47 protein-coding genes, 2 tRNA genes, 1 pseudogene and 1 riboswitch are annotated in these 54,476 nt (G+C 69.3%); of the genes and pseudogenes, 28 read left to right on the forward strand and 22 right to left on the reverse strand.

Annotation, left to right across the window (positions count from 1 at the left end; all coding sequences use genetic code 11):
- Positions 1-38: 38 nt before the first annotated feature.
- The 6 genes and pseudogenes from B116_RS0116160 to B116_RS0116180 all read right to left on the reverse strand — a co-directional run bounded on the left by B116_RS0116160 (position 39) and on the right by B116_RS0116180 (position 3,602).
- Entirely contained in the window at positions 39-1,547 is a 1,509-nt protein-coding gene (locus tag B116_RS0116160; RefSeq protein WP_188116025.1) for an ISL3 family transposase, read from the reverse strand.
- 178 nt (positions 1,548-1,725) lie between these two features.
- Positions 1,726-1,974 carry a creatininase family protein gene (locus B116_RS27870; RefSeq protein ID WP_263404926.1) on the reverse strand — a complete coding sequence of 83 codons (249 nt, stop codon included), beginning with the start codon at positions 1,972-1,974 and terminating at the stop codon, positions 1,726-1,728.
- Positions 1,975-2,090: 116 nt separating this feature from the next.
- Positions 2,091-2,210: pseudogene (locus B116_RS28665) on the reverse strand (hypothetical protein); the annotation flags it as partial.
- A 318-nt stretch (positions 2,211-2,528) separates the two neighbouring features.
- A tRNA-Arg gene (locus B116_RS0116170) sits at positions 2,529-2,601 on the reverse strand.
- Positions 2,602-2,636: 35 nt separating this feature from the next.
- Positions 2,637-2,727, reverse strand: a tRNA-Ser gene (locus B116_RS0116175).
- A 104-nt stretch (positions 2,728-2,831) separates the two neighbouring features.
- Positions 2,832-3,602, reverse strand: coding sequence for a CPBP family intramembrane glutamic endopeptidase (locus B116_RS0116180; RefSeq protein ID WP_018720836.1), 771 nt, complete (start codon positions 3,600-3,602; stop codon positions 2,832-2,834).
- 143 nt (positions 3,603-3,745) lie between these two features.
- On the opposite strand from B116_RS0116180, the gene B116_RS0116185 reads away from it, so the two are divergent.
- Positions 3,746-4,864 carry a globin domain-containing protein gene (locus B116_RS0116185; protein WP_018720835.1) on the forward strand — a complete coding sequence of 373 codons (1,119 nt, stop codon included), beginning with the start codon at positions 3,746-3,748 and terminating at the stop codon, positions 4,862-4,864.
- 97 nt (positions 4,865-4,961) lie between these two features.
- Here the strand turns inward: B116_RS0116185 and B116_RS0116190 are convergent, their stop codons facing one another.
- On the reverse strand, positions 4,962-6,482 hold the full coding sequence (locus B116_RS0116190) for a peptide deformylase (RefSeq protein ID WP_018720834.1): 1,521 nt from the start codon (positions 6,480-6,482) through the stop codon (positions 4,962-4,964).
- Positions 6,483-6,833: 351 nt separating this feature from the next.
- Here B116_RS0116190 and B116_RS0116195 point away from each other — a divergent pair, with 351 nt between their 5' ends.
- Positions 6,834-7,625 carry a hypothetical protein gene (locus B116_RS0116195; RefSeq protein ID WP_027660671.1) on the forward strand — a complete coding sequence of 264 codons (792 nt, stop codon included), beginning with the start codon at positions 6,834-6,836 and terminating at the stop codon, positions 7,623-7,625.
- Positions 7,626-7,706: 81 nt separating this feature from the next.
- Here B116_RS0116195 and B116_RS0116200 read toward each other — a convergent pair whose 3' ends face one another.
- Positions 7,707-9,518 (reverse strand): hypothetical protein, encoded by a 1,812-nt coding sequence (locus B116_RS0116200; RefSeq protein ID WP_027660672.1) that lies wholly within the window; start codon positions 9,516-9,518, stop codon positions 7,707-7,709.
- A 210-nt stretch (positions 9,519-9,728) separates the two neighbouring features.
- On the opposite strand from B116_RS0116200, the gene B116_RS0116205 reads away from it, so the two are divergent.
- On the forward strand, positions 9,729-10,442 hold the full coding sequence (locus tag B116_RS0116205) for a class I SAM-dependent methyltransferase (RefSeq protein ID WP_018720831.1): 714 nt from the start codon (positions 9,729-9,731) through the stop codon (positions 10,440-10,442).
- Between the two features lie 99 nt (positions 10,443-10,541).
- Here B116_RS0116205 and B116_RS0116210 read toward each other — a convergent pair whose 3' ends face one another.
- Positions 10,542-11,075: a YbhB/YbcL family Raf kinase inhibitor-like protein gene (locus tag B116_RS0116210; RefSeq protein WP_018720830.1), complete on the reverse strand. Its 534-nt coding sequence runs from the start codon at positions 11,073-11,075 to the stop codon at positions 10,542-10,544.
- A gap of 601 nt (positions 11,076-11,676) precedes the next feature.
- On the opposite strand from B116_RS0116210, the gene B116_RS0116215 reads away from it, so the two are divergent.
- Positions 11,677-13,155, forward strand: coding sequence for an FAD-binding oxidoreductase (locus tag B116_RS0116215; RefSeq protein WP_026321451.1), 1,479 nt, complete (start codon positions 11,677-11,679; stop codon positions 13,153-13,155).
- A gap of 212 nt (positions 13,156-13,367) precedes the next feature.
- A complete protein-coding gene (locus B116_RS0116220) occupies positions 13,368-14,768 on the forward strand; it encodes an MFS transporter (protein WP_018720828.1) in 1,401 nt (466 codons plus the stop codon).
- Positions 14,769-14,827: 59 nt separating this feature from the next.
- Here B116_RS0116220 and B116_RS0116225 read toward each other — a convergent pair whose 3' ends face one another.
- The 4 genes from B116_RS0116225 to B116_RS0116240 form a co-directional block, all read right to left on the reverse strand.
- Positions 14,828-15,547: a PP2C family protein-serine/threonine phosphatase gene (locus B116_RS0116225; protein ID WP_018720827.1), complete on the reverse strand. Its 720-nt coding sequence runs from the start codon at positions 15,545-15,547 to the stop codon at positions 14,828-14,830.
- A 77-nt stretch (positions 15,548-15,624) separates the two neighbouring features.
- A complete protein-coding gene (locus tag B116_RS0116230; RefSeq protein ID WP_018720826.1) occupies positions 15,625-15,981 on the reverse strand; it encodes a hypothetical protein in 357 nt (118 codons plus the stop codon).
- A 29-nt stretch (positions 15,982-16,010) separates the two neighbouring features.
- Complete coding sequence (locus B116_RS0116235; protein ID WP_026321449.1) at positions 16,011-16,256, reverse strand: hypothetical protein; 246 nt, start codon at positions 16,254-16,256, stop codon at positions 16,011-16,013.
- An 82-nt stretch (positions 16,257-16,338) separates the two neighbouring features.
- Positions 16,339-17,022 carry a FadR/GntR family transcriptional regulator gene (locus B116_RS0116240; RefSeq protein ID WP_018720824.1) on the reverse strand — a complete coding sequence of 228 codons (684 nt, stop codon included), beginning with the start codon at positions 17,020-17,022 and terminating at the stop codon, positions 16,339-16,341.
- 50 nt (positions 17,023-17,072) lie between these two features.
- On the opposite strand from B116_RS0116240, the gene B116_RS0116245 reads away from it, so the two are divergent.
- Entirely contained in the window at positions 17,073-18,446 is a 1,374-nt protein-coding gene (locus B116_RS0116245; RefSeq protein WP_033667669.1) for an MFS transporter, read from the forward strand.
- A 76-nt stretch (positions 18,447-18,522) separates the two neighbouring features.
- On the opposite strand, the gene B116_RS0116250 is transcribed toward B116_RS0116245, so the two are convergent.
- Entirely contained in the window at positions 18,523-18,723 is a 201-nt protein-coding gene (locus B116_RS0116250) for a hypothetical protein (RefSeq protein WP_018720822.1), read from the reverse strand.
- Between the two features lie 44 nt (positions 18,724-18,767).
- Between B116_RS0116250 and B116_RS0116255 the strand changes: the two genes are divergently transcribed.
- Entirely contained in the window at positions 18,768-19,712 is a 945-nt protein-coding gene (locus tag B116_RS0116255) for a threonine ammonia-lyase (RefSeq protein WP_027660674.1), read from the forward strand.
- A gap of 98 nt (positions 19,713-19,810) precedes the next feature.
- On the opposite strand, the gene B116_RS0116260 is transcribed toward B116_RS0116255, so the two are convergent.
- Entirely contained in the window at positions 19,811-21,907 is a 2,097-nt protein-coding gene (locus tag B116_RS0116260) for a S9 family peptidase (protein WP_027660675.1), read from the reverse strand.
- A 56-nt stretch (positions 21,908-21,963) separates the two neighbouring features.
- Positions 21,964-24,045: a SpoIIE family protein phosphatase gene (locus B116_RS0116265; protein ID WP_027660676.1), complete on the reverse strand. Its 2,082-nt coding sequence runs from the start codon at positions 24,043-24,045 to the stop codon at positions 21,964-21,966.
- Between the two features lie 179 nt (positions 24,046-24,224).
- On the opposite strand from B116_RS0116265, the gene B116_RS0116270 reads away from it, so the two are divergent.
- Both B116_RS0116270 and B116_RS0116275 read left to right on the forward strand, forming a co-directional pair.
- A complete protein-coding gene (locus tag B116_RS0116270; protein WP_033667670.1) occupies positions 24,225-27,764 on the forward strand; it encodes a HAMP domain-containing protein in 3,540 nt (1,179 codons plus the stop codon).
- Complete coding sequence (locus B116_RS0116275) at positions 27,761-28,318, forward strand: response regulator (protein ID WP_018720817.1); 558 nt, start codon at positions 27,761-27,763, stop codon at positions 28,316-28,318. Before B116_RS0116270 ends, B116_RS0116275 begins: the two co-directional genes overlap by 4 nt.
- Before the next feature lie 3 nt (positions 28,319-28,321).
- On the opposite strand, the gene B116_RS0116280 is transcribed toward B116_RS0116275, so the two are convergent.
- Positions 28,322-28,645, reverse strand: a complete 324-nt coding sequence (locus tag B116_RS0116280) for an STAS domain-containing protein (protein ID WP_018720816.1) — start codon at positions 28,643-28,645, stop codon at positions 28,322-28,324.
- A gap of 137 nt (positions 28,646-28,782) precedes the next feature.
- On the opposite strand from B116_RS0116280, the gene hemL reads away from it, so the two are divergent.
- From hemL to B116_RS0116325, 9 genes are all read left to right on the forward strand, one after another.
- Positions 28,783-30,132 (forward strand): glutamate-1-semialdehyde 2,1-aminomutase, encoded by a 1,350-nt coding sequence (gene hemL / locus B116_RS0116285; RefSeq protein ID WP_018720815.1) that lies wholly within the window; start codon positions 28,783-28,785, stop codon positions 30,130-30,132.
- Positions 30,119-30,772, forward strand: a complete 654-nt coding sequence (locus tag B116_RS0116290) for a histidine phosphatase family protein (RefSeq protein ID WP_026321447.1) — start codon at positions 30,119-30,121, stop codon at positions 30,770-30,772. Before hemL ends, B116_RS0116290 begins: the two co-directional genes overlap by 14 nt.
- Positions 30,772-31,347: a TlpA family protein disulfide reductase gene (locus tag B116_RS0116295; RefSeq protein ID WP_027660678.1), complete on the forward strand. Its 576-nt coding sequence runs from the start codon at positions 30,772-30,774 to the stop codon at positions 31,345-31,347. Before B116_RS0116290 ends, B116_RS0116295 begins: the two co-directional genes overlap by 1 nt.
- Positions 31,347-32,204 carry a cytochrome c biogenesis CcdA family protein gene (locus tag B116_RS0116300; RefSeq protein ID WP_027660679.1) on the forward strand — a complete coding sequence of 286 codons (858 nt, stop codon included), beginning with the start codon at positions 31,347-31,349 and terminating at the stop codon, positions 32,202-32,204. The genes B116_RS0116295 and B116_RS0116300 overlap by 1 nt, the downstream gene beginning before the upstream one ends.
- Positions 32,204-33,841 (forward strand): cytochrome c biogenesis protein ResB, encoded by a 1,638-nt coding sequence (gene resB / locus B116_RS0116305; RefSeq protein ID WP_027660680.1) that lies wholly within the window; start codon positions 32,204-32,206, stop codon positions 33,839-33,841. Before B116_RS0116300 ends, resB begins: the two co-directional genes overlap by 1 nt.
- Positions 33,841-34,833, forward strand: a complete 993-nt coding sequence (gene ccsB / locus B116_RS0116310; RefSeq protein WP_027660681.1) for a c-type cytochrome biogenesis protein CcsB — start codon at positions 33,841-33,843, stop codon at positions 34,831-34,833. The genes resB and ccsB overlap by 1 nt, the downstream gene beginning before the upstream one ends.
- An 85-nt stretch (positions 34,834-34,918) precedes the next feature.
- A complete protein-coding gene (locus B116_RS0116315) occupies positions 34,919-36,379 on the forward strand; it encodes a menaquinone biosynthesis decarboxylase (protein ID WP_018720809.1) in 1,461 nt (486 codons plus the stop codon).
- Positions 36,379-37,329: a menaquinone biosynthesis prenyltransferase MqnP gene (gene mqnP, locus B116_RS0116320; protein ID WP_027660682.1), complete on the forward strand. Its 951-nt coding sequence runs from the start codon at positions 36,379-36,381 to the stop codon at positions 37,327-37,329. The genes B116_RS0116315 and mqnP overlap by 1 nt, the downstream gene beginning before the upstream one ends.
- Before the next feature lie 57 nt (positions 37,330-37,386).
- Positions 37,387-38,016, forward strand: coding sequence for a UbiX family flavin prenyltransferase (locus tag B116_RS0116325; protein WP_018720807.1), 630 nt, complete (start codon positions 37,387-37,389; stop codon positions 38,014-38,016).
- Positions 38,017-38,066: 50 nt separating this feature from the next.
- Here the strand turns inward: B116_RS0116325 and B116_RS0116330 are convergent, their stop codons facing one another.
- Positions 38,067-38,333: a BldC family transcriptional regulator gene (locus B116_RS0116330; RefSeq protein WP_027660683.1), complete on the reverse strand. Its 267-nt coding sequence runs from the start codon at positions 38,331-38,333 to the stop codon at positions 38,067-38,069.
- A gap of 270 nt (positions 38,334-38,603) precedes the next feature.
- On the opposite strand from B116_RS0116330, the gene B116_RS0116335 reads away from it, so the two are divergent.
- Positions 38,604-39,062 (forward strand): Lrp/AsnC family transcriptional regulator, encoded by a 459-nt coding sequence (locus B116_RS0116335; RefSeq protein WP_018217205.1) that lies wholly within the window; start codon positions 38,604-38,606, stop codon positions 39,060-39,062.
- Between the two features lie 153 nt (positions 39,063-39,215).
- Positions 39,216-40,316, forward strand: a complete 1,101-nt coding sequence (locus B116_RS0116340; RefSeq protein WP_026321446.1) for an L-cysteine desulfhydrase Cds1 — start codon at positions 39,216-39,218, stop codon at positions 40,314-40,316.
- Positions 40,317-40,356: 40 nt separating this feature from the next.
- Here B116_RS0116340 and B116_RS0116345 read toward each other — a convergent pair whose 3' ends face one another.
- From B116_RS0116345 to B116_RS0116365, 3 genes are all read right to left on the reverse strand, one after another.
- Positions 40,357-41,772 (reverse strand): DEAD/DEAH box helicase, encoded by a 1,416-nt coding sequence (locus B116_RS0116345; RefSeq protein ID WP_018720804.1) that lies wholly within the window; start codon positions 41,770-41,772, stop codon positions 40,357-40,359.
- Positions 41,773-41,969: 197 nt separating this feature from the next.
- The gene (locus B116_RS25235; protein WP_082312826.1) at positions 41,970-42,230 is read right to left on the reverse strand and encodes a hypothetical protein; all 261 of its coding nucleotides are present in this window, start codon (positions 42,228-42,230) and stop codon (positions 41,970-41,972) included.
- Between the two features lie 992 nt (positions 42,231-43,222).
- A complete protein-coding gene (locus tag B116_RS0116365; RefSeq protein WP_027660685.1) occupies positions 43,223-44,770 on the reverse strand; it encodes a C40 family peptidase in 1,548 nt (515 codons plus the stop codon).
- Positions 44,771-45,038: 268 nt separating this feature from the next.
- On the opposite strand from B116_RS0116365, the gene mqnE reads away from it, so the two are divergent.
- The 7 genes from mqnE to B116_RS0116400 all read left to right on the forward strand — a co-directional run bounded on the left by mqnE (position 45,039) and on the right by B116_RS0116400 (position 52,241).
- A complete protein-coding gene (gene mqnE / locus B116_RS0116370) occupies positions 45,039-46,208 on the forward strand; it encodes an aminofutalosine synthase MqnE (RefSeq protein WP_018720800.1) in 1,170 nt (389 codons plus the stop codon).
- A gap of 37 nt (positions 46,209-46,245) precedes the next feature.
- Entirely contained in the window at positions 46,246-46,668 is a 423-nt protein-coding gene (locus tag B116_RS0116375) for a hypothetical protein (protein ID WP_018720799.1), read from the forward strand.
- Between the two features lie 35 nt (positions 46,669-46,703).
- A complete protein-coding gene (locus B116_RS0116380) occupies positions 46,704-46,997 on the forward strand; it encodes a DUF4229 domain-containing protein (RefSeq protein WP_018720798.1) in 294 nt (97 codons plus the stop codon).
- A gap of 196 nt (positions 46,998-47,193) precedes the next feature.
- A complete protein-coding gene (locus tag B116_RS0116385; RefSeq protein WP_018720797.1) occupies positions 47,194-49,071 on the forward strand; it encodes a M14 family metallopeptidase in 1,878 nt (625 codons plus the stop codon).
- 65 nt (positions 49,072-49,136) lie between these two features.
- A riboswitch (cobalamin riboswitch) is annotated at positions 49,137-49,282 on the forward strand.
- An 81-nt stretch (positions 49,283-49,363) separates the two neighbouring features.
- Complete coding sequence (locus B116_RS0116390; protein ID WP_027660686.1) at positions 49,364-50,302, forward strand: ABC transporter substrate-binding protein; 939 nt, start codon at positions 49,364-49,366, stop codon at positions 50,300-50,302.
- Positions 50,303-50,334: 32 nt separating this feature from the next.
- The gene (locus B116_RS0116395; RefSeq protein ID WP_027660687.1) at positions 50,335-51,435 is read left to right on the forward strand and encodes a FecCD family ABC transporter permease; all 1,101 of its coding nucleotides are present in this window, start codon (positions 50,335-50,337) and stop codon (positions 51,433-51,435) included.
- A complete protein-coding gene (locus B116_RS0116400) occupies positions 51,432-52,241 on the forward strand; it encodes an ABC transporter ATP-binding protein (protein ID WP_018720794.1) in 810 nt (269 codons plus the stop codon). The genes B116_RS0116395 and B116_RS0116400 overlap by 4 nt, the downstream gene beginning before the upstream one ends.
- Before the next feature lie 37 nt (positions 52,242-52,278).
- Here B116_RS0116400 and B116_RS0116405 read toward each other — a convergent pair whose 3' ends face one another.
- Positions 52,279-53,037: a VOC family protein gene (locus B116_RS0116405; protein WP_018720793.1), complete on the reverse strand. Its 759-nt coding sequence runs from the start codon at positions 53,035-53,037 to the stop codon at positions 52,279-52,281.
- A gap of 474 nt (positions 53,038-53,511) precedes the next feature.
- On the opposite strand from B116_RS0116405, the gene B116_RS25245 reads away from it, so the two are divergent.
- Positions 53,512-54,476, forward strand: a 965-nt coding sequence (locus B116_RS25245; RefSeq protein WP_033667671.1) for a hypothetical protein, incomplete at its 3' end; no start/stop codon positions are given.

Below are 54,476 nucleotides of genomic sequence, written 5' to 3' on the forward strand. Positions count from 1 at the left end.
GGCTCTGTCTCACATTCGGTGGTGATGGAGGGTGCTGGTCAGCCGAGCAGGATTCGATGGCGCAGGAGAGCGAAGCCCGCTCGTCCGTACATTTGTCGTTTGATCAGTTTGGTTTTGGTGTTGACGCCTTCGGTGCCGCCGTTGTTGAAGGGGTGGGTCAGGGCGGCGTTGACGGCGTCGCGGTCCAGGCCGAGGCCGCGGATGAAGGTGTGCAGGTGGGGTAGGTCCGTGGCCTTGACCTCGGCGATCCACGTGTCGAGATGGTCGTCGTTACCGGCTGCGGGTGTGAGGAGCGCGGCGAACGAGCCGATGAAGCCGGCCAGCGCGGTCATCTGCGGGCAGGCGCTGGTGAGGGCGTGGACGAGCGTGCGCTGATGGTCTGTGAGCTTCTCGGGTGGGGTCAGGAAGTAGCGGGTGAGGCGTCGGGGCGACAGGGCTGGGCGGTCGGCTTCGACGCGGCCTTGGGTGATGTAGCGGTAGAGCAGGTTGAGGCTGCCGGTGTAGCCCAGTTCCCTGATCTCGGCGAGAAGTTGCGTAGCGCCGACGGCGGGGTCTTGTTCCCGGCGTCGGCGCAGGTGGTCACGGTAGGGGTCGACGAGGGTGGGCCGGTACTGCGGTGCGCGGACCAGGCGTTCGGGTTCGCTGATTCGGGCATACCGTTTGACCGTGTTCAGGCCGAGGTTGAGTCGGCGGGCGCATTCGAGCAGGCCGACGCCCTTGTCGAGCAGGTCGTGGACCTGCTGCCACCGCTGCCGGGTGGTCACGGCCCGGATGCCTTGCTGTGGCGGTAGGCCGGCGGTGGCCCAGCATGTGCTGTGGGCGGTGACCTCTTTGCGGACGGCCTCGGCGAGGTTGTGCCACAGGTGCCAGCGGTCGGCGACCTGCAACGCCTCGGGTAGGGCGCGGCGGACCGCTTCGGCGTAGGCGCCCGAGGAGTCCCGGCACACCACCTCGACACCGGGATGCTCACGCAGCCATGTCTCTAACGTGTGGGCCTTGCGGTCGGGCAGCACGTCGATGCGTTCACGGGTGACCGCGTCGATCAGGACGGTGGCGTAACGGCGACGGCGGCACAGCGCGAAGTCGTCGACCCCGAGCACGCGGGGAACCCGCCGCTCGGGCAGCGGAACGCGTAGCAGCGCCCGCAGCGCGGTGTGACGGGACATGACGACCATCGCCAGGACCGACAACAGGCGAGCACCGCCCCGGCCAGCCAGATGACGCACCACCGCAGCGACCTGGGCGCTCAGCCGGGACGTGCGACGCTGGTAACGCTCCAGAACACCCGGAAGCTGTTCCCGGAACGTGCGACGACAGCCCTGCGTCGGGCACACCAGACGCCGCACGCGCACCCGCACCACTACCGGCCGGGCATCGACCGGCACATCCGCCAGAGTCCGCTGGTGATACCCATGCACCCGGCCCGTCACCGCCTCACAGCCCGGACAAGCCACCGTTCCTCCAGGAGTCCGAGCCCGCACCAGGATCCGCTCGCCCTCGTCCGTGACCTCATCGATCACCAACGGGGACAGCCCCGAGAACACCATCTTCGTAAGATCATCGATCTTGCACACATGACCTCAACGACATCGACCACCCTCGGTCACCACCGAATGTGAGACAGAGCCGCTAGCGAGACAGCCCCCGCAACGTGCTCATTGATCGGTGGGCCGACATGAGTTCCCCCCCCGCTTCGAAGAAGCGGTTCCATGGAGGCGGGGTGGCTCAGGCTTCGTTGCGTAGCACGGCAAGGCTGGCCGCGAACGAGGTGGTCAGGCTGTCGAGGACGGCTTTCCCTTTGCTGGCTGTGGCGAGGGACGGCTGGCCGATGACGCCGCTGTCTGTGTAGCCGCGCATGCCGAGGACCAGCAGGTCCGGGCGTTCGGTGAGATGGTCGGCGGTCCGATAGCCGACTCGGACGAGTTCGGGGCACAGGTGCAGCAGCAGGGAGGTCTCGATCTCCCCGGCGTGCATGTCGTCATGGGTACTGCTAGCAAGCCCGTCCCCACCAGCTGCCAGGCCAATTCACAGCGATGCCAGAAGATCCGGTCAGGACACTGCCGTCCACTCTCCGTGCCAGCGATCGTGGACCGGGCTACCGGCACCCGACGCGCCAAGGCCAACTGGGTTAGCCCACTCGCGTTGCGCCAGCGGGCAAGCCCCGCACCGAGTGCTCGTTTCGTATCGTCCACCCGCTGCGGATCGATCATGAAGCCAGCCCTTCACAGCCCTCTACGCATCGATGACCGGATTGACGCGAAGCGACGTCACCGTAACCGGCTACCGCCGAAACCGGCCAGCCTTCCGGCGGACTGCCCCGGGCGCGGCGTCCCAGAGTTCGGGAGGGGCGGACAACGACTCGAATCGCTGTCAAACGCACCCGGACTGACCGGGACCCGTCCGGACCCGGCGGGACGGAGGGGATGCGCGTCGCACGAGCACCCACCGAGCACCCAACCGTCCACTAGGGACGACAAAGCGAAGGCGCCTGACCCCTGTTCTTGCAGGTCAAGCGCCTTACGATCTTGCGCGCCCGAAGGGATTCGAACCCCTAACCTTCTGATCCGTAGTCAGATGCTCTATCCGTTGAGCTACGGGCGCTGGTGCTTGGTCAGCCTACACGACCGACTTTCGCGCGGAGACTCCGGGATTCGAACCCGGGAGGGGCTTTAAAACCCCAACCGCATTAGCAGTGCGGCGCCATAGACCAGACTAGGCGAAGTCTCCCTGGCGGCTTCGCAGGCCACCGGGGGTTGAGAATACAGGGCCCTGGCCGCCGGGAGCAAAGCGACTACCCTCGGGCAGGTCGGATGTCCGCATCACCGCGGACCTCAGAGCCAGTCGAACCACTCCTGCGGTAGCGCCGCATAGCCGACAAAGGCCACGATGTCCAGGAGTGTGTGCGCCACCACCAGTGGCATCACTCGCCGGGTTCGGAGGAAGTACAGGCTGAAGATGATGCCCATGACAGCGTTTCCGACGAACGCGCCGAATCCCTGGTAGAGGTGGTAGGAGCCGCGGAGCAGCGCACTGGTGACGATGATCGCACCGAGTCGCCACTGGAGCTGCCGCAGCCGAGTGACGAGGTAGCCGACCACGATCACTTCTTCCAGTACGGCGTTCTTTACGGCCGCGAAGATCAACACCGGTGCTGCCCACCAGATGTCCGGCAGCGCGGCGGGCACCAGCGTCGCATTGAGCCCGAGTTGCGCCGCTGCCCAGAACAGGGCCAGGCCGGGCAGGCCGATCAGCGCGGCCAGGCCGGCGCCGCGCACGAGGTCCTGGCCGGGCCGGCGGGCGTCCAGGCCGAGAGTCCGCGCCGGGTTGCCCGGGTTGCGAGCCAGCAGGTGTACGGCGAGCAGCACCGGCAGCAGGGCGAAGCTGATCCCGAGCAGCTGGTATGTGAGGTCGAGGTAGGGCCGCTCGGACCGGGATGTGTTCAGGGCGGCGGTCTGTGCCGACAGCGGTCCCTCGGCGGTGAGTTTGGCGACGATCGACGTGAGGGCGTAGACGGCCGATTGGCCGAGCGACAAGCCGAGGACCAGCCAGGTTTCGGTGCTCAGCGTCCGGCGAGTCAACGGTCGGTCCAGATCGAGGGTCACCGCACCACTCTGCCTGACCCGACTCCTGATCGTGGCACCGAGGAGACCTCATGAACCGGTCGCACATTCTGTGCGACCACCCGGCACGCTCCGTGGCCATTCTGTAGCTGCCCGATTTCCGTACGGAGAAGGAGCGCGCTCCCGTGGACGATGTCGCGCGGCTACTCAAGGAGAGTTGGACCCTGGTTGAGGAGCACCGGGACCGGCTGAGCGAGCACTTCTACGCCCGGCTGTTCCTGCTCGACCCCGAGCTGCGTTCGCTCTTTCCGGCGCAGATGGTGGGTCAGGGTGATCGGCTGTTGGAGGCGATCATCACCGCCGCCCACACGGTGGACGACCCGGAGAGCTTCGAGGAGTTCCTCCGGTCGCTGGGCCGGGATCACCGCAAATACCACGTTGAGGCAACAAACTACGAGACCATGGGCGTCGCCCTGCTGGACGCCTTGCGCAGCACTGCCGGCGACGGCTGGAATCTGACGTTCGACCAGGCCTGGCGGGACGCGTACGCGGCCATCTCGGGCAAGATGCTCGCGGGGGCGGCGGCAGACGACAACCCACCGTTCTGGCATGCCGAGGTGCTGACTCACGTTCGGTACGGACCGGACATGGCGGTGTTGACGGTCCGTGCCCTGCAACATCCGCTGCGGTGGCAGGCCGGCCAGTACGTCAGCATTGAGGCGCCCCGGTACCACCCGCGGGTGTGGCGGACCTATTCGGTGGCGAACGCGCCGAACGACGACAACGTGCTGGAGTTCCACGTTCGGACGCCACCGGGTGCGGGGTGGTTGTCCGGCGCGCTGGTTCGGCGGGTGAAGCCGGGTGACTTGTTGCGGTTGGCGGCGCCGATGGGGTCGATGACCTTGGACCGGGCATCGGACCGGGACATCCTCTGTGTCGCCGGCGGGGTCGGCTTGGCTCCGGTGAAGGCGTTGGTCGAGGAACTGGCGAGCTACAACCGGACCCGTTGGGTGCATGTCTTCTACGGCGCCCGCACGCATCTTGACCTCTATGGTCTGGCCGGGCTCCAGGAGTTGGTCGCCCGGCATCCGTGGCTGTCGGTGACACCGGCCTGTAGCGCGGACAAGGGCTTCGACGGTGAGCTGGGCGAGATCTCCGAAGTGGTCGGCCGGTACGGCCCGTGGACGGCGCATGACTGCTACGTCTCCGGGTCGGCGCCGATGGTCCGGGCCACGCTGCGGGTTCTCTCCGGCGATGAGGTGCCGCAGGAGCGTACTCGGTACGACACCTTCGGTGAGTTGTAACGGACATTCCCCATCGGGCGGACCGGCACCGCCCACGACGGCCACGTCCGCCCGGCCCTCCTTCCCCCGGGCGGACGTGGCCGTCGCCGATGCTGTCTCAGTAACGCCAGGGCTGTCCGGTGTGCCGGTACTCCTCGACCGGCACCAGGGGTACGCCGGGGGCCATCCGGTCGACGTAGAGGCGCCCCTCGAGGTGGTCGATCTCGTGCGCCACGAGGCGGGCCATGGCGTACTCGTAGGAGGTGATGACCCGACTGCCGTCGAGGTGGGTGTGCTCGACGTCGATCCGCAGCGGGCGGGGCACGAGACCTCGCTGGTCGAAGAAGGAGAGGCACCCTTCGTACTGTTCGTCGGTGTCGGGTGCGGCGTCGACCACCCGCGGGTTGAGCAGGACGACGGGTTCGCCCCCGCGGTCCGGGGGGCGGACGATGAGGGCGGCGCGGCCGATGCCGATTTGGGGAGCGGCGACGCCGACCCCCTTGCTGAATGGATGTAGCTCGTCGAGGCGAAGTAGGGCTGCGGTGAGCCGTTCCACCGCCTCCTGGGCGACCCTTTCTTCACGGGGTAGGTCGAACGGCTGGGCGGGCCGGCGGAGTAGGTCCGCGTCGCGCTGGAGGATGCCGAGGCTCCGCATCCGGTCGCTTGGTCGCAGCCAGCCGGGTTCTGTGGGCTCTCCTTCGGGTCGGGACCGGAATCGCCACTGCATCCGGTAGCGGCCGTTCAGCGGCGGCTCGTCTACCGCCCAGTCGAAGATTGTTCGGTCGCCCTCCTCCCGCCGAGCCACCGGGGTACGCAGCGGGCCTTCCTCCATGGAGAGCGATGTCTGGGCACCCCAGACCTGCGGGTCGAGAGCGGCGGGCAGGTCGAGCCGGACGGCGAGGTGCCGGGTGGGTACCCGGACGGCCCGCTGAAACCAGGGGCCCCATTTGTCCGCCCCGACGTGGTAGGCGTACTCGATGGTGGCGCGGTCGCCCGGGTAGAGCGGGAAGCGCCGGTCGGCGTTCTCGAAGAGCAGCCAGATTTCTTTGAAGGCGTCCCGGTCGTGCTTGGTTCGCCAGTGCATCGCCTCGTGCTCCTGCCCGTCCAGCCGGCACGCGCGAAGCTGTAACTCGGCGAAGGTGAGTGGGTGTGTCCGGTGGTGCCGGTTGGAGCGGCCGGGGTTGCCCGGGTAGCGGTCAACGGCGACGCGGATGAGGTACCGGGTGATCGGCTCGGTCCCGGCGTTGTGCAGATCCCGGCGGACGACGCAGTGGTAGGTCTCGTCTCGGTAGGTGAGGCTGGCGTGTTCCCGTTCGACGATCAGGCCGGTGCCGGGGGGTAGCCATTGCCCGAGGGCGGGTGACTCGCGGTGTGGCGCCCGGTCGCTGCGGGCGTGTCGGAGTTCGTCGTATTCGCAGAAGCGTTGCCAGATCGCCCCGCTGGCCTCCAGTACGGCCTCTGCCCGCCGGGCGAAGTCTTCGGTGGGCCGGTGCCGGCGTCCCTCCACGTGGCTGACGTACGAAGGGTCGAATCCCATCAGCGTCGCCAGCTGTTTTTTGGACAGCCCTCGCTCGGTCCGGTGGTGGGCGAGTTCGACGGCGAAGGTGTCGGCCGCCCGATCGAGCGGTGATGTCGTCATCAGCTTCCTTGTGGCCGGGACTATTAGTTTCACGTTCTGTCACTGATCGGGTATAGAAGTGCCACCTTGTCGACATGAGTCTTGACTCTCCAGCGAGGGGGCTCGATAGTGCGGCGGCCGTTTCCCCGGGCTGGCAGGCGGGTAGTACGCCGAGGCGCGGGATGGGCGGAATCGCCGAGGCGCGGGATGGGCGGAATCGCCGAGGCGCGGGCAAGGCTCGCGCTCGGGGCTCTGGCGGCGCTGATGGGGCGGAGTCGCCGAGGCGCGGGATACACCGGGAGTCGCCGAGCTCCGTGGAAAGTTAGGCTAGCCTTGGCTTATCGTAGGGGCGGGAGATGGGGGAGCGTCAGGGTGACAACAGTAGTCCCCAGCACGGCAGCTACCGCCCCGTTGGCTCCGGTCACCACGGCGCTGCGCCAGCTTTTCGGTACCGACGACGTGCCGGGCCTGGCCCGCGGCCTGTTGGTCGCCGATGAGGGTGGTTGGTCACCCGCCACCGGGTTGGTGGACGGGACGAGGCTGCCCGAGCTCCTGGCCGCGGCCACCGACCAGTGGGGTGGCACCCGGCACGCCAGTGCGGCGCTGGCGTGGAAGTCATACAGCTACTGGGCGGCCCTGCCGGCGGTCCTGGGCTGGGCCTCGGCCCGGCGGGTTCCCCTGCTCGTTCCCGCCGATGTTTTGATTCACTTTGCGGATCCCCGGTCGCTGCTCACTCTGGGCCTGCGCCGGTCGACCGCGGTGGCGGTCCTGCCCGGTGATCCGCTGGCGCTGGCTGGCCGACCTGAGGTGCAGGTGGTGGCCGGCGAAGCGGAGCTGCTCGCGGTTCTCCGGGCGACGCTGCTCGACGCTCACCTCGCCCCGGTGATCGCGGCGATCCAGGCGGAAGTGCGGATCGGCACCCGAACGTTGTTGGGCTCGGTGGCCGCTGGGATCGCCAACGCCATTCTGTGCGCCGCCGATGGCCTGCCGGGCTCCTCCGTCGCCACGATCGATACGTTGCTCACGGCGCTCGGCCTGCGGGACCTGGTCGATTTGGTGCCGGGTCCGGCCGGCGAGCCGACGGTGCAGCGGTACACCTGCTGCCTCGCGTTCACCCTTCCTCGCCCGAAGACGTGCGCGGGCTGTTGCCTCCGCCGGTCTTGACCGGAGTCGGCGCGGTCATTCCGCTCCGTCGGTCTTGGTCGGGACCGGCGTCGGTCAGCGCCAACGATCCTGGTCGGTCGGTCAGGCAGTGAGGTTTCGTACGTCCCAGAGCCAGACGCCTTCGGTGTAGGTCGGCTCGATCCCGATCAGTTCGGTCATGCCCTGGCGTAGCGCGTCGGCGTGCTCGTGCGGACCGAGGATGACTGCGCCGGCCCGCCAGTACCGCAGGTCCTCCTCGGCGGCGGTCCGCTCCTGCTGACTAATCGGTGGCACCGTTCCAGTGCGCCGGATCTCGCCGAAGAATGTGTTGGTCGGGCGGGCCGGCGCGGTGAACAGGGCGACTCGGTGCCGACCGGGACGGGTGTCCGGGCCGAGGAAGTACCCGCGGGCGATCGGCATGTCCAGGCCCGTCTCGGCGGACCACCGCAGCGGGTCGGCGTAGTGGGTGTCCGGTAGCGGCAGAGTGACGATGCTGCGTCCATCGGTCACGTATGGCCGCCATGCGCCGGAGGTGACGAAGGCGGGGGTTGGCTCCAGCCGGACCGCCGGCAGCGGGGTCGGCAGGAGCGGCAGGAGCGCCATCGCCAGTACGGTGACGGTGGCGAAGCGGATCTGCGGCCGGGCGGCGGGATTCCGGTTGGCGAGGGTCTGGGCGCGCTGCGCCCCGTAGGCGAGCAGGAGCCCGAACAGCGGGGTGATGGCCAGCGCCCATCGGGTGGGCACCACCGAGTGCAGGATGGGCAGGTTCTCCAGTGCGGCCCAGGGAGCCGGGATGCCGGTGAGTTCGCCGTTGAACAGGACTTCGCGGCCGAGCGAGAGCACCGCGAAGATCACCGCGAGCAGGGCCAGAGCCCGGACGACGACATTGTGGCGCAGCCACCAGACGAGCGCGGCGATGAGCACCAACAGGGGCCAGCCGAAGAAGGCGTTCTCCTCGGTGGGGTTCTGTGCCAGCCCGCGCGCGCCGGGTTCGTCGCCGGCCAGCGACTCCCGGGAGTACGCCACGTACGAGGCGAGATCGGTGGAGTAGCCGCGGATCAGGGGGGAGAGCCCTCGGTAGGCGCCGGGGCCAAAGAACTGCACGTAGAGCGGGTACGCCAGCAGGAGGAGCGCGACCGCGGCGGCGACACCCAACCCGGCGAGGAATGGACGTGCCCGCTGGCGCAGGTCGGGCCGGTGGAGGGCGAGGGCGCCTATGACCACGCCCAGGCCGATCGCGGTCATCAGCAGGATTTCCAGGTTGAGGAAGGCCTGCCAGACGATAACCAGGGCGAGCAGGGTCCCGTTGCGTAGCCAGCGGCCGGGCTCGCCGAGGCGCAGGGTGCGCCAGATGATCAGGGGTACGACGAACTGGGAGACGATGTTGGGGTGGGCGTTGGCATGCGAGATCATCGCGGGCGCGAACCCGCAGAACGTGGCGCCGAGCCAGGCCGGGCCGGGGGAGCGGACCACCACCCGGGAGAGCAGGAAATACCACGAGGTCGCGGTAGCTGCCATACCCAGGGTTAGGAAGAGCAGGAAGGACATCCGGGGTCCGGCCAGAAGGGTGACTGGCGTCATTGGTATAGATACGGAGAGTACAGACGTATTGGCCATCAAATTGACGGCCTCCGGCACATTCATTCGATCCGAGGTGAACGGGTAGGCGAAATCGGTCACTACTCGTGAACCGTGCGCCATCATCCACTCGAACTGGGACTGATCGGTGCGGTTGTCCCGGAGTCCGTCGCGTGGATCCAGCCAGAGTCGGATGGTCACCCAGAGCGCGAGCAGGACGAAGCTCAGTACTGCCAACAGGTCGGCCCGCCGCCGCGTGCTGGGCTGGTCAGGCCGGGGGACCGGCGCTCCCTCCTCGGAGGCGTCGGCTGCGCTACTCGAATCGGCGGTAGTCATACCAATTCAGAGCGTAGTCAGGCGATGGCCGTACCGTGCCAGGTTTTGGGTGATTGGTAGCATGTGGCGGCTCCTGGCCGCCGATCATGTGCCTACTCCGATCGTATTTCGGTCATCCCGATGCCCCGATTTGTTCCACCTTCTAGGTGGATGGTTCACTCTGTCGGTCCAGGTGGGGTCAAGCCAAGTCACGCCGTGAGGAATCGATGTATGGCAGAAATAACCGGTAATCAGCGTGTCCAGTCCGAGGTGCTGGAAGGCCTCGCGACCGCCGTGAACCACCGCCGTTGGTTCGTTGAGCTGGCCCTGCCGTACCTCGGTGAGAACCCGATCGAGGTCGGCAGTGGCCTCGGCGACTATGCGCTGGAGTGGGCTGAGCGAGTACCCCGTTTCACCGCCACGGAGGCCGACCCGGAGCGACTGGTCGCCCTGAAGGAACGGCTCGCCGCCGAGCAGCCCGGCATCGAGGTGCGTGAGATGCTGCTGCCGCACACCGACGGCGGCGACTACAGTGCCGTCGTCTCGTACAACGTCCTGGAGCACATCGAGGACCACGTTGGGGCCCTGCGCGGCATGCGCGACCTGGTCCGGCCGGGCAGCCCGGTGATCATCATCGTGCCGGCGTTCGAGTTCGCGATGGGCCCCGCCGACATCGCTACCGGCCACGTCCGGCGGTACACGACGAAGACTCTGGCCGCCGCGATGACCGAAGCCGGGCTGACCGTGGAAAAGATCCACTACGCGAACGCGCTCGGGTTGATCGGCTACTTCATGGCGACCAAGGTCTTCCGGCTGATGCCGAAGGAGGGCCCGATGGTTAAGGTGTACGACACCCTGGTGCTCCCGTTGACCAAGGCCGCCGAGCAGCTGGCCCGCCCCCCGTTCGGCCAGTCCGTCTTCGCGGTGGCCCGTACGCCCTCCTGACGCCGACGGTCACCCACCTCCCCGCGATCCGGCGCTGGTCGCCCCGCCGTGCCCCGGGCGTCACCAGGCCGGACGCGGATCGTGGACGTGCGGGTACGGCTACTGCGTGACCTGATATGTCGGCCGGATCACCGCACGGGCCAGGGTGTGGAAGGCGAGGTTGAAGCCCACGTACGCCGGGGAGGCGTCCGGGGTGACGTCGAGGCGCTCCATACCCAGTGCGTGCACCGCGAAGAGGTACCGGTGCGGGCGATCACCGCGCGGCGGGGCGGCGCCCCCGTAGCCCTGCTGACTGTAGTCATTGCGGACCGTGAAACCGCCGCTCAGGCCGTCGCTGCTCGCGCCTCGCGGCAGCTCCGTCACGCTCGTCGGTAGGTTGACCAGCACCCAGTGCCAGAAGCCACTGCCGGTCGGCGCGTCCGGATCGAAGCAGGTCACCACGAAACCCTTGGTCTCGGCGGGGAAGCCCGACCAGGCCAGGTGCGGGGAGAGGTCGTCGCCGCCGACGCTCGGGTGGGCGTGCGTCGCGTCCATCGGCTCGCCGTTGCGTACGTCGTCACTGGTGAGCGTGAACGATGGCACCGTCGGCAGCAGTTCGTACGGGTCCGGGGCGATCGGTCGTTCCAGGGTCATCGAGCCAGGTCCTTCCGGTGTGCGGATTGTCGCCTGTGCACCTTCATACCTCGTCGAGCCGTGGCGGCGAACCGGAAGCGCCCCGCGGGGCAGCGGGACTTGCCCACTCTGGGTAGCCTGCCGTGCTATGGGCGCGATTAGGCCGTGGCACATCACCCTTCTGCTGTGTCTCGTGACGTCGCTGGCGCTGGTCGTCGGCGTCACGTGGGCTGTGGTGCGCAGGAGGAAGCGTCGCTGACGCGGATGCGTCGGTGCTTCTCTCGAGCCCCTATGTTGACCTGCGGTTTCTCATTAGTTGACTGAATTCTCAGCAGCCTCGGGCGTATCACGCAGCGGCTATTAGCGATCCCGCCAAGCGCCTTCGGGTAGCAGACCGGACTGATACGGTCAAAACAGACGAGCCGGTGTTGCAGTACTGAAACGCACCTCGAGTGACGTGGGGTGTGTTTGCTGGCATCGTGCTGCCCAAATCGACTGGTGGCGTGCGTAGTGCGTCCGGTGGTGCCAGGTCGGCCACGGCGGGCCGGAATTGTTGCCACGAATAGTCGTATTCGAGGGCTGGGTGATACCAGATCATTGTTCCGGTGCTGAAGGAGAAGAAATGGAAGCCACTCGACGAAATGTCCTACGTGTTCTGGCGGTAGGTGCGGGCGTCGCCGGCGCTGCCGCCATCTCGCCCTCCGCTCTGGCCACCTATGGCGAAAGGGCTGTCCTAAGTGAGCCGACGGCGGGCCGAAGTCCGTACCCGGATCCGGGAAAACTGACCGGGCGATTGGTGTTCCCCGATGACACCGACTACGACGCCGCGCGACTCGGGTGGAACCGGCAGTTCAATCCGTACCCGCTCGTCATCGTCTTCTGTCAGGACGCCCAAGACGTGATCAACGCGATCACCTGGTGTCGTCGACACGATGTGGCTTTCCGCGCCCGAGGCGGTCGGCACGCCCTGGAGGGGTGGTCGGCGGTGGACGGCGGCGTCATTATCGACGTCAGCGACATGCAGGAGATCGAGCTGGACACGCACGCACGCCAGGCGACAGTGCAGACCGGAGCAACCCAGGACCAGGTCGTCGAGGCGTTGGGGGAGCGGGGTTTCGCCATTCCCACCGGAGCGGAAGTCGGCGTCGGCGTGGCCGGGGTCACGTTGGGTGGCGGGATCGGCCAGCTCAGTCGGAGTCTTGGGGTGACCAGTGACAGCCTGACGTGTCTCGATATTGTCATTCCCGATGGGGAGCGGGGCGCCCGGCTCGTCCACGCGGACGAGACGCAGTACGCCGATCTGCTATGGGCCTCGCGCGGGGGCGGCGGCGGCAACTTTGGCATCGCGACCAAATACACGTACCGGATCCATCCGGTGTCGGATGTCGTGGTGTACCAGATTACCTGGGATGACTGGCGATACGTCGGGGAGTTGTTCCGGACCTGGCAGGAGATCGCACCCTTCGCGGATGACGGGCTCGGATCAGTTTTCAATGCGAAGACCCGAGCGGACGGCCATATCTTCAGCAACGGTATCTACCGTGGTTCGGAGCGCCAGTTGCGAAAGATACTTCGGCCGCTGCTCGAGATCGGTGACCCGCAGGTCACCATGGAGACCACGTCTTACCTGGACGCCTGGAACCAGCTCGCGGGGACCACGGACCCGCCGCGGAAGACGCACATCCCCTCGTCCTGGGTGTATGACCTGCTCCCGAAGCGGGGGATCGACACGGTCATGCGGTTTCTGGCCGAACTTCCCGGCCTCGGCGGCGAGATCTGGTGTTTGAACTGGGGTGGTGCGATGAAGCGGATTCCGACCGACGCTACCGCGTTCTTCCACCGCGGCCCGAAGTACTACATGGAGTGGAGCGGGAACTGGGAGAACGACGAGGAGCAGAAGACGGTCCTGGCGTGGACGGAGCAGTTCCGCCAGGCGCTGCTGCCCTATGTCAATGGCTCCTATGTCAACGTCCCGGACAGCAGCATCGGCGACTGGGCCACCGCGTACTACGGCGACAACTACGCCCGGCTGCGGGAGATCAAGACCAAGTACGACCCGCATGAGTTCTTCCAGTACGAGCAGAGCATCCGGCCACATTGACGAGGTGGAGCCGCGCTCCCGGGAGTTGATCCGGCTATCGCCGGACTAACTCCCGGGAGTCTCCGGATGGGCGGAGAACGCCGTACGGGTGGGCAAGGGGGTCGCGTGACCAGTCGCGAGCGTGCCGGGAGGTCGCGTTGACGGCCCGCGAGCCTCGTTCCGGGCCGACGTCGGCGGACGCGAGGTCGCCCGGACGAGCCCGGCGGTGGCTGGTGGCCGCGGTCTGTCAGGTGGTCGTATTCCTCGCGACGGCCACCACCGCGATGTTGGCCATCGCGGTACCGCAGATCACCTCGACGATCGGCCTCGGCGAGGACGGCCAGCAGTGGATGGTTGCCGGCTACGCGCTGGCGTACGCCCTGATGTTGGTGCCCGGCGGTCGGCTCGGTGACGTGTGGCGACGGCGGGCCGTCTTCGTGTCCACCCTGGTGCTCGGTGGGGTGGCGGCCACCTCCGCCGCCCTCGCCCAGACGCCGGTCTGGCTGGTGCTCTCCGTGCTGGTGCTGGGCGGTGCGTTCGGGGTGGCCAGCCCTCAGATCCTTGGGCTCTTCCAGCAGTTGTTCAGCAAGGAGGAGCGGGGCCGTCCGTACGGTCTACTCGGGGTGGCGTTCGCCGTCGCCCTCGGGTCCGGACCGGTCCTGGGCGGGCTGCTGGTGGATATGAACCCGGAGAACGGCTGGCGGTTGGCTTTCGCCGCGAGCGCCTTGATCGCCTTCCTGGCAGCTGCCCTGGGGCTTCTCCTGATACCCGCGTCGAGGACACCCCCGGAGCGCTTCTGGTGGCGACGGACGGACCCGGTGGGCATCGTCTTGTTCGTCGTCGGGATGGTGGCGCTCTGGATTCCGATGGTGGAGGGGGAGGTGGCATGGATCCCGGGGCTGTGGGTGCTGGCGCCGGTCGGCGTGGTCGTTCTCGCCGGCTTCGTGCTCTGGGAGCAGCGGCAGGCGAAACAGGGGTCACCCCTGGTTGATCTGAGCCTGCTGCGGGTCCGGTCGTACGGCCTGGGCGCGATCATCGCGGTGTTGTTCGGCGCCTATGACGCGCTGTACTACGTATTCGCGCTGTATCTGCAGGACGGGGTGGGTCACAGCCCGCTCACCACCGGTCTCGTGATGGTGCCGATCGCCGGGGGCACGGCGGCGGGGGCGGTTGTCGGGGGCCGGCTGGCCTGGCGAGCGGGTCGCCGAATAGTAGCCGTCGGACTGCTGACGTCCCTGGTCGGACTAGCGGCAGTCATGGTCGGTGACCTCCTCCTGCCGACCTTCGACAGCCCGCACTCGGCGGCCCTGCCGTTGCTGCTCGCCGGCCTCGGCGCGGGCTTCGTCCTCAGCGGCTTGGGGAGCGGACTGACCAACATTCCGAACCAGGCCGTGACCATGTCACAGGTATCCAACACGCGGGCCGGCAGCGCTGCCGGGATGTTGCAGACCGGGCACCGGCTGGGAATCTCGGCCGGAACGGTCGGTGTCAGCACCGCGCTGTTCGCAACGTTGGACCGTACCGGCGATAACTGGTTGGCGGCTTTCCGGGTCACATTGTTGATCATCTCGGCGTTCATCTTCGTCGCCCTCCTGATCGCCCTGATGGACGTCTTCACCAGGAGGAAGGGGTAGCTCGGTGCACAGGGGTCACCCGGTGTCCCGCCGGGTGACCTGTGCCGTGGCTTGACCGCTCAGGCTGTGGTCACGTCGGAAACCACGACGGTGACGTTGTCCGGCGCACCGGCCTGGTGGGCGAGCTTGACCAGATGCTCCCCGCAGAGCTGCCGGTCGCCGTACTGGGTCAAAGTGGCGGCGATCGCCTCGTGCTCGACGTAGTCGGAGAGCCCGTCGCTGCAGAGCAGCAGCCGGTCGCCGGAGGTCACGGTCAGGGTCCCGATCGCGGGTGGGGCGCCGGCCCCCTGCACCGCTCGGGTCACCAGCGATCGCTGGGGGTGGTGCCGGGCCTGTTCGGGGGTGATCGCCCCTTGGTCCACCAGCGCCTGTACGAACGTGTCGTCCCGGGTGATCAGGGTCAGCTCCCCATCGCGCAACAGGTAGCAGCGGGAGTCGCCGACCTGGGCCAGCACCAGCGTGTCGTCGGCGAGCAGGGTGGCGGTCAACGTCGTCCCCATGCCTTCCCGGGCGGGATCCGCGGTGATCGCGGCGTGGATGCGCTGGTTGGCGGCGCTGACCACGGCGCGGAGCGCGTCGGCGGCCGCGGCGGGGGTGGTTGGCGGGGTCAGTTCGTCCAGGATTCGGATGACGATCTCGCTCGCCACCTCCCCGGCGGGCAGGCCGCCCATGCCGTCCGCGACCGCGAGGAGGCGCTCACCGGCCAGGGCGGAGTCCTCGTTGTTATTCCGGACAAGGCCGATGTCGTTGCGGATGGCCGAACGGAGGATCAACGTCATGGGACAAGCTTGCCAAGAACACCCTCCGTTCGTCTCTACACAGATGTGCGGGATTGGGAAAGTCTTGGTCGGATGGGTCACTCCTCGGCGGGCAGCTCCGCCAGGGGGACCTCCAGGCGGACCGCGTCGGTGACGGCTGCGATCTGGTCGGCGGGCACGTATACCGCCCCGGTGCGGACCCGGTCGGTGGAGACCTTCAGATAGCCCGAGTGGCGTAACCGCGCCGCCAGGTCGGCCGGGACGTCCGGCTCCTCCACCGCGGTGGCCTCGATCAGCTCGTTCAGGCTGCTGCCCGGGTCGGTGGCCGGTGCCTGCACGGTCACCGCGTTCGGGTCGTCTCGCTGGACCAGGTCCACGGTGCCGATCTCACTACCGGCGACGTCAACTACCCGCATCCCGGTGGTGACCCGAGAGAGGACACGTTGCTCGTTCATGCTGGCGCCGTTCCCGGTCGTTCTGTGCGCTAAACACCATCCCAGCCGCCCAGCGGGCGGGGGGAAAGCTCACGCCACGTGTCAGTGCCGTGGAGCAGCGCCCGGACCGTCTCCTCGGCCTCCTCGACGCTGCTGTACTCGTAGAACTGGGAGACCCCCTCCGCGCCGCCGGCGCGCTGTTCGACGTGCCACCGGTCGGCGTTGACGCGGAGGAAGACGTCGCGTCGGGCCAGGCGCCCCCATTTCCCGTTCCACCAGTGCTTTCGCTGTTCCATGTCAAGGATTTTATCGAACAGGTGTACGAACAATGTCGGTGCCCGTGGGATTTCCATGGGCGCCGGTGTGCTTCGGGGTGACCTAGGTCGGTGGCGGTGGTGTCAGGTAGGCGCCTGCTTCGATCGCCGCCCATTCCGGATCCCCGGCCTGGATGGCGTCGATCAGCCGGGAGTGGTCGACGTAGTGCTCCGATGTCAGGGTCTCGCCCAACGTCGCGGCGACCGTGCTGCGCATCGCGGTGCCGATGGAGGCGTGCAGCTCGGCGAGGATGCCGTTGTGTGCCGCCGCGACCACGACGGTGTGCAGCACGGCGTCGGCCGCCACGAACTCGTCGACCCGGCCGCTGTGCCACGCGGTCTCCCGGGCGGCGAGCGCGTCGGCGAGTGCCGCCAGGTCCTCGGTGGTACGCCGCAGCGCGGCGAGTCGGGCGGCCTCCACCTCAAGGGCACGCCGAACCTCGACCACCTCGGCTATCCGGTCGTCGGTGAGACGGCGGGCCACCACTGGGGCCAGCTCATCAACCGACACCACGTACGTGCCGGAGCCCTGTCGGATCTCCAGCACTCCCGCGTGCGCCAGGGCACGGACCGCCTCGCGAACGGTGTTGCGCCCCACACCGAGGGCCGCGACGAGTTGCGGCTCGGTCGGAATTCGGCTGCCCACCGACCACTCGCCACCGAGGATCCGGTCGCGGAGCTGGGCAATCGTCTCCTGGACCCGTTGCCCCCGTGGTGGGACGGCGGTGGTTTCGGCCTCGGGTGGCACTGGTTACATCTCCTGCCGAAAATTCATCCCATGATTGTAGGTTCAGGGGCATGACCCCGCCACCGTCCGCAACGTCCACCAGGATGGGGCCGCGCCCGCCCCGAGAGAGCAACTATCCGGAGGTGGCCGGCCGCCCTCGCCCGCAGGGCGCAGCCACAGCAGAGGTGGGCGCCCCGGACGGCGTGGCTACGAAGAGCGCCCCGGACGGCGCGGCCACGGCTTTGGTCGCAGAGCGTCAGGTAGCGCGCCAAGCAGCGTTCGTACTGGTTGGGATAATTCTGGTCGGTGCGAACCTGCGGGTCGCGGTGACCAGCCTCGGCGCGCTGCTGGTCGAGATCCGGACCGGGCTCGGACTCTCCGGAACCATGGCCGGCGTGGTAACGACGCTGCCGACGATCGCGTTCGCCGGGCTCGGGGCGATCACCCCGTGGCTGGTCCGTCGGGTCGCACCGGCTCGGGTGCTGGTGGTGGCGATGGCGGTGCTCGCCGCCGGCCAGGTGCTCCGGGTGGCCACCGACTCCGCGCTGGTCTTCGTCCTCACCAGCGCGCTGGCGCTGGCCGGGATCGCGGCGGCGAACATTCTCCTACCCCTGCTGGTCAAGCAGTACTTCCCGCACCGCACCGGACTGGCCACCGGGGCGTACACGATGGCCATGACCGCGGGCGTTACGGTGGCCGCCGCCACGGCGGTGCCGATCGCGCAGGCCTTCGGCTCCTGGCGGACCGGGCTCGGGGTCTGGGCCGGGCTGGCCGCGGTGGCCGTGCTCCCATGGGTGCCGTTGGCCCGCCGGGCCCGCTCCGTTGCGCGACGATCGAGCCCGACCGAGACCGCCACCAGCGTTCGGGTACGCCCGGCGCGTACCCGGCTCGGCTGGGCCATGGCCGTGTACTTCGGCACCCAGTCCCTCAGCGGGTACGCGATCATGGGCTGGCTGGTGCAGCTGTACCGGGACGCCGGGTTCCGCCCGGCGACGGCGGGCCTACTGCTCGCCGGGGTCACCGCGCTGGGCGTGCCGGTCGCACTCCTGATGCCGACGCTGGCCGGTCGGCTGCGGACGCTGCGACCGTTGGTACTGTCGTTGGCCGCTGCGTCAACGCTGGCCTACCTGGGGCTGGCCCTGGCGCCGTACGACGGCGCACTGCTCTGGACGGCCCTGCTGGCCGTCGGGCACGGTGCCTTCCCGTTGGTCCTCACGGCCATCGGGCTGCGGGCACGTACGGCGGAGGGAACGGTGGCGCTGTCGGCGTTCGCGCAGAGCACCGGTTACCTCATCGCGGCGCTGGGACCGCTACTCGTCGGCATCCTCTACGGGGCCACCGGCGGGTGGACCGTGCCGGTCGGCTTCCTGATCTTGGCGCTTGCGGTGCAGACCGCCGCGGGTCTGGTCATCGCCCGTCCGCGTTACATCGAGGACGAGGGGTAGCTGCGAGGCGGCCAGCCGTACGCTTTCGCCCGCCTCGTCGCAGAAGGTTGACGTCCGACCCTCGCCGACTACGTGCTCACCCGGTGGTGAAGAGGCCGGCGGCGAGGGCGAACAGAGTGCCGGCGGCCGACGCGCAGCAGCAGACCATTGCGGCGGCGACCACACCGAGGATCACCCAGACCCGCCGGTCCCGGGCGATCACACGAAGGCCGGGCCGGGGTCGGCCGCTCGTCGGCGCATCGTCGCCGCCACTGACGACCGGCCGCTCGCTGCTCACGCCCCGGAAGTCTAGGCGGGATCACCACCGGGCAGGATCAGGTGATGGAGCTTGTGTCTGTCGACGACATCTGGAGTGCATCCGCCGATATCACCGGCCACGTCCTACGTACCCCGCTGATGCGGGCCCCATGGGATGCGGACCTGTGGCTCAAGGCGGAGAGCCTGCAGCCGGTCGGATCCTTCAAGCTGCGCGGCGCGACCCACGCGGTGGCCCGGCTCACGGCGGAGCAGCGGTCGGCCGGCGTCGTCACCCACTCCTCGGGCAACCACGGCCTGGCGTTGGCGCACGCGGCTACCGCCGCCGGTGTGCCGTGCCGGGTCGTCGTACCCGAGGGGGCACCGGCGGCCAAGGTCGACCGTATTCGGGCGCTCGGCGTCGAGGTGGTGCCGGTGCCACCGCCGCGTCGTGGACCGGCGGCGCAGCAGATCGCGACGGAGACCGGCGCGGTGCTGGTACCCCCCTTCGACGACCGGCGGATCATCGCTGGCCAGGGAACAATCGGCCTGGAGATCGTGGCGGACCTACCCGATGTCGATGTGGTGCTGGTGCCGGTCGGCGGGGGCGGGTTGTCCTCCGGTGTCGCGACCGCGGTCCGGGCGCTGCGGCCGGCGGCGGCGGTCATCGGCGTGGAGCCGGAGTGGGCCGCCGACACCCGGGACTCGCTGGCGGCGGGGTCGGTGGTGTCGTGGGGCGAGGAGCGCACCTACCGGACCTGCGCCGACGGGCTGCGCCTGCCGCCGTCCGAGCTGACCCTCGCGCACCTGCTGGAGCGGCTGGACGGGATCGTCACCGTCACGGAGGACGAGATCTGGGCGGCGCTGAGCCGGCTGGTCCGCGACGCACGGCTCGTCGTGGAGCCGAGCGCCGCGGTGGCGGTCGCCGCCCGGCTGTTCCGCCGCGCCGAACTACCCGCCGGGCGTACGGCCGCCGTGGTGACCGGCGGCAACGTGGAGCCGGCCGTGCTGGCCGCTGCGCTCGCCGCTTAGCTCCCGGCGCGGCCCGGCGGAACCGGTACGGTGCCTGCCGGGCCCGGCCCCGCGAAGGGAGCCGGGCCGCCGTCCGCACCCGACGGCCCGGGGCTGCCTCAGGCGCGGCCGAGCTGGTCGAGCAGCCAGGCGTTGATGAAGGCCTCTTCCCGCCAGGCGTCGTACCGGCCGCTCGGCCCGCCGTGCCCGGCGCCCATCTCGGTCTTGAGTAGGTAGTCGCCCCGCGGCGCGGTGGCCCGCAGGCGCGCGATCCACTTCGCCGGCTCGTGGTAGAGCACCCGGGTGTCGTTGAGGCTGGTCACCGCGAGGATCGCTGGATAGTCCACAGCCCGCACGTTCTCGTACGGCGTGTACGACTTCATGTACGCGTACACCTCGGGGTCGTCCAGCGGGTTGCCCCACTCCTCCCATTCGGTGACGGTCAACGGCAGCGACGGGTCGAGGATCGAGGTCAGCGCGTCAACGAAGGGAACCTGCGCGACGATTCCAGCGAACGCGTCCGGGGCGAGGTTGGTCACCGCGCCCATCAGCAGCCCGCCGGCGGAGGCGCCCCGGGCGACCAGCCGGTCGGTCGCGGTCCAGCCCGCCTTGACCAGGTGCCGCGCACAGGCCACGAAGTCGGTGAAGGTGTTCTTCTTGGTCAGCAGCTTGCCCTGGTCATACCAGCGCCGGCCCAGCTCGCCGCCGCCGCGGATGTGTGCCACGGCGAAGACGACGCCCCGATCCAGCAGGGAGAGCCGGGCGACCGAGAACCAGGGGTCCATGCTCGCCTCGTAGGAGCCGTAGCCGTAGATGACGCACGGCGCGGAGCCGTCGCGCGGGGTGCCGGCCCGGCAGACCAGCGAGATCGGCACCCGGGTGCCGTCGTCGGCGATCGCCCAGTCCCGGTGCTGCTCGTAGCCGGTGGGGTCGTACGGGCGGCCGTCCGGTCCGGGCAGCACCGGCCGCTGCCGGCGTTGAATCATCCGGCGGGTGACCAGGTCGTAGTCGTACACCGAGTCCGGAGTGACCAGTGAGGTGTAGCGGAGTCGGAGCTGACTCGTGCGGTACTCCGGGTTGCTGTCCAGGCCGACGGCGTACAGCGGTTCGGGGAAGTCGATGTCGTGTGGGTCGCCACCCCCGATCGGCAGCACCCGCAGCCCGGTCAGCCCGTTGGCGCGCACCGTGACCACCAAATGGTTCTCGAAGGCGTCGACCGCCTCCAGGCGGGTGCCGGGGGAGTGCTCGATGAGCGGTACCCAGTCGCCGGGGGCGTCGGCCGAGGTGTACGCGAGGGCGAAGTCCTCGGCACCGTCGTTGTGCAGGATCAGGAACCGGTGGCCATGGTGCTCGACCGTGTACTCCACGCCCTGGCGGCGGGGAGCCACCGGGACCGGGGCGCCGGTCGGGTTGCTGGCGGGGATGGCCAGGATCTCGCTGGTCACTTTGCTGTGAATGTCGATGAGGAGGAACTTCTCCGAGCGGGTCAGCTCGACACCGACCCAGAACCGCTCGTCGTCCTCCTGGTAGACCACGACGTCCTCGCTGGCCGGGGTGCCCAGCGTGTGCCGCCAGACCCGGTTCGGCCGCCACGCGTCGTCAACGGTGACGTAGAAGAGCACCGAGCCATCGGCGGACCAGGCCGTCCCGTAGAACGTGGCGGGCACCTCGTCGGGCAGCAGTTCCCCGGTGCTGAGGTCCTTCACCCGGAGCGTGAACCGCTCGTCGCCGGAGAAGTCGGTCGAGTACGCCAGCCAGCGCCCGTCCGGGCTCACGTCGAAGGCCCCGAGCGCGAAGAAGTCGTGCCCCGCGGCGAGCAGGTTGCCGTCGAGCAGCACCTCCTCGCCGGCCAGGGGGGCGCCATCGCGGCTGACCGGCGGGTCGGTTTCGCCGTCGTGAACGACGCGGCGGCACTGCACCCCGTACTGCTGCCCCTCGACCGTGCGGGTGTAGTACCAGTGGCCGCCCTTGCGGGTGGGCACTGACAGGTCGGTCTCCTGGGTCCGCCGACGGATCTCCTCAAACAGCTGCCCGCGCAGGTCCGCCAGGTGGGCCGTCCGGGCCTCGGTGTAGGCGTTCTCGGTGGTGAGGTAGGCGATCGTGGCCGGGTCGTCCTTGTCAGCGAGCCAGGCGTACTCGTCTATGACGGTATCGCCGTGGTGGGTTCGCTCGGTCGGCATCCGCTTGGCGACGGGCGCTGGGGTCTCGGTGGTCACGGCGTTACGTTACCGGCCTGACCGCCCAGCTATCCGCCTGCTTGCGCGGCCCGCGGCTAGCCGGCGCCGTTGCGCAGGACCAGGATCGCGATGTCGTCCCGGGGGGTTTCGGTGGAGAACCCGAGCGCGGTCGAGCGCAGCCGCGCCGCCACGACGTCCGCCGAATAGCCGGCGAGCGGCGCCGTCGCCTCCCGGAGCCGGTCCACCCCAAAGAGCTCCCGCCCGCGCCGCCGCTCGGTGACCCCGTCGGTGTAGAAGATCAAGGCCTCGCCCGGGTCCAGGGTGAGCTCGGTGGCCGGCGAGGAGATCGAGTCGAGTAGCCCGAGCGCGGTGCCGCCGGCGCCGACGAACCGGGCCGCACCGGCGGCCGTCAGCAGCACCGGCTGGTCGTGCCCGGCGAGGTGCAGGCAGACCTCCAGTTGGTTACCCGCACCCGGCCCCACCGCGGCCAGCGCCAGCGTGCAGTATCGCCCGCCGCCCCGTTCGACCAGTGTCCCGTTGAGTCGGATCAGCGTCTCCGACAGCGGCTTACCGTCCCCGATCAGCGTCCGGATGACATCCCGGACCAGGCCGGTGAGGGTGGCCGCCTGCACTCCCTTTCCGGCGACGTCACCGATTACCACCAGCCACCGCCCGTCCGGCAGCGGCAGCACGTCGTAGAAGTCGCCGCCGACGTCCGCGTCGTCCCCGGCCGGTACGTACTCCGCGGCGAAGTCGATCCCTTCCACCACCGGCAGCACGGGCGGCAGTAGCGACTGCTGGAGCGCCTGGGCGACCCGACGGCGCTCGGCGTGGATACGCGCATTCTCGATCGCCAGCGCCGCGCGCCGGGCCACATCCTCCAGTACGGCGACCTCGTCGGGGTCGTGCCGGTGCCGCTGGTGCCGCCCAACAGCGAGGGTGCCGAGCCGTTGCCCGCGGGCGATCAGCGGGACGGCGAAGCCCTCGGTCGGCACGCCGAGCGGGAGCTGAGTGCCATTGCGGGACGCCTCCCGCAGTCGGGACTGGACCGAGTCCGGCCCGGTCTCCTCCAGCACGGCGTGCAGTTGGGGCAGCATTGACTCGTCCGCGTGGCTGGCCGCCGCCAGGCGCAGCTGTCCCCACTCATTGCTGGTGTGCACCGCGCACCACTGCCCCAGACGGGGCACCACCAACTGCGGGATGAGCGCCATGGTCAGCTCGACGTCGAGGGACTGGGCGAGCAGTTCACTCGCCTCGGCGAGGAAGGTCAGCCAGGCCTGCCGGCGTAGGTCGGCCCGGCGCAGTCGGTCGTTCTCCAGGTGCAGCGAAAGCCGCTCGGCCATCAACACCGCCAGCGGTTGGGCGTACGCGGACGGTGCCGCATCCAACTCCAACTCGCCGACGTACGGCCGGTGCACGGTCAGCGGCACCCGTACCAGATCGTTGTCGGCCCGGGGTTGCCGGCCGTAGCGGGCCAGTAGCTGCGGGCCCTGCCCGTCGCCCCGGTCCAGCCGGACCAGGCCGCCGGCCGCGCCGACCATCTCGGCCACCCGGGTCAGCAGGCTGGTCGCGAAGTCCGGCAGGGAGTTCTCCGCGTACGGGTCGGGCGCGGTCTGCATCAGCTCGCTCATCGCCGCGGCACTCGGCGGGAAGCTGCCCTCGCTGGCGGCTCGGTCACCGGTTACCGCGGTGGCTGGCACCGCGGTAACCGGTGACCGGCAGAGGTGATCGAGAGAGCCAGGCCGGTCGAGCCGGAACCAGACCCCCTTACCGGCGGGCAGGTACGTGGTTCCCCAGCGGCTCGCGAAGTGGTCGACTAGGAGCAGACCCCGGCCCCGTTCGGAGATGTCGGCGATGTCGCTGCTCTCGTTGCGGACACCGACGGTCAGCTCCTCGACCGGCCCGCGGGCGAAGTCGGAGACGGTGACGGTGAGACCCCTTCGGTCGGCGACGACCTCGAGGTCCAGTTCGGTGCGGGCGTGCTCTACCGCGTTGGTGGAGAGTTCAGTGGTGAGCAGGAGCGCCTCGTTGGTCAACTCCGCCAGGTCCGCCTCGGTGAGCAGCGACCGGACGAGTGCGCGCGCCGCTGCGGGCGTCCGGGGGTCGGCGGGGAGCCGGACTCGCCGGACGTGCTCGTCTCGGCCTCCGGTCGGCGCGGGCCCCCTCTCCGCTGACACCCCCGTATCCTCCACCGCTGCCGTGGCGGGCGCCAACCGGACCCAGCGAAGAGCCGACCCCGGGGCGGCGCCGAGCGGGCGCCAGCTCACGTCGCGTCGGTCTGGCGCGTACCCGGTGGTGGGCACAATAGTGGGAGGTCCGGCCTGCCGGCAGCAGGCGGCCCCGACGTGAGCGAGGAATGATGACCACGGCGAAGCAGCCGGCGGCGGAGCTGTCCGTGCCGGACCCCGATGCGGTCCTCATCGAGCTGACCGAGGCGCTTCGGCGCGTTCGCCACGGCGATCTCAAGGTTCGGTTGCCGCACCGGTCGGGTCGGGCGGGCGAGTTGGCGGACGCCTTCAACGAGGTGGTGTCGCTCCAGGAGCGGCATTACCACGATCTGCGTCGGATCAGCCGGATCGTGGGCCGGGACGGGCGGCTCGCCGAACGCCTCGACGACGAGGAGTTGGATGGTTCCTGGGCGGAGGGGCAGCAGGCGGTCAATTCGCTCATCGACGAGCTCGGGCGCCCGACCATCGAGATCGCTCGGGTGATCGCGGCGGTCGCCAAGGGTGATCTCTCCCAGCACGTGGCGCTGGAGCTGGACGACCGACCGCTGCGTGGGGAGTACCTGCGCATCGGGCGCACGGTGAACACCGTGGTGGATCAGTTGTCGTCGTACGCCGATGAGGTGACCCGGGTGGCCCGGGAGGTGGGCACCGAGGGGAAGCTGGGTGGTCAGGCCGAGGTGCGGGGCGCCGCCGGCACCTGGAAGGACCTGATCGATTCGGTGAACACCATGGGGTCGAACCTGACCGCACAGGTCCGCAACATTTCGCAGGTGTCGACGGCGGTCGCGACCGGTGATCTGGGGCAGAAGATCACGGTTGATGCGCAGGGTGAGATTCTGGAGTTGAAGAACACTGTCAATACGATGGTGGATCAGTTGTCGTCGTTCGCCGATGAGGTGACCCGGGTTGCTCGGGAGGTGGGTACCGAGGGGAAGCTGGGTGGTCAGGCTCAGGTGAAGGGCGTCTCCGGGACGTGGCGGGACCTGACGGACAACGTGAACTCGATGGCGTCGAACCTGACCTCGCAGGTGCGCAACATCGCCTCGGTCACGACCGCCGTGGCGCGGGGTGATCTGGGGCAGAAGATCACGGTTGATGCGCAGGGTGAGATTCTGGAGTTGAAGAACACTGTCAATACGATGGTGGATCAGTTGTCGTCGTTCGCCGATGAGGTGACCCGGGTTGCTCGGGAGGTCGGCATCGAGGGGAAGCTGGGTGGTCAGGCTCAGGTGCGGGGTGTCTCCGGGACGTGGCGGGACCTCACCGAGAACGTCAATCAACTCGCCGGCAATCTGACCAGTCAGGTCCGCAACATTTCGCAGGTGTCGACGGCGGTCGCGCGGGGTGATCTGGGGCAGAAGATCACGGTTGATGCGCAGGGTGAGATTCTGGAGTTGAAGAACACTGTCAATACGATGGTGGATCAGTTGTCGTCGTTCGCCGATGAGGTGACCCGGGTTGCTCGGGAGGTGGGTACCGAGGGGAAGCTGGGTGGTCAGGCCCAGGTGAAGGGCGTCGCTGGGACCTGGCGGGACCTCACCGAGAACGTCAACCAGCTCGCCTCCACCCTGACCATTCAGCTGCGCGCCATCGCCGAGGTGTCCACGTCGGTGACCCGCGGCGACCTGACCCAGCAGATCGCGGTCGATGCGCAGGGGGAGGTCGCCGAGCTCACCGACAACATCAACCAGATGATCGGGACTCTCCGCGAGACGACCACGGTGAATGCCGAGCAGGGCTGGCTGGACTCCAACCTGGCTCGGATCGGTGGGTTGCTGCAGGGTCAGCGGGATCTCGGCGAGGTCTGCCGCATGATCATGATGGAGGTGACTCCGCTGGTGGACGCGCAACTCGGCGCGTTCTTCCTGGTGGATGACACCGAGGGGAACTTCCGGCTGCGGCTCACCGCCTCGTACGGCTACGTCGCTCGCGGGCAGGACGTGACGTTTGGCCCTGGTGAGGGCTTGGTCGGGCAGGTGGCGCTGTCTCGGCGCACGATCCGGGTTACTGGTTCGGCGGACAACCGGCTCCGGCTCCGCTCCGGGCTCGCGGACACCCCACCGGCTGATCTGGTGGTGCTACCGGTCATCTTCGAGGGCGAACTGCTTGGCGTGATCGAGTTCGCCAGCGTGACCACCCTCTCCGACCTGCACCTCTCATTCCTGGAACGGCTCGTTCTCACCATCGGCGTCGCGGTCAACACCATCCAGGCGAACCGGCGTACCGAGGAGCTGCTGGCGCAGTCGCAGCGGCTGGCCCATGAGTTGCAGGAGCAGTCGGCCGAACTTCAGCGGACGAATGCGGAGCTGGAGGAGAAGGCGCAGCTCCTCTTCGAGCAGAAGGGCAACATCGAGACCAAGAACCGGGAGGTCGAGCTGGCCCGGCTGGGCCTGGAGGAGACGGCGCAGCAGCTCACCCGCGCCTCGGCGTACAAGTCGGAGTTCCTGGCCAACATGAGCCACGAGCTGCGTACGCCGCTGAACTCGTTGCTCCTGCTGGCCCGGCTGTTGGTCCAGAACTCGGAGCAGAACCTCAGCCCGAAACAGATCGAGTTCGCCCGGACGATTCACAACGCCGGCACCGACCTACTCTCGCTGATCGACGACATTCTTGACCTATCCAAGATCGAAGCTGGGCGGACGGATGTCGAGCCGACCGAGATTCAGTTCACCGAGGTCCGCGGCTATGTCGAGCAGGCGTTCGTCCCGCAGGCGGAGGAGAAGGGCCTCAACTTCGAGGTCCAGGTCAGTCCGGAGTTGCCGAAGGAGATCGTCACCGATGTGCAGCTGCTGCAGCAGATCCTGCGGAACCTGCTCTCCAATGCGGTGAAGTTCACCGACGCCGGGGCGGTGCGGTTGGGGATCGCCCCCGCACCGGAGTCGGCTGCCTTCGACGTGCCGGCACTGGCCAACGCGCGGCAAGTGGTCGCCTTCACGGTCATGGACACCGGGATCGGCATCTCCGACGACAAGCTGTCGATCATCTTTGAGGCGTTCCAGCAGGCCGACGGGACCACTAGCCGCCGGTACGGGGGAACCGGTCTGGGCCTGTCGATCAGTCGGGATCTGGCCCGGCTGTTGGGCGGCGCGATCGGGGTCTCGTCGGTGCCCGGGCAGGGTTCGACCTTCACCCTCTTCCTCCCCGACGTCCTGGCCCCGGACGCGGTCGTGACACCGGCGCCGCCTTCACCCGCCCGGGCTGGCCTCCCGTCGTCGCTACTGATGCCCGCCGTGGAGCTGCTGCCCACCGTCGAGGCGACGGCGACCCGCCAGCTGGCTGGCGCCACCGTGCTGATCGTCGACGACGACGTACGTACCGTGTTCGCCCTGACCAGCGCCTTGGAGTTGCACGGGATGACCGTGCTGTACGCGGACAACGGGGCCGACGGCGTACGCCTGCTGGCCGAGCATCCGGAGGCGGACATCGTGTTGATGGATGCCATGATCCCCGATCAGGACGGATACGAGACGACGCGGCAGATCCGGCGTAACCACCGCTTCGCCGACCTCCCGATCGTCTTCCTGACCGCGAAGGCGATGCCCGGAGATCGGGAGTCCGCGCTCGCGGCCGGGGGCAGCGGATACATCACCAAGCCCGTTGACCTGGACGAGTTGATCGAGCTCATTTCGTCCTGGATCAGCGGAGGTCGGAACGAGGAGAGCCCATGACGCAGATGGCGAAGGCGCTGCTGGTGGATGATCGTCGGGAGAACCTGACGGCCCTGGAGGCGATCTTGCAGGGGCTCCAGGTCCAGTCGGTGGCCGTGGAGAGCGGCGAGGCAGCGCTGAAGCGGCTCCTCGTTGATGACTTCGCGGTGATCCTCCTGGATGCCCAGATGCCGGAGATGGACGGCTTCGAGACGGCGAGTCACATCAAACGGCGGGAACGAACCCGGCACGTGCCGATCATTTTTCTGACCTCCGCGGACCAGGACGCCCAGCTGGCCATGCGCGGATACGCCGCCGGTGCGGTGGACCACCTCACCAAGCCGTTCGACCCGTGGGTGCTGCGGGCCAAGGTGTCAGTCTTCGTCGACCTGTGGGTGAAGACCAGGCAGCTCGCCGCGCAGTCGACTTTGCTTCAGGAGCGGGAGACCCAGCGGCGACTGCTGACCGACGCCATTGACGAGGCCACCGCGTTGCTTCGCGCCGAAACCGACCCGGTCGTGGTGCAGCGCGCGATTGGCCTGCTGGAACAGGCCCGCTGGGGCAACACCGGCTGAGACTCAGGCGTCGCGAATCATCAGGGCGCTACGCAGGCCCGTGATGTCGAGAACGCGGAGCAGGAACTCGGCCACATTGGTCAGGACCAGCAGGCTCTGGGAGTGGCTGGTCTTGCGGCTGAGCACGACCAGCGTCCCCAGGCCCTGCGAGTCGCAGAAGGTGACGCCCGCCAGGTCCAGCACAATCCGCGGGGGCGGCTCGGTCAACACCTCGTTGACAACGGTGGCGAGCTGGGCGGCCGTCATCATGTCGATTTCACCGGCGAGGCGGAGGAAAACCTCGTCCCCTAACCGGTGTAACGTGATGGACAGTTCGGCACGATCCACCCGGTCAGCCTAGCGCGACCTGGAGGTGCCGCCCCGTGACGGCGAGCTGCCCCGGCCCTCGGCCGGGTGAGACCGGTAACCCGGAGCCTTGGGGTGCCTGCCGGCCTGCCCGCCGACGCTGACACAATGGCGGCATCGTGACCGACGTTTTCCCAGCCGGACCCGGCCGCTACCCGGCCGCCGCGCCGGCCTCCGAGGCCCTGTTCGACCGCGCCTGTGCCCTCGTGCCCGGCGGGGTGAACTCCCCTGTTCGCGCGTTCCGTGCCGTCGGTGGCACCCCGCGCTTCTTTGTCCGGGGGGAGGGGCCGTGGCTCTATGACGCCGACGGGCGGCGCTACGTCGATCTCGTCTGCTCGTGGGGCCCCATGATCCTCGGGCACGCTCACCCCGCAGTGGTGGAGGCCCTTCGCTCCGCCGCCGCGCTCGGCACGAGCTTCGGCGCCCCCACCCCCAGTGAGGTGGAGTTGGCGGCGGAGATCGTCGACCGCGCGCCCGTCGAACAGGTGCGCCTGGTCAACTCGGGGACCGAGGCGACCATGTCGGCGATTCGGCTGGCCCGGGGCTACACCGGCCGTACCCGGATCATCAAGTTCGCCGGCTGCTATCACGGGCATTCGGATGCGTTGCTCGCCGCCGCCGGTTCCGGCGTGGCGACCCTCGGCCTGCCCGACTCGCCGGGCGTGACCGGCGCGGCGGCCGGGGACACGATCGTGCTGCCGTACAACGATTTCGCCGCCGTCGAAGCGGTCTTCGCCGCCGAGGGCCCGCAGATCGCCGCGGTGATCACCGAGTCCGCCGCCGGCAACATGGGCGTGGTCGCGCCCCGCGACAACTTCAACCAGCGACTCGCCACCCTCGCCCACGCCAACGGTGCGTTGCTCATCGTTGACGAGGTCATGACCGGCTTCCGGGTCTCCCGCGCCGGGTGGCACGGCCTCGACCCCTGCGCCGCCGACCTCTGGACCTACGGCAAGGTCATGGGGGGCGGCCTGCCCGCTGCGGCCTTCGGCGGGCGAGCGGAGATCATGTCCCAGCTGGCTCCGGCCGGTCCGGTCTACCAGGCCGGCACCCTCTCCGGTAACCCGCTCGCCTGCGCCGCCGGGCTCGCCACGCTGCGGCTCGCCGACGACGCCCTCTACCGCCGGCTGGACGAGACGGCCGCCGCTGTGGGCCGGCTCGCCGGTGAGGCTCTCGCCGCCGCCGGAGTGCCGCACCGGTTGTCCTCCGCCGGCAACATGTTCTCAATCTTCTTCACCGACGCCGACGTCTTCGACTACGCCACCGCGAGCGCCCAGCAGGTGTCCGCGTTCAAGGCGTTCTTCCACGCGATGCTGGCGGCCGGTGTCTACCTGCCGCCGAGCGCCTTCGAGTCGTGGTTCGTCTCGGCGGCGATCGACGATGCCGCTCTGGAGCAGATCGCCGCGGCGCTGCCAGTGGCGGCGGCAGCGGCAGCCGCGGCAGGTCACGGGGGTAGTGACGGTGAGTAAGACTGTGGTCCACGTGCTGCGGCACGGCGAGGTGCACAACCCGGACGGCATTCTCTACGGGCGGCTGCCGGGCTTCCGCCTGTCGGAGCTGGGCGTGCAGATGGCGAAGGCTGCCGCGCAGGGCCTCGCCGAGCGGGAGGTCGTGCACGTCGTCGCCAGTCCGCTGGAGCGTGCCCAACAGACCGCCGAGCCGATCGCCGCGCAGTTCGGGCTCCCGATCGGGGTCGACGAGCGGTTGATCGAGAGCGCCAACTGGTTCGAGGGTAAGAAGGTCTCGCCGGGCGACGGTTCGTTCCGCGACCCGCGCAACTGGTGGGTGCTGCGGGACCCGGTCACCCCCTCCTGGGGTGAGGCGTACCGGGCCATCGCGGAGCGAATGTTCGCCGCCCTGACCGCCGCCCGGGAGGCTGCGCAGGGGCGGGAGGCGGTGCTCGTCTCCCACCAGCTGCCGATCTGGACGCTGCGTCGGTTCGTCGAGCGTAAGCGCCTCTGGCACGATCCGCGCAAGCGGCAGTGCGGGCTGGCCAGCCTCACCACCTTCCACTTCGAGGGGTCGAAGGTGGTCGGGATCGGCTACACCGAACCGGCCGCCCACCTGGTCGCGATGTCGTCGACGGCTCGGACGGCCAAGGGGGCCTGATGACTGTCCGGAGGTGGTCCGCCAGCCTGCTCGCCACCATGGTCGCGGTGGCGCTCGCCGCCTGTGCCACCCCGGACTTGGGGAAGGCCTGCGGCACCAACTCCGACGGCGTGATCGAGTGCGCCCCGGATCAGCGTTCCACCGCGCCGCAGCTCGCCGGCGAGCTGCTCGACGGGGGCAGCTACGACGTGGTGCAGGACCGTGGGCAGGTCGTGGTGGTCAATTTCTGGGGCTCGTGGTGCGCGCCCTGCCGGGCGGAGGCCGATGACCTGGAGGCCACCTACCAGGCCACCAAGGGCTCGGGGGTGACCTTCCTCGGCATCAATGTGCAGGACAGTCGGGACAAGGCGATCGCCTTCGAGGAGGGCCGCGTCACCTACCCGAGCATCTTCGATCCCGGCAGCCGACTGGCGTTGGAGCTGGAGATCCCACCGAACACCATCCCGGCGACGGTCGTGCTGGACCGGGACGGGCGGATCGCGGCGGTGATCCGGGCGGCCGTCAAGCAGGAGGGGCTTCAACCGATCGTCGAGCGGGTCGCCGCGGAGTCGCCCGCCTCGACCGGCGACCACTGATGGGCGAGACGTTCCGGGAGATCGCGCAGTCCGGTCCCCTGCTGCTCGCCGTCGGCACGGCGGCGCTGGCCGGGTTGGTCAGCTTTCTGTCGCCGTGCGTCCTGCCGTTGATGCCCGGCTACCTCTCCTACGTGACCGGCCTGGCCGGCGCCGACCTGGAAGGCCGGGTAGCGGGCAACGACACCCGCCACACGCCGCGGGTGGCAGGGGGAGACCCGGGTGCCGCGGCCGGGGCAGTCGCGGTGCGGGAGCGGACCGCCCGGGTGGTGACCGCGGCCGTCAAGGGCCGGGTGCTCGCCGGCACGCTGCTGTTCATCGCCGGCTTCACCGCCGTCTTCACCGCCACCGCGGTCCTGGTCACCACGGTCGGCCAGGTCTTCTTCGCCTACGAGCGGACGCTGGAGATCGTCATCGGCGGCGTGGTGGTGCTACTCGGACTGAGTTACCTCGGCGTGGTCCCGGGGCTGCAGCGCGAGCTGCGCATCCAACGACTGCCGGCCGCCGGGCTGCTCGGCGCGCCCGTGCTCGGCGCGGTCTTCGCGCTCAGCTGGCTGCCCTGCACGGGGCCGACCCTCGGCGCGGTGATGGGCATGGCCCTCGTCGAGGGGCAGACCAACCGGGCAGTGGTGCTGGCCGTGGCGTACTGCCTCGGGCTGGGGATACCGTTTGTCCTCTTCGGGCTGGGGTTCCACCGTCTACTCGGGGTCTTCCAGGCGGTACGCCGCAACAGCCGGTGGGTGACCCGGGTCGGTGGTGGGTTGCTGATCCTGATCGGCCTCGCGCTCGTCACCGGTGGGTGGACCAGCTTCGTGACCCTGCTGCAGACCACCTTCGGGACGGGCCAGGTAAGCATCTGATGACGGTCACCGACGACCGACCGGCGCCGCCGGCCGAGACCCCCCGGCGCCGCCCCAACCCGGTACTGGCGTTGTTGCGCAACTCGTGGCGGCAGCTCACCAGCATGCGTACGGCGCTGGTGCTGCTCTTCCTGCTGGCGATCGCCGCGATTCCCGGGTCGGTTCTGCCGCAGCGTGGCGTCAACCCCGAGGATGTCCGGGACTACTTCGTCGCGTACCCGGATCTGGCGCCGGTGCTGGACCGGCTCGGCGCCTTCGACGCGTTCGGCTCGGTCTGGTTCTCCGCCATCTACCTGCTGCTCTTCACCTCGCTGGTCGGTTGCATCACGCCCCGGCTGCGTGAGCACATCCGCGCCCTGCGGTCCAAGCCCCCGGTGGCGCCGAAACGGCTGGACCGGTTGCCGCAGCACACCGTGTTCGCGGCCCCGGCCGGTGGTGTGACCGCGATTGCCGCCACGCTGCGTCGGCAGCGGTGGCGGGTGGAGGTACGCGGCGACGAGGTGTCCGCCGAGAAGGGCTACCTGAAGGAGACCGGCAACCTGCTCTTCCACGCCTCGTTGGTGGTGGTGCTCATCGGCGTCGCCCTCGGCTCCTGGTACGGCTGGAGCGGCAACCGCATCCTGGTCGCCGGCGCGGACAACGCCTTCTGCAACACGCAGCAGCAGTACGCCGAGACGTCGTTCGGCCCCCAGGTGGCCAGCGCCGATCTGCCCCGGTTCTGCCTGCAGTTGGACGATTTCGAGGCGAGGTTCCTGGAGTCCAACGGCCAGCCGGAGTTCTTCAACGCGAAGGTGACGGTGGACGAGAACGGCGGCACCCCCCGCCCGGCGGAGTTTTCGGTGAACTCGCCGCTGCGGCTGGATGGGGCGAACGTCTACCTGCTCGGTCACGGTTACGCCCCGGTGGTCCGCTACACCGACCGCTTCGGGCGGAGTCAGACCAGCCCGAACCCCTTCCTGACCACCGGGGACATCGGCTTGACCGGGGAAGGGCTGGCGGCCTTTCCGGACGCGAACGTGGACCCGGCTACCGGTGAGCGGGACCCGGAGCTCCAGATGGCCTTCAGCGGTCTGTACCTGCCGACCGCCCCACAGCAGGCTCCGTTCGTCCGGTCTGAGTTCCCGACCGAGCGCAACCCACTGCTCAATCTCGCCGCGTACCGGGGGAATCTGGGCTTGGACGCCGGTATCCCCGGCTCGGTGTACGAGCTGGACCAGCGGCAGGTCGACGCCGGCCGGGTCAAGGAGGTCGGCACCAAGCTCCTCCAGGTTGGTGAGGTCTGGACCCTGGACGACGGCACCACGCTGGAGTTCCTGGGCACCGAGCCGTACATCGTCCTGTCGGTGCGGCACGACCCCGGCTCGACCCTGCTGCTGGTCAGCTCCGGCACGCTGCTGCTGGGCCTGATGGGCTCGCTCTTTGGCCGCCGGCGGCGGGTCTTCTTCCGGGTGCGCCCGGCTGACCCCGCGGGTGAATCTTCGACGCTCGGTAGTAGTTTGGTCGAGGCCGGTGGTCTGCCACGCGCTGACCATCCCGGTTTCGCCGACGAGTTCACGCGGCTCGTGGCCGCGGTCAGCGGAGACGGGCGGCAGGTCGACCCTGACGGCCCGGCCGGAGCGCGAGTAGGAGCCGAGTGATGTCCGCACTCTCCGACCAGCTGGTGACCTTCTCGATCCTGGCGTACCTGGTCGCGATGGTCGTGCACGCCGTCGAGTACGCGCTGGGCAACGCCCGCGTGCGCATCGCCCCGCCCGCCCGCGAACTGGTCGGCGCCGGCGTCGGGGCGGCCAACGGTGCGGGTTCTAGGCCGGAGCCGACCGTCCGTGCTGCCACCGCCGCCCAGCGGACTGCCGCTCAGCGGACCGCCGCCCGGGCCCGCGCGGCTGGTCTGGGCGCCGTCGCCGTGACCGTGGTTGCCGCTCTGCTGCACCTCGGTGCGCTGATCGCCCGCGGGGTCGCCGCCGATCGGATGCCCTGGGGCAACATGTACGAGTTCGTCCTGACGGTCTCCTTCATCGGGGTCGCCAGTTGGTTCGTCGTGCTTTGGAAGCGTCCCACGCTGCGCCGGCTCGGGCTGTTCCTGACGCTGGTGATGGTGCTGCTGGTGGCCACCGCCGAGCTGCTGCTCTACACCCCGATCGTGCCGTTGGTGCCGGCGCTCAACTCGTACTGGTTCATCATCCACGTCGCCACGATCGTCTTCAGCTCCGGCATCTTCCTGCTCGGCGTGGTGCCGGCGTGCGCCTACCTGATGCGGGCCGGCTATGAGCAGGGCCGACGCAGCTTCCCCTACCTGTTGGCGAAGCGGATGCCGGCCGCGGCGGCCCTGGAGCGGCTGACCTTCGTGCTGCACGCCTTCTCGTTTCCGATCTTCACCTTCGCGGTGATCGCCGGCGCGATCTGGGCCGAGGCGGCGTGGGGGCGGGCGTGGGGCTGGGACCCGAAGGAGACCTGGGCGTTCATCTCCTGGGTGGTGTACGCCGGCTACCTGCACGCTCGGGCCACCCCGAGCGTCAAACGGAACGTGGCCACCTGGCTCGCGATACTGGGTTTCCTTACCGTGCTGATGAACCTCTTCGGGGTGAACCTCTTCTTCGAGGGGCTGCACTCCTACGGTGGCCTCGACTGACCCCACACCGCGACACCGTGTTCGAGGCCCCTTTCCCGCACCCCGGCTGGGGTGGTAGGCCGGGCGGTGGGGGAGACTTGCGGCTATGGCGGCTCGTGGCTTTCCGTACTCCGATCTGAAGGACTTCCTGGCGGCGCTGGAGCGCGCGGGTGAGCTACGGCGGGTGGACGTTCCGGTCGATCCGTCGCTGGAGTTGTGCGAGGTCGTCAACCGGACGGTTCGCGCCGGAGGACCGGCGCTGGTTTTCGAACAGCCGACCCGGGGCGAGATGCCGGTGGCGATCAACCTGTTCGGCACCGAGAAGCGGATGGCGATGGCGCTCGGCGTCGAGTCGCTGGACGAGATCGGGGCGCGGATCGGCGCGCTGGTGCGGCCGGAGCTGCCGGTCGGCTGGACCGGTATCCGGGAGGGCCTCGGCAAGGTCATGCAGCTCAAGTCGGTGCCGCCGCGCAAGGTGAAGACGGCCCCCTGCCAGCAGGTGGTGTACCGGGGCGACGACGTTGACCTGAACCGGCTGCCTGGCCTGCAGATGTGGCCCGGCGACGGCGGTGTCTTCCACAACTTCGGGTTGACCCACACCAAGCACCCGGAGACCGGCGCCCGCAACCTCGGCCTCTACCGGCTGCAGCAACACAGCCGGAACACCTTGGGTATGCACTGGCAGATCCACAAGGACTCCACCGCCCATCACGCGGTCGCGGAGCGGCTTGGCCAGCGGCTGCCGGTCGCCATCGCCATCGGCTGTGACCCGGTGATCTCGTACGCCGCGAGCGCCCCACTCCCCGGCGACATCGACGAATATCTGTTCGCGGGCTTCCTGCGGGGGGAGCGGGTCGAGATGGTCGACTGCCTGACCGTCCCACTCCAGGTGCCGGCGCGCGCCCAGGTGGTGCTCGAGGGCTACCTGGAGCCCGGCGAGCGGCTGCCCGAGGGGCCGTTCGGGGACCACACCGGCTACTACACGCCGGTCGAGCCGTTTCCGGTCCTGCACGTCGAGACGATGACCATGCAGCGCAACCCGGTCTACCACTCGATTATCACCTCGAAGCCGCCGCAGGAGGACCACGGCCTGGGCAAGGCCACCGAGCGGATCTTCCAGCCGTTGCTCAAGCTGCTCATCCCGGACATCGTTGACTACGACCTGCCGGCCGCCGGGGTCTTCCACAACTGCGCGATCGTGTCGATCCGGAAGCGCTACCCGAAGCACGCGCAGAAGGTGATGAGCGCGATCTGGGGCGCGCACCTGATGTCGATGACCAAGCTGATCGTGATCGTGGACGAGGACTGCGACGTCCACGACTACAACGAGGTCGCGTTCCGGGCCTTCGGCAACGTGGACTACGCCCGGGACCTGCTGCTCACCGAAGGCCCGGTGGACCATCTGGACCACGCCTCGTACCAGCAGTTCTGGGGCGGTAAGGCCGGCGTCGACGCCACCCGCAAGCTGCCCAGCGAGGGCTACACCCGGGGCTGGCCCGAGGAGATGACCATGTCGCCCGAGGTGGTGTCGCTGGTCGACAAGCGCTGGAAGGAGTACGGCATCTGATGTCCGGTTCCTCCGATCCGCGGGACCTCTCCGTCTCGGTCCGTACCGCATCGGCCGGCGCAGACCCGCGCGGGCGGGTTCGGGCGTTCCTCGACCTCGTGGCGATCGAGCACTCCGTCTTCGCACTGCCCTTCGCCTACCTCTCCGCCTTGACCGCGATGCAGGTCAACGGCGGTCAGGTTCGCTGGCTCGACCTGCTACTGATCACCGTGGCGATGGTCGGGGCGCGGACGTTCGCGATGGCCGCCAACCGCATCCTGGACCGGCGGATCGACGCGCTGAATCCGCGTACCGCCAACCGGGAATTGGTGACCGGCGCGGTGAGCCTGCGTACGGCCTGGGCCGGCGCGGGTGTCGCCCTGGCGGTTTTCCTGGTCGCCGCCGCACTGCTCAACCCCCTTTGCCTGGTCCTGGCACCGCTCGCGGTCGTACCGTTGGTCGGCTACCCGTACGCCAAGCGGTTCACCAACTGGCCGCACGCGGTCCTGGCGGTCGCGCAGGCGGTCGGCCCAGTCGGCGCGTGGCTGGCGGTGACCGGCACCTTCGCTGGCTCCGCGCCGGCCTGGCTGCTCGGCGTGGCGGTCGGGCTCTGGATCGGTGGGTTCGACCTGATCTACGCCTGCCAGGACGCCGAGGTGGACCGGGAGATCGGCGTGCACAGCGTTCCGGCCCGGTACGGGCTGCGTTTCGCCCTGCACGCATCCACCGTTGCGCATGTGGTGACCTTCGTGCTCTTCGTCTGGTTCGGTGCCCTGGTGGGCTTCGGCTGGCTCTGGTGGATCGGGCTGGCGCTTACCGCGGTCGCCTTCGCCTATCAGCACGTGGTGGTGAGCCCGACCGACCTGAGCCGGGTCAACCGGGCCTTCTTCACCGCGAACGGCTTCGTCGGGATCGCGCTCTTCGGCTTCGCCCTGCTTGACCTGGTGGTACGCCTCGGGCTGCGGCCCTGATGACCCGGAACCGGGGGCGCCCGTCGGCGGTTGAGGGCGACCAGGCAGGCTGGGACCATGCGTGAACCATGGGTGGTCGGCGTCTCCGGAGCCTCCGGCACGCCGTACGCGGCTGCTGTCCTGCGGGCCTTGCTCGACGCGGGCGAAGCCGTTGATCTGATCGTGTCCCGGGCGGCCCGGCTGACCATCCTGGACGAGACCGGGCGGACGTTTCGCGACGGGCACTGGGCGGAGGACCTCGCCGCCTGGCTGGGGCGTGACCTGAGCGGAGCCGATCTTCGGCACTGGCCGGCCGGTGATCTCGCCGCCGGACCGAGCAGCGGCTCCTACCGGGCGCGTGGGATGGCGGTCGTCCCGGCGAGTACGGCGGCCTGCGCCGGGATCTCCATCGGGCTCTCCAAGGACCTGTTGCAACGCGCCGCCGAGGTCAACCTCAAGGAGCGCCGCCCGGTGGTCGTTGTGCCCCGCGAGACGCCAGTGACCCGCAGTCACCTGGAGCACCTGATCACGTTGCACGATGCCGGCGCGGTGGTGCTTCCCGCCAGCCCCGGTTTCTACGGGGCGGGAGCGGAGGCCTCCGCCGCCCAGCTGGTCGACTTCGTCGCTGGGAAGGTGCTGGACGCCCTGGGTGTGCCGCACACGCTCTTCCGCCGCTGGGCGGGTGAGTTGGGAGCGGCGCGCTCCTGAGTTGGCCGTTGCGGTGTGAAACGGGCGGCGACTACCCGCCGGCCACCATCTCAGTACATTCCGGCGTTGGCCGGGCCCGGGCCGGTCGGAGCGGCGGGACCGGCGCTGTGTGGCCGCTCTGTCTCCTCCGCCTCGTCCAACATTCCCTCGCCCTCGAGCAGGGCCCGAACTTCGGATTCCCGAAATCGGCGATGCCCGCCCGGAGTTCGGATGCTGCCTATCCGGCCAGCCGCCGCCCACCTGGTCACAGTCTTCGGATCAACCCGAAACAGCGCGGCGACCTCACCCGGTGTCAGCAGGCGATCTCCAGTGTCCACAGCCCCCTCCTCGCATCGACGAAGCCCCCGGCTGAACACACTGCCCCCGGCGGTGCGAGCCCAGAGCCGTCATGAGGGACGTATGGCAATTACAGCACCGGCGACCAGTCGTGTCCGCCAAACGCGAGAAAAGCACTGATCAGGAGGTTAGGCAATGGTACCCGCGGCCGTGCCCTGTTGCGGGTGGTTCGTCAACAATGGCAGTGCTCGGGGTCGACCGTCGGGACCGGACGCTCAAGGGCGGCTCAGTGCTACTAGGGTCTACAGTCCGTGGACGCGATCGACCTGAACCTCATCGAACTGCTGCGTGGCAATGCCCGCCTCTCGTACGCCGAGCTTGCCCGCCAGGTGGGTCTCTCCGCGCCGGCAGTGCATGAGCGGGTCGGCAAGCTGGAGTCCAGTGGAGTTATCCGCGCCTACCGAGCCGAGATCGAGCCGGAGAGTATCGGGCTAGGCGTGACCGCCCTTATCGAGATCATTGAGGAGTCCGCCGCGGACACCGACGACGTGCTGGAGTCGTTCCGCGCCATTCCGGAGATTGAGTCCTGTTACTTCATGGCCGGCGTGGAGTCGTTCCTGCTCAAGGCGAGGGTTGGCACCATCGGGGAGCTGGAGGCGCTGATCGTACGGTTGAACCGTACTCCCGGTGTCGCCTCTACCCGTACCGGGATCGCCCTGTCGACCAAGTGGGAGAACCGCCCCCAGCCCGTCGGCACGCCGCCGGCCTGACCCGGTCGGCTCTCCGGCGGCCCGAGTCGCCGCGGTCAACCTGCCGCTGGCAAACCCGGGTGTCTCGCCCGTCGGATCCGGTCTCCTGCCACCGCGGAGCTCGGTCCCTGCGCGTGGGGCCAGGATCAGGCCGCGCCATCCCGGCTTGCTAGGTTGCTGGGCGTGACTCATCTGGATCGGTGTGACGAGGCGATTCGGGGGTGGGTGACCGAGGCGATTGCCGCTGTTGAGGCGGACGCCAACCGGTCCGCCGACACCCACCTGCTGCCGTTTCCCCTTCCCCGACAGTGGGGAATCGACCTCTACCTCAAGGACGAGTCGGTGCACCCGACCGGTTCCCTGAAGCACCGGCTGGCCCGTTCCCTGTTCCTCTACGGGCTCTGCAACGGGTGGATTGGCCCGGGCACCACGATCGTGGAGGCTTCCTCGGGATCGACGGCGGTCTCCGAGGCGTACTTCGCCCGGATGCTGGGGCTGCCGTTTATCGCGGTGATGCCGGCGTCCACCTCGCCGGAGAAGATCGCGAAGATCGAGTTCCAGGAGGGACGCTGCCACCTGGTGGACGATCCGGCCAAGGTGGTTATCGAAGCACGGTGGTTGGCCGAGGACACGGGCGGCCACTACATGGACCAGTTCACCTACGCCGAGCGGGCAACGGACTGGCGGGGCAACAACAACATCGCCGAGTCGATCTTTTCGCAGCTGGCGTTGGAGCGGCACCCGGTGCCGGCGTGGGTCGTGGTCGGGGCCGGCACCGGCGGCACCAGCGCCACCATCGGCCGGTACACGCGCTTCCGGCGACTGCCCACGAAACTCTGTGTGGTGGACCCGGAGAACTCGGCGTTCTATCCGGCGTGGCAGGCCTCCGACTGGTCGGTATCCACCGGCCGTGGCTCGCGAATCGAGGGTATCGGGCGGCCGACGGTGGAGGCATCCTTCCTGCCGTCGGTGGTGGACCGGATGGTGCAGGTGCCCGACGCCGCCTCGCTGGCCGCGATGCGGGCCGGCTCCGCAGTGCTCGGCCGCCAGCTCGGCGGCTCGACCGGCACCAACCTCTGGGGTGCCTTCGGGCTGATCGCCGGCCTGCTCGCTGAGGGGAAGACCGGCTCGGTGGCCACCCTGATCTGCGACGCCGGGGATCGCTACACCGACACCTACTACGCCGACGATTGGGTGGCCGCCCAGGGGCTCGATCTTGCCCCGCATCTGGCGACCATCGAGCGGTTCCTGGCCACCGGCGCCTGGCCGGCCTGAGGAGCGAGCGCCCCCGGCCGGCCAGTAGGCGCCGGCCGGGTCAGTAGGTGCCCGTAGTCGGCCGTCCGCCGAATCGTCGATCTCCCGACCGCCGCTCCGACCGGCCCTCCGCTGGCCGGCTCGGATGGCGGCGATCATTGGAACGCCCCGATTCACCGCGGCGATCACTGGAACGCCCCGATTCGCCGCGGCGGTGCCGGTCCGGGAACCGGCGAGCCCCGTCTGGTTGGGCCGCCCGTCGGCGCGGCTCGGGCTCGTCCCGAACGGGTACGCCGCTCGGTTCCCGCGCCCCGGTCAGCTCGGCCAGTGCTGGATCGCCGGCTCGCACCCGGGTCTGTGCCGGGTCCACACCCGCCTTCTCCAGCATGGCGAGGGTGCCGCGGCGTTGTTTCGGCAGCGCCAGGGTCGCCACCGCGCCGGTCTCGCCGGCCCGTGCGGTACGTCCCGCCCGGTGTAGGTAGTCCTTCGGATCCTTCGGCGGATCAACGTGAAGCACCAGCGAGACGCCGTCAACGTGGATGCCGCGGGCGGCCACGTCGGTGGCGACCAAGACATTCGTCCGGCCTTCCCGGAACTCGGCCAGGGTTCGGGTGCGCATCCGCTGGGTCTTGCCGCCGTGTAGACCGCCGGCACGCACCCCGACCGCCGCGAGCTGCCCCACCAACCGGTCCACGCCGAGTTGGGTCCGGGCGAAGACCATCGTCCGTCCCTCCCGTGCCGCGATCGACGCGACGACCGAGAACTTGTCGTGTGGTGGGATCAACAGCAGGTGATGATCCATCGTTGCCACCGCTGCCGTCGGTGGCGCGGTCGAGTGGGTGACCGGGTCGGTCATGAAGCGCCGCACCAGCGCGTCCACGTCTCGGTCCAGGGTGGCCGAGAAGAGGAGCCGCTGCGCGTCGGCCGGGGTCTTCGCCAGAAGTTCGGTGACCTCGGGCAGGAACCCCATGTCGGCCATCTGGTCCGCCTCGTCCAGCACGGTCACCTCGATGTCGTCGAGGCGGCAGACGCCCCGCTCAATGAGGTCAGCGAGTCGGCCAGGTGTGGCTACCAGCACCTCGACGCCGCGTCGTAGGGCACTGATCTGCCGGTCGTAGGGCACTCCGCCGACCGCAGTCCGCAGGAATACGCCGATTGTCCGGCCGAGCGGGAACAGGGCGTCGCTGACCTGCATGGCCAACTCCCGCGTCGGCACCAGCACGAGCGCGCGCGGGTGTCGGGGACGGGCTCGGTCGCCGTTGGCCAGCCGGGTGAGCATGGGGAGACCGAATGCCAGCGTCTTTCCGGAGCCAGTCTGGCCGCGGCCGAGGACATCCCGGCCGGCGAGCGCATCCGGCATGGTGGCGCGCTGGATTTCAAACGGAGTGGTGATTCCTTGCCGGGCCAACGCCCGGACCAGGGGTTGGGGCAGGCCGAGCGCGCTGAAGTCGACGAGGTCGGGGGCGGACGGGGGCATGCCAGGGTCGATCGACGTGGTCAAGAATGGCCTTTCGAGTGGGGCGCATCTTCGCGATGGCCGCCCCGACGGAATGCCGCCGGATCACCCGCAAGATCGCCCATGAGCGCGCGAAGGGGCGCGCCAGGTCAGTTTCCGCGCCAGTGTACGGCGATGCCGCACTGCGCCGCGCACCCGCCGTGGCGCAGTGGGCGGGCTCACCCGCTCAACAGGTTCCCGAACACCCCGTCCAGCGCATTGTTTGCGATGAGGACGACCACCACTCCGATCGCCACCAGTAGGGCGAGCGACGCGGCTAGGGCGACCAGCACCCGGGTATTGCTGGAACGCTGGTCGGTCGACGTCTCCGTCCAGCCCTGGGCGAGGATGTGCCCGGTCAGGGAGCTCGAGGTCTCCGCCGGGTTAGCCGGGAAGGCGACGGCGGACAGGCCCGACCCGTCACCGTAGAGGCTGCTCAAGTCGCCCTCGCGCGGGATTTGGCGCCCGGTGCCCGGCCGTTGTTGGTAACCGGTCGCCGGGAAGGCCTGGGTGCGGGCCGATGAGTCGGTGGGTGGGCGCTGGTGACTGGCTGCCGGGAATACCTGGGTGTTGGCGGACGAGTCGGTGGGTGGGTGGTGACTAGCTGCTGGGAATACCTGGGTGTTGGCGGACGAGTCGGTGGGTGGGCGCTGGTGACTGGCTGCTAGGAAAACCTGGGTGTTGGCGGACGAGGGCGTGGGCGGTAGTGACTCGGTGTGGCCCCCGGAGACCGGCGATGTCGCGGTGCGCGGGGTGGGGAACGGGCTGGCTGCCGGGGCGCTGGCTCGCCCGGGCGGCCCGGTGCCGCCGCCGGAGGTGATCGGCGGTGGTGGGAACGGGGACGTCGGCGCCGGGTCGGTCGGCGTGGGTGGCGCCGGGGCCGGGGGTGCCGGGGCCGGGGGCGCCGGGGCCGGGGGTGCCGGGGCCGGGGGTGCCGGCTGCGGTGGGACCGGACCCGGCGGGTGGGGACCGGGGACAGGGGGCGTTGGCGGCGGCTCGGGCGTGGGTGAGGCCGGGTCCGGAACGGACGGCTCGGGTGGCTGCACGGGCTCGGGCGGTCGCGCCGGCTCGGGCGGGCGCATGGGCTCGGGCGGTCGCGCCGGCTCGGGCGGCTGTGCCGGCTTGGGCTCTCCGGAGCCAGCCTGAGGGTGAACCCGGGCCTCTCCCGTCGCCGACCGAATGGCCGTCGCGTGGGCGGCGGATCGGTCCACCGGATTGTTCTGCTCGGCCATGTTCGCCCTCCGCGCCGTGCTCGCACCCGGACTCGTGCCACCCGAGCCGGGGATGCCTGGTCTCACCGTGCCACATTCCGTCCAGGTAACACAGCCGGAGCAGGGCTACCGGCCCGTTGTCCGGGTCACCTCCGGTGCCCGTACCCGTGCCCGTCTCCGGCCCTGAGCCCAGGGCGGCCGGTTGGAACGGTCGCGCCGGTCTACGGCAGGAATGGGCTGCCGGTCGTCGAGGGCGACGGGGAGCCGGTCGGTTCCGTCGAGGCCGAGGTGGTGGGCGATGGGGTGCTGGTCGGAGGCGTCGAGGGTGAGGTGGTGGGGGATGGGGTGCTGCTCGGGCTGGTCGTGGGGGACGGGGTGCTGGTCGGAGGCGTCGAGGGTGAGGTGGTGGGGGATGGGGTGCTGCTCGGGCTGGTCGTGGGGGACGGGGTGCCGGTTGGAGGCGCCGAGGGCGACGGGGAGCTTGTGGCCGAGGGGGACGGCGACGGAGACGGGGGCGATGTCGGCTTCGGGGTGGCTGAGGCGGTTGGCGTGGGCGTGGTCGGTGCGGGAACCCCGTCGATAACTCGTGTCGCCGCGTAGAGGCGCGACCAGGTCACGGTTGAGATCTTGACCACGTCGCCGCTGCTCGGTGCGTGGACCATCCGCCCGCCGCCGATGTACATGCCGATGTGGTGGATGCTGGTCCAGCTCGATCCGGAGGCGAAGAAGAGGAGGTCACCGGGGAGCAGGCCGGTCCGGGGAACGGTACGGTGCCGGGTCGCGTAGTACTGGTCGCGGGAGACCCGGGGCAGGTTGCGGTGGCCGGCCGAACGGTAGGCGGCCCAGATCAGGCCCGAGCAGTCGAATCGGTCCGGTCCCTCGGCCGCCCAGAGGTACGGATCGCCGAGCTGGTCCATCGCGTAGGCGACCGCTGCGCGGGCGGTGGGGTGGGCGGCGAGCCCGTTCGCTGTCTCGTCGGCGACCCACTGCTCGCCGAGCGCCTGCTCCGCCGCCTCCTGCTGACGCTCCAGCTCCAGCAGCTGGGCGGCGTTGTCCCGGCGGAGAGTGGCGAGCTTCGCCTGCTCGCTGCGCAGTGCCTGCTCGGTGTTGGCGTACGCGGTGTTGACGGAGCGTACCCGGGACTGCGCTGCCGTCATCGTCTGCTGCGCGGCCTGCTCGACAGCGCGGGCCCGGTTCAGCTCCCGGGTCGCCGCGGTGGTCTCCCCGCGCGCGACGTTCTCGCCTCGGGCAAGGCCGGAGAGCTCGCTGAGATCCTGGAGATCGTCGGCGAAGGGCGCGGGGGGCAACGCCGCAGCCGCCTTGAGCGCGTCGGCGGCCGCGGAATCGGCTCGCGACTGGGCCTTGGCCAGCGCGGTCAGGGCCACGTTCAGCTCTTGCTCGGCGGCGATGAGCTGCGGTTCCGCCTCGGCCCGCTGCTGCTTCAGCAGGAGCAGTTCGTCGCTCAGCTGGCCGATGCGGGCCTCGGCCGCGTAGATCTGGGTGGCGAGCGGCCCGTCGATGAGGTTGTTGACCGGCGGTGACGCAGACGAGGGGAGCGATCCACCGCCGGGCAGGTTCAGCGGGCCGGAAAGGACCGGGCGGGCGCCGCTGTCGGGCACGGTGTTGGGCAGTGGCGGATCGGCGTAGACCGGCGCGCTGAGCGCGCCGGCGGCGATGATGCCCAGCAACGCGGACCAGAGCTTCGGGCGGAGCACCGGGGAGATCACCAGGCTTCGTCGAGGTTTCTGTCCGTTGTCGCTGTCGCCCATTCCGCTCCTTTTCCGGTTTAATCCGTGCATTCGGTGCACAGGGTGCTCGGGACGCTATCAGTGGTGTGTCGCGCCCGGCTCCACCCTGTCTTATCGCATACGGGCAGTGGTGTCGATGTGTGGCCGGGTTACGAGTCGCTGAGAATTCGGGTAACGACGACGGGGGAGAGCGGTGAGGTTCGTCGCGGCCCACCGCCCGCGCTGACCGTGAGTTCGCCGGCCCACGTAGGCTCGACCGGGACCGCAGGCGGAAGGGACGGGGCTGGAGATGGACGCCGGACTCAAGCGCGAGCTCGAAGCGAAGGTGTACGCCGGCGAGCGGCTGACCCGCGCGGACGGGATCGCCCTCTATGACAGTGACGACCTGACCTGGCTGGGGCGGCTTGCGCACCACCGGCGGACCGAGCTCAATGGCGACCGGGTGATGTTCAACGTCAACCGGCACCTGAACCTGACCAACGTCTGCAGCGCCAGCTGTGCGTACTGCTCGTTCCAGCGCAAGCCGGGCGAGAAGGACGCGTACACGATGCGGATTGACGAGGCGGTCCGCAAGGCCAAGGAGATGGAGGATGAGCAGCTCACCGAGCTGCACATCGTGAACGGGCTGCACCCCACCCTGCCATGGCGCTACTACCCGAAGGTGCTCCGTGAGCTGAAGGCGGCGCTGCCGAACGTCCGACTCAAGGCGTTCACCGCGACCGAGGTGCAGTGGTTCGAGAAGATCAGTGGTCTGAGTGCCGACGAGATCCTGGACGAGCTGATGGACGCCGGTCTGGAGTCGCTGACCGGCGGTGGTGCGGAGATCTTCGACTGGGATGTGCGGCAGCACATCGTTGACCACGCCTGCCACTGGGAGGACTGGTCCCGCATTCACCGGCTGGCGCACAACAAGGGCATGAAGACCCCCTCAACCATGTTGTACGGGCACATTGAGGAGCCCCGGCACCGGGTTGACCACGTGCTGCGCCTGCGGGAGTTGCAGGACGAGACCAACGGCTTCGTGGTCTTCATCCCACTGCGCTACCAGCATGACTTCGTTGACTCGGCGGACGGCAAGATCCGTAACCAGATTCAGGCGCGGACGACGATGGCCTCGCCGGCGGAGTCGCTGAAGACGTACGCGGTGTCCCGGCTGCTGTTCGACAACGTCCCGCATGTGAAGTGCTTCTGGGTGATGCACGGGCTCTCGGTTGCCCAGCTGTCGCTGAACTTCGGCGTGGACGACCTGGACGGTTCGGTGGTCGAATACAAGATCACCCATGACGCTGACTCGTACGGCACGCCGAACACCATGCACCGGGCTGACCTGTTGGACCTGATCTGGGATGCCGGGTTCCGCCCGGTCGAGCGCAACACCCGGTACGACGTCGTGCGCGAGTACGACGCCGCACCCTCGCTTGCCGACCGGCGTGCCCAGCCGCAGCAGGTGTGGGCCTGATCGTGCTGGTTGGCGGTTCGCGTACCCTCGTAGGGCTATGACCGAGCAGCGCAACAGAATTCCCCGGCGAGACGCCGAGGGGCGCGTGTTGACCCTGGGCGACCTGCTCGGGGTGAGCCTGGCCGGCTGGGTCATCGGGCTGCTCGCGTTGGTGGCACTGGACTGGGGTATCACCTCGCTTGGTTCGGGCGAGTTCGGCCAGGCCAACGGGTGGTTGGCAGTGATCCTGCCGGCCTGGCTCTACTGGGATGACTTCCGTGCCTGGGGGTTCGGCGCCGCCCGGGTGGCGGCGGGCCTGGTAGCCGGGGCCATGGGGCTGGTCCTCGGCCTGGTGGTGGCCGGCCTCACCGCTGACCTGCCACCGGTGGTCTCCGGCGGGCTGGGTGCGGCGGCCTTCACCGTGGGGTATGCGGTGGTGTGGTTCCACGGCGTGCGGTGGCTCGCCCGGAGGACGGGCTGAGACCGCCCGCCGACGGCGGAGAACGGAGTACGGAGATGAGCGCGGCGGTCAAGTACACGCTGGGCCGGATCGGGCTGTTTGTGGTCGTGCTGGCGGCCCTCTGGTTCGTGGAGTTGAATCTCTTCATCAAGCTGATGGTGGCGCTGATCTTCTCGGCGGCGCTCTCCTTCTTCCTGCTGCGGCCGTGGCGGGAGGAGATGGCGGAGGAGATGGCCGCCGCCGCCGAGCGGCGGCGCGCGGAGAAGGAGCGGCTGCGCTCCGCTCTGGCCGGTGAGGACGACGCCGGGACGGACACGGCGGAGCAGGGCGGCGACGCGCCGAAGTCCTGACCCCTGGTCGGGAGCCCGGGTCGCTGCCGAGACAGCTTGGCCGCCGCGATGTGGCCCGCACCCAGCGAAAACTCAGTTCTGGCGGGGTCGCCGTGTAAATTTACATATGGAAGAATATTGATATGACCATGCGCTGAGTGGTGGAGTGTGCGGTACCAGGCGGGAAAGGTTTCCCGCGCTCGTCAGGAGGTTGTCCATGGCCTTCCGCACCCCTACCCTTCGCCGCCGCCTCGCACTCGTCGTCGCCGCGGGGTTCGGCCTGCTTACCTTCGCCGCGTCACCGGTCTCCGCGAACACCACGCCGGACCCCGCCGGTGAATCGGCCGCCAACCAGTACCGGGTACTCGGCCCGCGTACCGTGACCGACCGCAGCGCGGTCGCCAGCACCGGCGCCGCGATCGACTACTCCGAGCACGGTGTACTGCACGTCTCCGCCACCGCCGCCGAGGCCGCCGCGATCACCCGGCTGGGCTTCGAGCTGGAGGAGGTTCCGGCAACGCCGACCCACCACGATCACGACCACGGGGACGTCGGCACCTTCGACTTCCCGCCCGCCGACTCCGACTACCACAACTACGCCGAGCTGACGGCGGTGGTGAACCAGGTGGTGGCGGATCACCCCAGCATCGCGCGGAAGATCAGTATCGGCACCTCGCACGAGGGCCGGGACCTGATGGCGGTGAAGATCTCCGACAACGTCGGGACCGACGAGGACGAACCGGAAATCCTCTTCAACTCCCAGCAGCACGCCCGGGAGCACCTGACCGTGGAGATGGCGATCTACCTGCTTAACCTCTTCACCGACGACTACGGCAGCGACTCCCGGGTCACCAACGTGGTCAACAGCCGGGAGCTGTGGATCGTGCCGACCGTGAACCCGGACGGCAGCGAGTACGACATCGCCACCGGCTCATACCGGTCGTGGCGCAAGAACCGGCAGCCCAACAGCGGTTCGTCCTGGGTCGGCACCGACCTGAACCGCAACTGGGACTACCTCTGGGGCTGCTGCGGCGGCTCCTCGGGCTCCACCTCGTCGAGCACCTACCGGGGCCCGTCGCCCTTCTCCGCCCCGGAGACCGATGCGGTGCGCGACTTCGTTGACAGCCGGGTCGTGGACGGAGTCCAGCAGATCAAGGCCAACATCGACTTCCACACCTACTCCGAGCTGGTGCTCTGGCCGTTCGGCTACACGTACAGCAACACCGCCCCGGGGATGACGACCGACCAGTACAACACCTTCGCCACCATCGGCGGGGAGATGGCGGCCACCAACGGCTACACCCCGCAGCAGTCCAGCGACCTCTACATCACCGATGGCAGCAGCATCGACTGGATGTGGGGGGCGCACGGGATCTGGGCCTACACCTTCGAGCTCTACCCCGGCTCCGCCGCGGGCGGTGGCTTCTACCCACCCGACGAGGTCATCCCGGCGGAGACCGCCCGCAACCGCGAAGCGGTGCTGCTCCTCTCCGAGTATGCCGACTGCCCGTACCGGGCGATTGGCAAGGAAGACCAGTACTGCGGCGGTGGCGGCGGGGAGACGGTCTGGGCGGACACCTTCGAGACCGCAACCGGCTGGACGATCAACCCCGACGGCACGGACACCGCCACCACCGGCCAGTGGGAGCGGGGCGCCGCCCAGGCGACCAGCTACTCCGGCGCCAAGCAGCTCACCCCGTACGCGGGCGGTAACGACCTGGTCACCGGCCGGCTCGCCGGCTCCTCGGTGGGCACGTACGACATCGACGGCGGCGTGACCAGCGCCCGCTCCCCAGCGGTGGCCCTGCCGTCGAGCGGCACGCTGACGCTCTCGTTGGCCTGGTACCTGGCGCATTACTCGAACGCCTCCTCGGCCGACTACTTCCAGGTCAGCGTCGTGCACAGCGGCGGCACCACCACCCTGCTCAACCAGAATGGGGCGGCAACCAACCGCAGCGCCTCCTGGTCGGTGGCCAACCTCGACCTGACGCCGTACGCCGGCCAGTCGATCCAGATCCAGGTGGCGGCGGCGGATGCCGCCGGCGGGAGCCTCGTCGAGGCTGCAGTCGACAACGTCACCATCACCGCTTCCTGAATCTGGGTGGGGGCCCGTTCCCCGGGCCCCCACCCACCCCACCTCGTCACACGTCTGCGGCCAACTCCGGGCTCCGGCCCGACCGTGCGCTACGGTGCTACCGACCATCCCGCAGCGAAGCCGGTGGGAAACCGGCACTGTCCCGCAACTGTGATGCCCCGGGCTTGTCCCGGAGACGAGTCAGGTCGCCTGCGGTCGGTCGCGATACGCGCTCTCGAGGAAGGGCGCCTCGTGGACGGGCACCTCGGTCCCTGTCGGCGAAGCACCAACTCCTCGACCGACAGGAGGCCCGATGTCCAGACGTACCCCCCGGTTCTTCACCGCGGCCCTCGCGGTGGCCGCGCTCGCGCTCGGCGGCTGCGCCGAGAAGACCACCGATACACCCGCGGCCGACGATGGCGCGTCGAGCGCCGCGACCTTCCCGGTGACCGTCGGCTCGCTGACGTTGGAAGAGCAGCCGGAAAAGATCGTCTCGCTGTCGCCGACCGCCACCGAGATGCTCTTCGCGATCGGGGCGGGGCCACAGGTCGTCGCGGTTGACGACAACTCCAACTATCCAGCGGAGGCGCCGCGGACCGACCTCTCTGGCTTCCAGCCGAACGCTGAGGCGATCGCCGCCCAGAACCCCGACCTGGTCCTGCTCGCCAGCGACCAGAACAAGATCGTGGACCAGCTCACCACGCTGAAGATCCCGGTCTTCCTCACCCCGGCGGCGGTCACGCTGGACGACACCTATCGGCAGCTCACCGAGGTGGGCACGCTGACCGGGCACCCCGCCGAGGCCGCCGACGTGGTCAGCCAGATGCAGGACGACATCGCGGAGTTGGTCGCCGACCTGCCCCAGCGGGCGGAGAAGCTCACCTACTTCCACGAAGTCAGCCCCGAGCTGTACACCGCCACCAGCAAGACCTTCATCGGCTCGCTCTACGCGCTCGCCGGGCTCGAGAACATCGCCGACCCGGCCGACGCGGACGGCGCGAGCGGCGGCTACCCGCAGCTCTCCGAGGAGGTCATCGTCCAGGCCAACCCGGATTTCGTCTTCCTCTCCGACACCAAGTGCTGTCAGCAGAGCGTGGCGTCGGTCCAGGCCCGACCCGGCTGGGCGACGATCACCGCCGTGCAGGAGAACCAGGTCGTCGCGCTCGACGACGACATCGCCTCCCGGTGGGGCCCGCGCGTCGTTGACCTGCTCCGCACGATCATTGAGGCGACCGCCAAGGTCCCCGCGTGACGCTGGATCGGCGGCAATAGCAGAGGCATTCCATGCGGCAGGTGGTAACCCAGCGCCCCTCCGGCCGGCCGGAGGGGCGACCGGCCGTGGCTCGGCCAGCCGGGCTGCGGCCCGGCTGGCTCGTCGCCGGGCTGGTCGCGGTCCTGGCCGCCCTGGTGGCGGGCGTCTCCCTCGGCCCGGTCAGCCTGCCGCCCGGCAGCGTCGCGGTCGAGCTGCTGAACCTTCTCCCCGGGGTCGGCCTCGACAGCGGGCTCACCGAGCGGGAGATCGCCATCATCACCGAGCTACGCCTGCCCCGGGCCGTACTCGGCCTGCTCGTCGGCGGGTTGCTCGCCCTGGCCGGCGGCGCCTACCAGGGGGTGTTCCGCAACCCGCTGGCCGACCCGTACCTGCTCGGGGTCGCGGCCGGCGCCGGGTTCGCGGTCACCGTGGTGATCACCATTGGCGGGGCCGGCGGGGCGAACACCGGGCTGCCGGTCACCGTTCCGCTGGCCGCCTTCGTCGGCGCGATCGGCGCGGTCACGCTGACCTACCTGCTCGGCTCCGCCGGTGGCCGAAGCCGATCACCGGCGACCCTGATCCTGGCCGGGGTGGCGGTCTCCGCCTTCCTCTCCGCCGGACAGACGTACCTGCTGCAACGCAACGCAGACAGCATCCAACAGGTCTATGCCTGGCTGCTCGGGCGGCTCGCCACCGCCGGCTGGCACGACGTGTGGCTGGTCCTGCCGTACTTCCTGCTGACCGCCGTGGTGGTCCTGTTGCACCGGCGGGAGCTGGACGTCCTCTCGGTCGGCGACGACGAGGCGACCAGCCTGGGCCTGCACCCGCAACGGTCCCGCTACCTGCTGATCGCCGCCGCCTCCCTCGGCACCGCCGCCGCGGTCTCCGCGTCCGGGCTGATTGGCTTCGTCGGAATCATCGTGCCGCACGCCGTACGGCTGCTCGCCGGCTCCAGCTACCGGGTGATCCTGCCGCTGTCGATGCTCTTCGGTGGGGCGTTCCTGGCGCTGACCGACGTGGTCGCGCGTACCGCCGCCGCCCCTGAGGAGATTCCGATCGGCGTGGTGACCGCCCTGCTCGGCGGTCCGTTCTTCGTCCTGGTCCTGCGCAGCGCTCGGCGGGTGCTGGGATGAGCGCACCGGCGGTGGCGGTACGCGACCTGCGGGTCCGGTTGGCCGGCGTACCCATCCTCACCGGGGTCGACCTGAGTGTCGCCGCTGGCGAGTGGGTGACCGTGATCGGCCCGAACGGCGCCGGCAAGTCGACGCTGCTGCGCGCCGTCGGCGGTCTGCTGCCCACCGAGGGCGCGGTCTCCCTCTTCGGTACGCCGATTCAGCAGCTGCGTCGCCGGGACCGGGCCCGGGTGGTGGCGACGGTCGCCCAGTCACCGGTGGTGCCGGCCGGGATGTCGGTCCTGGACTACGTGCTGCTCGGCCGGACCCCGTACATCGCGCCGCTGGGTCGGGAGTCCACCGCCGACCTGGCCGCCGCGCACGATGTCTTGGACCGGCTGGACCTCACCGGATTTCACACCCGGGAACTGGCCACCCTCTCCGGTGGTGAGCGGCAGCGGGTCTTCCTGGCCCGGGCCTTCGCCCAGGGGGCCACCCTGTTGCTGCTCGACGAGCCGACCAGCGCGCTGGACATCGGCCACCAACAGGACGTCCTCGAACTGGTCGACCAGCTCCGACGTGCGCATGGGTTGACCGTGGTGGCGACCATGCACGATCTCTCCGTCGCCGGCGAGTACGCCGATCGGATGGTGCTCCTCGCGGACGGTCACGTGGCTGCTGTCGGCACCCCCCGGGAGGTGCTGACAACGGAGCTGCTGGCTCGCCACTACCGCGCCACGGTGAAGGTGATCGACGGCGAGCACGGCCCGCTGGTGGTACCCGTCCGCCCTGTTTCCGCGCCCGACGGGGTGCTAGGCCGGTGCTGACCGCCGCCCGGCGGTGGGCGGGAGCACCGGAGGTCAGTCAGGGCGGGGTGATCGCGTTGAAGAGGGCGCCCTGTGGGTCGCGCAGGGCCGTGCAGCGACCAGCCGCGGTGTCGCGGGGCGGCACCAGAATCGCCCCGCCCAGGGCGGCGGCCCGGGCGGCGGTCGCGTCCACGTCCGCCACCCCGAAGTACACCGACCAGTACGCGGGCGCACCGGCCGGGAGGTCGCCGAGCGGCGTGGTCATTCCGGCGACGATCTGGCTGCCGAGGCGCCAGCCGGTGTGCCCGGCCGAACCCGTCGGCGGCTCGTCCGGCTGCCAGCCGAAGACCAGTTCGTAGAAGACCTTCGCGCCCTCCGGGTCGGGGGTGACCAGTTCGGTCCAGCTCATCGCCCCCGGCACCCCGAAGACCTCGCCGCCGGGCATCGTCATCGGCTGCCACACCGCCAGCGTCGCGCCCGCCGGGTCGCTCAACACCGCCATCCGGCCCCGGTCGAACACGTCGAAGGGGGGCACCACGAGCTGCCCGCCGGCCTCCTCGACCCGCGCGGCCACCAGGTCGGCGTCGTCGGCGGCGACGTAGACCGACCAGATCGGCACTTGCTCGGGAATGGCCGGCGGCCCGGCACCCGCCACCGCCTGGCCGTGGCGAAGGAAGTCGGTGTAGCCGCCCGCCTCGGGCTCCGGCGCGATTCGTCCGGTCCAGCCGAACAGCTCCGGGTAGAAGCGGCGCGCATCCTCGAGGTCGGGCGTGGCCAGGTCGGCCCAGCAGGGGGTGCCCGCCGGAACGATGCCCACGTCAACCCCTCTCGTCCGGGCCGGCCACCGCGGTCCGCCCCGACCCGGATGGTGGCACTGCCGCAGCCCCTCCGGCGGGAAACGGGCAAATGTCAACTCCAAGAGGTGACTCGGGTTCCGTGCTGCCCTGGCTGCTGGTGGTGGCGAAGTGCCCCACGCCGATGCCCCGGCGACTGCGGACAGCGAAGGTGTCGCTACAGCAAGTGGGTGTCTAGTGTAGACTCCGCGCTTGATCGACATATCTCAGTTCGCCGATTACTCGGAGACCTCATGAATCGATGTATTCCGGCCTGTGCCGCCGGCCTGCTGGCACTGGTCAGTGCCGTGTCACTGTCGGCTACCCCAGCGTCGGCCCAGTCCCCGGCGGGCCCTGCCGCCGCCGAATCGCAAGCCGCTTCTGTGACGGCTGCATACCTGACAGACCCCTGCGTAGACGGCGGGCCGACGTCTGCCGACTCATCGCTCGCTAGCTACTTGAACACCAAGCTCAGTGGCACCCTGGACGGCTACATGACGGCGTACCGGGCTTCCTGCGCCCGCAAGGTCGTGCAGGCTGTGCAGGCCCGCGGGCTCGATCAGCGGGCAGCGGTCATTGCGATCACCACGACGATCGTGGAGTCCACGATCCAGAACATCGCTGAGGAGGTGGACCACGACAGCCTTGGTCTGTTCCAGCAACGCGCGTCGTGGGGCACCCGTTCGCAGCGCCTGGATCCAACGTGGGCCACCAACGCGTTCCTGAACAAAATGCTTAAACTGTATCCGAATAACTCCTGGCTGACTGCCCCGGTCGGTGAGGTATGCCAAGCTGTGCAGGTCTCGGCGTATCCGGATCGGTATCAGAAGCAGGTAGGCGACGCGGAGATTATCGTTGCGGCCATCTGGCCATCCCTGGCGTCCGTGTACGGGGTGTTGTCCGACGGCAGGCTGACGTACTCGGCCATTGAGGGTGACTCGGGCCAGCTTTCGAAGGTGGTGACGTCGAGTGCGACGTTGGGGTTCACGCCGAAGGCGATGGCGACGCTGAACTTCAACACGATTCTGTTGACCTCGACGGAGGGTGATCTGTATCGGGTGGATGTGATTACCAACAATACGTCGTTGGTGTTCAATGCACCGGTCAAGATTCGTAGTGGCGGATGGACGCATACTCATCTTTCCTATGACGGTGCTGGGCGGCTATATGGACTCACTTCGGCGGGGGTGTTGCAACGCTACGACGTGACCGCGACGAAGCCGTCTGGCAGTCATATCGTCAACTGGGCGACGATCGACAGCGGTTTCACTCTCAAGACGCTGACTACAACTGGGCCGGACTGGATTCTCGGTACGGTTTCGGATGGCCGATTGATGTCCTACAAGATTAATGGGGTGGGTAGCTGGGTGTCCGGCGAACTCAAGTCGAGCACCTGGCAGAACATGACCCACCTGCTGTCCCC

This window comes from Salinispora fenicalii, from assembly GCF_000514815.1.
GTDB classification, from domain to species: domain Bacteria; phylum Actinomycetota; class Actinomycetes; order Mycobacteriales; family Micromonosporaceae; genus Micromonospora; species Micromonospora fenicalii.

What these genes read in the sequence shown, in the direction of transcription:
- B116_RS0116325 (WP_018720807.1), top strand. Translation starts at nt 37,387, where the DNA reads ATGCGTGAACCATGGGTGGTCGGCGTCTCCGGAGCCTCCGGCACGCCG.
- mqnP (WP_027660682.1), top strand. Translation starts at nt 36,379, where the DNA reads ATGTCCGGTTCCTCCGATCCGCGGGACCTCTCCGTCTCGGTCCGTACC.
- B116_RS0116270 (WP_033667670.1), top strand. Translation starts at nt 24,225, where the DNA reads ATGATGACCACGGCGAAGCAGCCGGCGGCGGAGCTGTCCGTGCCGGAC.
- B116_RS0116395 (WP_027660687.1), top strand. Translation starts at nt 50,335, where the DNA reads ATGCGGCAGGTGGTAACCCAGCGCCCCTCCGGCCGGCCGGAGGGGCGA.
- B116_RS0116205 (WP_018720831.1), top strand. Translation starts at nt 9,729, where the DNA reads ATGGCAGAAATAACCGGTAATCAGCGTGTCCAGTCCGAGGTGCTGGAA.
- B116_RS0116190 (WP_018720834.1), bottom strand. Translation starts at nt 6,482, where the DNA reads ATGACGACATCACCGCTCGATCGGGCGGCCGACACCTTCGCCGTCGAA.
- B116_RS0116210 (WP_018720830.1), bottom strand. Translation starts at nt 11,075, where the DNA reads ATGACCCTGGAACGACCGATCGCCCCGGACCCGTACGAACTGCTGCCG.
- B116_RS0116235 (WP_026321449.1), bottom strand. Translation starts at nt 16,256, where the DNA reads ATGGAACAGCGAAAGCACTGGTGGAACGGGAAATGGGGGCGCCTGGCC.
- B116_RS0116365 (WP_027660685.1), bottom strand. Translation starts at nt 44,770, where the DNA reads ATGGGCGACAGCGACAACGGACAGAAACCTCGACGAAGCCTGGTGATC.
- B116_RS0116200 (WP_027660672.1), bottom strand. Translation starts at nt 9,518, where the DNA reads ATGACTACCGCCGATTCGAGTAGCGCAGCCGACGCCTCCGAGGAGGGA.
- B116_RS0116215 (WP_026321451.1), top strand. Translation starts at nt 11,677, where the DNA reads ATGGAAGCCACTCGACGAAATGTCCTACGTGTTCTGGCGGTAGGTGCG.
- B116_RS0116380 (WP_018720798.1), top strand. Translation starts at nt 46,704, where the DNA reads ATGAGCGCGGCGGTCAAGTACACGCTGGGCCGGATCGGGCTGTTTGTG.
- B116_RS0116160 (WP_188116025.1), bottom strand. Translation starts at nt 1,547, where the DNA reads ATGGTGTTCTCGGGGCTGTCCCCGTTGGTGATCGATGAGGTCACGGAC.
- ccsB (WP_027660681.1), top strand. Translation starts at nt 33,841, where the DNA reads ATGTCCGCACTCTCCGACCAGCTGGTGACCTTCTCGATCCTGGCGTAC.
- B116_RS0116315 (WP_018720809.1), top strand. Translation starts at nt 34,919, where the DNA reads ATGGCGGCTCGTGGCTTTCCGTACTCCGATCTGAAGGACTTCCTGGCG.
- B116_RS0116275 (WP_018720817.1), top strand. Translation starts at nt 27,761, where the DNA reads ATGACGCAGATGGCGAAGGCGCTGCTGGTGGATGATCGTCGGGAGAAC.
- B116_RS0116225 (WP_018720827.1), bottom strand. Translation starts at nt 15,547, where the DNA reads ATGACGTTGATCCTCCGTTCGGCCATCCGCAACGACATCGGCCTTGTC.
- B116_RS0116255 (WP_027660674.1), top strand. Translation starts at nt 18,768, where the DNA reads ATGGAGCTTGTGTCTGTCGACGACATCTGGAGTGCATCCGCCGATATC.
- B116_RS0116300 (WP_027660679.1), top strand. Translation starts at nt 31,347, where the DNA reads ATGGGCGAGACGTTCCGGGAGATCGCGCAGTCCGGTCCCCTGCTGCTC.
- mqnE (WP_018720800.1), top strand. Translation starts at nt 45,039, where the DNA reads ATGGACGCCGGACTCAAGCGCGAGCTCGAAGCGAAGGTGTACGCCGGC.
- B116_RS0116230 (WP_018720826.1), bottom strand. Translation starts at nt 15,981, where the DNA reads ATGAACGAGCAACGTGTCCTCTCTCGGGTCACCACCGGGATGCGGGTA.
- B116_RS0116245 (WP_033667669.1), top strand. Translation starts at nt 17,073, where the DNA reads ATGACCCCGCCACCGTCCGCAACGTCCACCAGGATGGGGCCGCGCCCG.
- B116_RS0116390 (WP_027660686.1), top strand. Translation starts at nt 49,364, where the DNA reads ATGTCCAGACGTACCCCCCGGTTCTTCACCGCGGCCCTCGCGGTGGCC.
- B116_RS0116295 (WP_027660678.1), top strand. Translation starts at nt 30,772, where the DNA reads ATGACTGTCCGGAGGTGGTCCGCCAGCCTGCTCGCCACCATGGTCGCG.
- B116_RS0116375 (WP_018720799.1), top strand. Translation starts at nt 46,246, where the DNA reads ATGACCGAGCAGCGCAACAGAATTCCCCGGCGAGACGCCGAGGGGCGC.
- resB (WP_027660680.1), top strand. Translation starts at nt 32,204, where the DNA reads ATGACGGTCACCGACGACCGACCGGCGCCGCCGGCCGAGACCCCCCGG.
- B116_RS0116385 (WP_018720797.1), top strand. Translation starts at nt 47,194, where the DNA reads ATGGCCTTCCGCACCCCTACCCTTCGCCGCCGCCTCGCACTCGTCGTC.
- B116_RS0116400 (WP_018720794.1), top strand. Translation starts at nt 51,432, where the DNA reads ATGAGCGCACCGGCGGTGGCGGTACGCGACCTGCGGGTCCGGTTGGCC.
- B116_RS27870 (WP_263404926.1), bottom strand. Translation starts at nt 1,974, where the DNA reads ATGCACGCCGGGGAGATCGAGACCTCCCTGCTGCTGCACCTGTGCCCC.
- B116_RS0116345 (WP_018720804.1), bottom strand. Translation starts at nt 41,772, where the DNA reads ATGCCCCCGTCCGCCCCCGACCTCGTCGACTTCAGCGCGCTCGGCCTG.